Genomic DNA, 56,166 nt, shown 5'->3' with positions numbered 1-56,166 from the left:
CTTTGGCTTGCCGCGCAACCTGATGCTGGCGTGCAGTTGGGCCGGTGTCAGCAGATCCGCGGAGCAGGCGGTGATTGGCCTGGCCCGCTGGCTGCGTGCTGCCTGAGGCGGCTGTGTTCAGTCTGTCGGGGCCGGAGCCTGGGCCGCAGGCTGGTAACGGTCGACGATACGCTGCAGCTCGCCGTCGCTGCGCAGTCGCTCCAGCGCAGCGCTCCAGGCGTCGACCACCCGGTCTTCGCTGTCCAGGCTGAAGGCGATATAGAGCGGCGCGTGCAATAGCTGGATGGGGATGCGCCGCAGGGCGCCCGGCGCAATATCAAACTGTCTGCTGTAATGCGCGACGCCAATGTCCGTGTCGCCCACGATGATATCGGTGCGCCCGGCCAGCAGCATCTGATAGAGCTGTTGGGTGCCAACCGCGCTTTTGTCGAGGTTGCTAAAGCCCATGCCTTCGAGGCTGGTCGGCACCAGACCGGCGTGCCGGGTGGTGATGCGCGGCGCCGCATACAGCTGCTCGAGGGAGTTGACGGGCTTTGCATCAGCCCTCTGGTAAGGATAGATGGCCTCGTTCAGCAGCGGCCCTACCCACTTGTACAGCGGCTCGCGCTCGGCGGTGCGAAACATCGAGAACATGATGGTATGAGGACGCTGCTGCAGCTCTCGGCTGGCACGCATGCTGGGCAGCATCACCAGCGGAAAGCGGTCGCCGGTCCGCGTCATGATGGCCCTGATAATGTCGGTGGCAATGCCGACGATCTCGCCGTTTCGCTGGAAGTTGTAGGGTGCCCACTCTTCGGTCACCACGCGGTATGGCTGGGCGAAGGCGGCTGGGGCAAGTGTCAGCGCTAACAGGGCTGCACACAGGCGCGCGTATTTCACAAGGCTCTCCTGCTGCGACGGCTGGCGTTGGGAGTCGCTCTGTATAGCATAGACGCTGGCTGAGACGATGGGGCAGAACTGCCGAGGGAGGGAAGCATGGTGGGCCCACCAGGACTTGAACCTGGGACCAAGCGATTATGAGTCGCCTGCTCTAACCAACTGAGCTATAGGCCCTTGCTTTTATAACGCCGTGGATTATACGGGGTGCGAGCTCTGGTGACTAGGCATTGCCTTGAGGAAGGCGGCGGCGAATTGGGCGGGTGGCAGTGGCGAGCTGATGAGGTAGCCCTGCACGCTGTCGCAGCCTTGCTCCAGCAACAGCTGCCGCTGCTCCGGCGTTTCTACGCCTTCGGCGACGACGTTCATGCCCAGGTTGTGCGCCAGCACGATAATGGTCTGGCTGATGGCGGCGTCGTGGTGGCTGCCGGGCAGGCCGGAGACAAAGCTGCGGTCGATCTTCAGGGTGTCCAGCGGCAGTTCCTTGAGGTAGGCCAGCGAGGAGTAACCGGTGCCAAAGTCGTCGATGGCCAGCTGAATGTTCATATCGCGGAACAACTCAAGCAGATGAATGGCTTCGCGGTTCTGGTTCATCACAAAGTCTTCGGTAATCTCCAGCTCCAGCAGCTTGGCTGGAACCTGGTGTTCACTCAGGGCGTGCCGCAGGTCGGTGACCAGTTGGGTGCCGACCAGTTGTACCCCGGAGACGTTGATGGCGACGCGCGGCAGTGCCAGGCCCGCCTGGCGCCAGGCGGCGATCTGGGCGCAGGTGAGGTCGATGATGCGGCGGCCCAGGTCGACAATCAGCCCGGTTTCCTCCGCCAGCGGAATGAACTGGTCAGGGTCAACCAGCCCGCGCTGCGGGTGCTGCCAGCGCACCAGTGCCTCGACACCGTTGAGGTGGCCGGAGGCCAGATCCTGCTTGGGCTGGTAGTACAGGATAAATTCGTTGCGCTCCAATCCGCGGCGCATGTCGTTTTCCATCTCCATGCGATGCTGGGCGCTGACGGTCAGGTCGCTGGTGTAAAAGGCATAGCGGTTGCGGCCCTGATTCTTGGCCCGGTACATGGCGGCGTCGGCGTGCTTGATCAGGCTGTCTACATCCTCGGCGTTACGCGGGAACAGGCTGATGCCGATGCTGGCGCTGACAAAGAATTCGTGGCCGGCGCAAATAAACGAGCGGCGGAACAAGGCCAGCAGCTTGTCGGCCACCGCAGCGGCGTCGCCGTCGCTGTGCAGGCCGGGTAACAGCACGATGAATTCGTCGCCGCCATGTCTGGCTACGGTGTCGACCTCACGCAGGACCGAACACAGCCGCTTGCTGACCGACTGCAGCAGGCTGTCGCCAACCGAGTGGCCAAGACTGTCATTGATCTGCTTGAAGCGATCAAGGTCGATGAACAACAGCGCGCCGATCAGATCTGGCTGCGGGTTGAGCTGACTGGTGTGCAGCGCATCGCGCAACCGTGTTTCGAACAGGATACGGTTGGGCAGTCCGGTGAGCGGGTCGTGGTGGGCCTGGTGATCCAGTCTGGCCTGGGTCTGCTTGAGTGGCGTGATATCGCTGAATACCGCGACCAGGTGGTTGAGGCTGCCGTCGACATTGAGCACCTGGCTGATGTTGATCCAGGCGGCATACAGGTCGCCGTTGGCTCGGCGGTTCCATGTTTCGCCCTGCCATTGTCCGTGCTCGGCCAGGGCGGCGGAGGCCTGTTCCAGGATGTGTCGATCTTCCGTCTGGCTGCTCAGAAAGCCCAAGGGCTTGCCGACCAGCAGGCTCTCGGGGTAGCCGGTAATGCGGGTGAACGCCTGGTTGACAGCAACCACATGGCTGTTGGCATCGGTAATCAGCACACCTTCATTGGTGTTCTCGAAGACGGTAGCGGCCTGCCGCAGTGAGCGTTCCATGGCGATGCGCTCGGTGACATCGCGAGCGATGCTCAGCATGCAGTCCTGATTATCAACGTTGATCGCTTCGGTGCTGATTTCGACCTGGCGCACCTCGCCGTTGGCATTGGTTACCCGAGACAGCATGTTGCGTACGCGACCTTCGCGCTGCAGTGTCTCGATCATGCGGTCACGGTCCTCGGCGATGCTCCACAGGTGCAGTGCCAGGGTAGTGTTGCCGACCGCCTGCTGCCGGCTGTAGCCGGTGATTTGCGTGAAACCGTCGTTGACGTCGAGCAGCATGCCGTCGCTGGCGCGGGTAATCAGCAAGCCGTCGGGAGAGGCGTGAAAGGCTCGGGAGAACTTCTGTTCCGACAGGCGCAGTTGTTCCTGGGTGACCTTGAGCGCGGAGATGTCGCGAATCACGACCATCAGGATGGCGCGCTCCTCCAGCGTCACCGCACGGGAGGACAGCAAGCCGGTGAACTGGCTGTCGTCGGGGCGGCGGAACTGAACCTCCACGTTGCTTTCAGCCTGGGTATTCAGGCGCTTGAGCAGCGCGGGGCCGGAGCTGGGGTCGGCCCAGATGGTTAGCTCGGTGGCGGTTCGGCCGAGGGCGGCTGCGGCAGGAATGCCAAACTGATCCTCAAAGGTGTTGTTGACCGACAGCAGCCGTCCGTCGTCAGCGCTCGCCAGCACAATGACGTCGGGGCAATTGTGAAACACCGAGGCAAACTTCTGCTGCGAGGTGCGTAGCGCCTGCTCAATCAGCTTTTGCTCCTGAATATCGATCAGCAGCCCCTGCAGGGCGACCGCTTCGTATTGCTCAGCGCTGACACTGTTGATCACGGCGCGTACCCAGGTGGCCTTGCCGCAGGGGTGCTGTAGCCTAAAGTCGAAACTGCGCCCCTGGCCACCATCAGCCTGCTGCCTGAGCTGCTCCTGTACCCGCACGCTGTCGCGGGGGTGCAAGCGTGCAAGCAAAAAACCCGGTGCTAGCCAGTCACTGATGGGGAGGCCCAGCAGGTCGGCTGCATGGGGGGAAACGTAGGTGAAGCGCAGTGAGGGGTAGGTCATTTCCCAGCTCACGACATGCAGATTCTCGACCAGGCTGCGATAGCGGTGTTGCTGGTGGTCAAGCAGGGCCAGGGTGGCCTTGTGGCGTCGCTGGGCCCGGCGACGCAGCTGGTTCAGGCCGTGCGCGGCCAGCAGCAGTGCGCACGAGAGCAGCAGCATGCCGACCTGAGAGACAGGTACATCCTTGAGTGGCGCGGCGACAGCGGTTTGACACCCTGCGCCAATGATTGCCAGAGCAGCAATACTCCCTGTGGCGGCTTTCATCAAGACAACACCCTGCATCCATGGCGTGACGATAGTATTGTGCCAGTTTAGTCCGATGCAAGGGGCGATGCCCAGCAGCAATGCCGCAGGGCGCGCCGGATGCAGCGCATGGCACTGCATCCGGTCGCAGGGTGGGTTACTCGCTGATCTGGATGCTGCTCTCCAGATTGGCAGCGATATCCTCGGCGGTGTAGGGGAAGGCCAGCCACTGCTTGTCGGAATAGGCCTGGGTGTAGTCCGCGTAGTACGGACTGGTGGGATCGGTGGACTGGGAGTGGCTCAGCAGGGTGAAGGCCCTGACCGGCTCGCCGTCCGGAAACTCCACAATGTGCATGTAGGAGTTGCGCAGCACGGTGAAGTACCCCTCGTTGCCTTCGCCGCCATACTGCGGGATCTGCTCGCCGGGCTTGAGGTAGAACTGCACCTCGCGCAGCGACGCGTTGAGCGCAATGTTGCGGTTCTCAAGATCGGCCAGGGTCTCGGTGAAGGCGACCTTGAGCTGATCATGCAGGCTGCTGTCGGCACTCAGGCCGTCCGGCGTGTTGACCGGATCGTCGGCGTCAAACGCAGTGGCGTACAGGTCGAGGTCTTCAATGCGATTCCACAGCGCAGTCCAGATGTGGGCGCCCACGGTGTCGAGGTTACCGGTATCGTTCCAGCTGCCGAGGATCTGGCAAGCCTGTTGTTCACGCTCTGGACCATTGGCATCACACACCACGCCAAGCACGCTGTCCTTCAGGCGTTCGGCGCTGTAGACCCGGCTGTTGAGCACGATCTCGCGCAGGTTGTCGCTGGAGGCCAGGAACCCGTTCAGGCCGTCGCTGGCGTTCAGGCGGTCACGCACCAGGGTGTGGCCCATGCGGGTACGCAGGCTCTGCTCGTAATCCTCGCGGCCGATGATGCCGGCGTAGCCGGTCAGCGGATTCTCCGGGTTGCTGAGCCAGTAGCTGTCGTTCATGTTGGCGACGTAGTCGCGGCTGAACAGGCTGGGCAGGTTACCGGGGCCGAAGGCGCCGGGCTGTGCCGCGTCTGCATCGGTTTGCCAGTCGCATGCAGCGCGGCTGCCGTCCAGCAGGGGCAGTCCAGGTGCCACTGCCATGACCGCCTCACCCGCGCCGGGCACCAGGCAGGTAGCCAGCATGCTGTCCGGTACGTTGGGTACCACGGTGATATCCGAATACAGCGCACGCGGGTCGCCGCGACCAATGGCCGTGGTATTGACCCAGGGAATGCCAACGTACTCGCGGGTAATGTTGTAGAAGTCGTCCAGCGACTCGGCCTGGTCCCAGGCGAAGAAGTTCTGGAAGGCGCGAGTGTTTTCCAGATTGGCGTCACGCAGGGTATAGGCGACCTGATTGCCCCAGGCGGGCAGACCCAGTCCGCTCAGGTTGATCATGGGGCCGTACTCGGAGCGGTACATCGTGCGTGTGACCGGTTGCAGGTTGCCGTCACCCTGCCGCACCTGCACGGTGATTTCCACCGGTGTCATGGCAACGTTCTGGCCGTCCTGCACGTAGCTGGTCGGATCGCCGCTTACCAGTTGCAGCTGGTACAGCGTAAAGCGCCGAGCGGTCGATACGGTGTGTGCCCAGGCAACGTTGTCGTTGAAGCCCATCAGTACCATGGGCGCGCCCATGATGGCGGCGCCGGAAATGTCCATGACGCCGGGCACGGTCATGTGTACCTGATAGAAGCGGTCAACGCCCAGCAGATACCAGTGCGGGTTGGCAAACAGCAGGCCGCCGCCAGACTCGGTGGCGTCTGCGCCAAAGGCAAAGGTGTTGCTGCCGATACCGGCTTCGCGGCCAAGCAGGAAGCGGTCCGAATCGATTTCCGGCTCCTCGCTGGGCAGGCTGCGCAGCATGCGAGCGTTGGCGGACGGCGGCTGGGCGGCGGCGATTTCTTCCACCCAGTTGGCGCTGCTGGCGGCCAGGTTGAGCGCTACCAGGCGGCGCAGTACGTCGGCTTCGGTGATGGTGGTCAGCCACTCGGCGTTGCGGCAATCCAGATGACGGTCGGGGTGTTGTCCGTCCTGAATCTCCTCGACGTAACGGCTGTAGCCGGCGGCAAAGCCTGCGCTCAGCTCGAGTAGATCGTCGGGTTGCGCGGTGGTGAAGTTGTCCAGCTGCTCGTCGAGCAAGAAACGGAAGAAAAAGTCGGCTTCCAGGTTGGTCGGTGTGCCGAAGGTGCCCATGATGGCAGCCTGTTCGTCTGGTCCGAAATAGCGCGAGCGCTCGCCATTGAAGGTCACATAGGCGTCGGCCAGTACGCAGAGGTTGTCTTCGGCAATCGCGTAGCCATGGCCGTAGCCGGCGCCGCCAATGGTGTCGGCGCTGATGTGTGGGATGCCATAGGTGGTGCGTTCGATGGTGGCGCTGTACGACGGGCTGGTGTCGTTGTCACTGCCTCCGCCACTCCCTCCAATCTTGCAGCCAGACACAAGCAGGGCGGCCGCCAATAGGCAGGCCGGTCGGGTGTACTGCATAGTCACGTCCTCTTGTTTTTATTGGTTCAGGCAGATGCCTGCGCACCAGACTAGGGCAGTTACTGGCGCGGGACTTGAACGCAGCGGCTATTTGCCGGGGCAAAGGATGGCAGACGAGGGTAGTTGAGGCGCGCAGCCGTCACAGCATGTGCACCTGCACAGACTTGGCGACGTAGGAAGGCGTCAGGCCAAAGAACTGTTTGATGGTGCGGGTCAGGTGCGCGGAGTCGGCAAAGCCGACGTCGTAGGCCACGGCGGACAGGCTCTCGCCCTGGGCGATCAACTCGACTGCCCGGCGCATGCGCGCCCAGAGGATGTAGCTTTTGATCGACAGCCCCAGCTTTTCGTAGAACAGGTGAGAGAGGCGGTCGGCAGACAGGCCGACTTCGTCTGCCAGCTCGGCTACGGTGCTGGTCAGCGGCAATTCGCGCTTGATCTTCTGGGCAATATGCAGCGCACGGATGTCCATGTTCAGGTTGATGGGCTGGTAGCCGCTGATAGCCCTGGGCATGCGGGTGGTCAGACGGAACAGCAGGTCGCGGCTGCAGGTGCCTTGGCCGATTCGGCGCAACTCATCTTCTTGCAGGCTACCGGGCTGCAGGATCACCGGCTTGACCGGCTGCTTGCCAAGAAAGTGCGACAGGGCGTGAAATTCATAGCTTTGCGGGTCGTAGTTCAGCGACAGCAAGCCGGAGTCGGGGGTCTCCAGCGAGCGCGAGGTTTGCCGGGCGACCAGTGCGGCCTGATAGCGCTGACGTCGGCCGCTGGCGTCGCCGAGCGCAAAGCCGGCCGCGTCGAGGGCGATTAGCAGTGTCACGGTGTGACGCTGGGTCAGGTCTGACGCCATGCCCGCTGTGATGTAGAGAAAGCGGTCGTCCCAGACGTACAGATGGTTCTGATGCTGCATATCCTGATGCTCACAAGCCGGTTTTATCGTTATTGGCTGTGCGACTGTAGCAGAAAGCAGAAACAAAACGCCCGGCTCAAGGCCGGGCGTTGTAACCGCATACTGCGTGCTTACTCGTCGAGGAAGCTGCGCAGGTGATCGCTGCGGGTCGGATGGCGCAGCTTGCGCAGCGCCTTGGCTTCGATCTGACGAATCCGCTCACGGGTAACATCGAACTGTTTACCAACCTCTTCCAGCGTGTGGTCGGTGTTCATGTCGATGCCGAAGCGCATACGCAGGACCTTGGCTTCACGGGCAGTGAGGCCGGACAGGACGTCGCGGGTCGCTTCCTTGAGGTTCTCCACGGTAGCCGAATCGATCGGTGACTCCATGGTGCCGTCTTCGATGAAGTCGCCCAGATGCGAGTCTTCATCATCACCGATGGGGGTTTCCATCGAGATCGGTTCCTTGGCGATCTTCAATACCTTGCGGATCTTGTCCTCAGGCATTTCCATGCGCTCGCCCAGCTCTTCCGGTGTCGGCTCGCGACCCATCTCCTGCAGCATCTGGCGGGAGATACGGTTGAGCTTGTTGATCGTCTCGATCATGTGCACCGGAATGCGGATGGTGCGCGCTTGGTCCGCGATGGAGCGGGTGATCGCCTGACGAATCCACCAGGTGGCATAGGTCGAGAACTTGTAGCCGCGACGGTATTCGAACTTGTCCACCGCCTTCATCAGACCGATGTTGCCTTCCTGGATCAGGTCAAGGAACTGCAGGCCACGGTTGGTGTACTTCTTGGCGATGGAGATCACCAGACGCAGGTTGGCCTCGACCATTTCCTTCTTGGCGCGGCGGGCACGGGCCTCGCCGATGGACATGCGACGGTTGATGTCCTTGATCTCGGAGATAGTCAGGCGCGAGGCTTCTTCCAGCTCGGCCAGCTTCTTCTGGGCGCGCAGGATGTCGCCCTTGAGCGCTTCGAGGCCTTCGCTGTAACGCGGCTTGTCGGCCAGCAGCTCGTCAACCCAGCCTTCATTGATCTCGTTGCCAGGGAAGCTGCGCAGGAAGTCGGCGCGCGGCATGCGAGCGTCACGCACGCACAGCTGCATGATGGCGCGTTCTTGCTGACGAATCTGGTCCTGGGCACCACGCACGCGGGTAACCAGCGCTTCGTACTGTTTGGGGATCAGTTTGATCGGCATGAACAGGGTGGCCAGAGCCTCCTGCTCGGCGACAACCTTCGGGTTGTTGCGCGGATGCTTCTTCAGTGCCTTTTGCAGCTTCTGCAGCTGTTCTGCAATGGCGCCAAAGCGCAGACGGGCTACTTCCGGATCCGGACCGCCGTCGCCCTCGTTGTCATCATCGCTGTCGTCATCGCTGTCATCTTCTTCCTCGTCGTCGTCCTCAGACTTTTTCTGGTCCTTGGCCTTGGCGGCGGGAATGTCAGCGTTGTCGGTGCCGGACATGCCGTCGTCATCAGGGTCGATGTAACCGCTGAAGATGTCGGACAGGCGGCCACCTTCTTCGACTACGCGAGCGTAGTCGGCGAGGATGCCGTCAACGGTGCCGGGGAACATCGAAATGGCCGCCATGACCTCGCGAATGCCTTCCTCGATACGCTTGGCGATTTCGATCTCGCCTTCGCGGGTCAGCAGTTCGACGGTACCCATTTCGCGCATGTACATGCGCACCGGGTCGGTAGTACGACCAATGTCGGTTTCAACGGCAGCGAGGGCAGCGGCAGCCTCTTCGGCAGCGGCTTCGTCGGCGTCGTTGTCAGCCAGCAACAGCGCGTCGGCGTCAGGTGCTGCTTCGAACACCGTGATGCCCATGTCGTTGATCATGCGGATAATGTCTTCCACCTGCTCCGGATCGGAGATATCCTCGGGCAGGTGATCGTTGACCTCCGCATAGGTCAGATAGCCCTGTTCGCGACCACGTGCGATGAGCTCTTTGAGACGGGATTGCTGTTGCGCTTTTCCGGACATAACAACCCTTGTGGATGCCTTGGTGTGCAAAAAAGTGAGCTGCGGATTATACCCTGATTTCAGCTGCCGACGCCACTTGAAGAGGCTGTCAGCTGTCGCCTTTCGCCATGTTGCGGCTATTCAGAAGGTCCCGTAGCTGTTGCTTCTCCTCGCTGGAGAGTGGTTCTTTGACCGATTTGTCGAGGAGCTGTTCGATGCGACGCTCGGATTGACGAGCGGATAACTTGTTTATGGTGTCGAAAAACTGTTGTTCAAGGTTGGCGCTGGGAATATTCAGCAGCCACTCCTGTTCAGCCAGGCGGTTGAGCTGCTCGCCGAGGGCGGTGCCATGCCAGCGTGCCAGTAGCTCAATTGTAGTCAGCCCCGGCTGTTTCTGCGCCGCCTCGATCAGTGCGACCAATAGCCGCGCTTCATCTTCGTTCTCGTCTGCCAGCTGATTGGCCTGCTGCACATGCGCCGCCAGGTGCGGGTGGTGCAGCAGGGTGCGCACTGCCTGCAGTAGTGGACTGTCGACCGCGCGTCGTGGTCCCTTGTGGCCTGCCGGACGGGCGTCGCGCGGACGGTCTTTGCGCCATTTCTGACGGCCTTCACCCCAGTCCTTGTTCTTGCCTTTGCCCTGCTGTGGCGGTGGCGGGCTGTCCATGCCTTCGGGCAGGTAGTAGTCCTGGTCTGGTGCCTCGCGTTCGCTCCAGTCATCCCAGGCGCCGGCGGGCAGGTCGTCGTAGCTGGGGCCGTGCTCTGGTGCGGCCGGTGTTTCATCCGGCAGGCTGGCGGGTACGACCTCATCCAGATCGACGCCGGTCTGCTGCTGCAGCGACTGGCGCAGCAGGCGGCGCAACAGGCTGCCTGGCACCTGCTCGATCAGTGGCAGCGCCAGAGCGGCCATATGTGCCTTGCCTTCTAGGCTGTCGGCCCCGGCTTCCTCGGCCAGGTGTCGAAACAGGTAGTCGGTCAGCGGTTGGGCGTCGCGACTGAGGCGGCGCCGGAAAGCTTCCGTGCCTTCCTCGCGAATCATGCTGTCCGGGTCCTGTCCGTCGGGCAGGAACAGAAAGCGCACGTGGCGGCCGTCTTCCAGTACTGGCAGTGCTGCGTTCAGTGCGCGCCAGGCTGCTTGGCGGCCGGCGCGGTCGCCGTCGAAACAGAACACCACGCTGTGTACCAGGCGGAACAGTCGCTTCAGATGGTCTTCGCTGGTGGCGGTGCCCAGGGTGGCGACGGCATTGGTGACGCCGTGTTGTGCCAGGGCGATGACGTCCATGTAGCCTTCGACTACCAGGATTTCCTCAAGCTGGCGGTTCTGCTGCTTGGCCTCATACAGCCCGTACAGCTCCTGGCCCTTGTGAAAGACCGGGGTCTCGGGGGAGTTCAGGTACTTGGGTTTTTCGTCACCCAGTACCCGGCCACCAAAGCCGATGACGCGGCCGCGGCTGTCGCGGATCGGAAACATGATGCGATCGCGGAAGCGGTCGTAGCGCTTGCCGCTATCCGGATTCTCGACCACCAGGCCGGCTTCGATCAGCGCCTTTTGCTCGCTGGTGTCGCGGCTGAGGTGCGACATCAGGTTGTCCCAGCCCGGAGGTGCCAGGCCCAGGTCATACAGCTTGGCGATCTGACCGGACAGGCCTCGGCCCTTCAGGTAGCCCACAGCGCGCTGGCGCTGGGGGTGCTGGCGCAGTTGCTGTCGGTAATAGGCGGCGGCCTGTTCAAGCAGGGCGTAGAGCGGGTTGTCCTTGCGCGGCGCCCGTGGGCCCTGGCGCTTGTCGCTGCGCTCCTCGTACTGCACCTCTACGCCGGCCTGGCGTGCAAGCTCTTCCACCGCCTGGGGAAACTCCAGGCGATCAAAGTCCATCACGAAGCCGAGCGCGTTTCCGCCGGCGCCACAGCCAAAGCAGTAGTAAAACTGCTTGTCCGGGCTGACGCTGAACGAGGGCGACTTTTCGTTATGGAACGGGCACAGGGCGGAGTAGTTCTTGCCGGTCTTCTTCAGTTTCAGGCGCGAGCCGACCGTCTCGACAATGTCGGTACGGGCGAGCAGGTCGTCAATGAAGCTCTGAGGAATAAGTCCGGCCATCTACCTGTCTGTCCTGTGCGGCAGCGCGGCCTGGCAGGCGCGCGACGCTCAAGTGGGCCATAAACGCAAAAATCCAGCCAGTTCCTTGCGGAAGGCCGGACAGATGCGTGTTCCAGTCGAATATCAGTCTGCGCGATACGCCCTGTTGACTATCGGTGGGCCTGCGATCAGGCCCGGCAGAACTGAGGCGTGGAACTCAGTACAGACGCTCGCGGCGACGTTGCTCGCGCTGGATTTTCTTGGCGTGACGCTTAACAGCGGCAGCGGCCTTGCGCTTGCGCTCGGTAGTGGGTTTTTCATAAAACTCACGACGGCGTACTTCAGCCAGAACACCGGCTTTTTCGCAGGAGCGCTTGAAACGACGCAGGGCCACGTCGAAGGGTTCGTTCTCTTTAACTTTGACGGCAGGCATGTCGTACCTTTCTCAAACGTTGGTAATCTTGCCCCAGGCAGTTGGCCTGCGGCGATTGCATTTCAAGGGACGCGGATGTTACCGCCTTCATTGGATAAATGCAAAGGCTATGATGCCCATAAAGGCAAAAAACTGGCCTGTGGGCGCCGGGCTGATTATGATGCGCGGCTTATGACATCGATGTGAAACGAGGCACAGGTTAAGTCATGCGCGTCTTGGGTATTGAAACCTCCTGCGATGAAACCGGTATCGCACTGTATGACAGCGAGCGCGGCCTGCTGGCCGATGCGTTGTTCAGCCAGATCGATCTGCACCGTGTGTACGGCGGTGTGGTGCCCGAGCTGGCCTCGCGTGATCACGTCAAGCGCCTGGTGCCGCTGATGCGCGAGGTCTTTGCCAACGCCGGGCTGCAGCCGGGCGAGGTGGACGCTGTCGCCTACACCGCCGGCCCGGGGCTGGTCGGCGCGCTGCTGGTCGGCGGCGCCTGCGCCCGAGCCCTGGCCTTCGCCTGGGGTGTGCCGGCGCTGGGCGTACACCACATGGAAGGGCATCTGCTGGCACCGATGCTGGAAGAAACGCCGCCGGCCTTCCCCTTTGTTGCGCTGCTGGTCTCCGGTGGTCATACGCAACTGGTGCGGGTTGACGGCATTGGCGAGTATGAGCTGCTGGGCGAATCGCTGGACGACGCTGCTGGCGAGGCATTCGACAAAACCGCCAAGTTGATGGGGTTGCCGTACCCCGGCGGTCCGGAGATTGCCCGGCTGGCCGAGCAGGGCCGTCCCGGTGCCTTTGTTTTTCCGCGTCCGATGACCGACCGGCCAGGCTTGACCTTCAGTTTCAGTGGTTTGAAAACCGCTGTGCTGACAGCCTGGCAGGCGTGTTCCGAGCAAGGTGAACCGGATGCTCAGACCTTGGCTGACGTAGCCCTGGGCTTTGAGACGGCGGTGGTCGAGACGCTGACCATCAAGTGCCGTCGGGCACTCAAGCAGACGGGCCTCAAGCGGTTGGTGATTGCGGGGGGCGTGAGTGCAAACCGTCGCCTGCGTCAGCAGCTCGAAAGCATGACCGCCGAACTCAAGGGCAATGTGTACTACGCGCGGCCGGCCTACTGCACCGACAACGGCGCGATGATTGCCTATGCCGGTTGCCAGCGGCTACTGGCCGGTCAGCAGGACGAAGGCGGGATCGAAACCCGCGCGCGCTGGCCGATGGAGCAGTTGCCGCCGATTGCCGTCAAGGCCTGAAGCGGTTTTCTACACCCGCCAGCAGGCGGCCGATATTGAGGCGATGGCGCAGCAGGATCAACAGTACCATCAAGGTCACCGGCAGTAGCAGGCTGGGTGCCAGCCATGCCAGTGACGGCGGCAAGGACAGCGCCGCCAGCAGGGACGCCAGCGAGGCGATGCGTTGCCAGTAGAAGGTCAGTAACCAGAGCGTGGCGGCGATCAGCGCGGCAGGCCAGCAGAGCATCAGTGTGACACCGGCGGCGGTGGCGACACCTTTGCCGCCTTGCAGGCGATGGAAGATGGGCAGAATGTGGCCGCATACGGCGGCGAGTCCGACCCAGCCCTGCTGCAGGCTGGACAGCTCGGCGTAGCGGGCCAGCGCGACTGCGAGCGCGCCTTTGCCCAGGTCGCCAGCCAGGGTGGCCAGCGCCAGGGAGCGGTTGCCCAGGCGCAGCATGTTGCTGGCGCCGGGGTTGCCCGAGCCCAGCTTGCGCGGATCGGGCAGGTGGCGCACACGGCTGATCAGCACGGCGAAGGAGACCGAGCCGAGCAGGTAGGCGATGATCAGCCAGAATAGAAAGTGGGTATGCATGCAGCTGCCCCGGGCAAAATGACGTTTGATTGTAGTCGACACGGGAGCGTGCTGTGGATCAGGTTTTTATCAGAGGGCTGGCGGTGGACACGGTGATCGGTGTCTACGACTGGGAACGCACCATCACCCAGCAGTTGGTCTTCGACCTCGACATGGGCTGGAATATTCGCCCGGCGGCCGCCGAGGATGAGCTGGCGCATACGCTCAACTACGCTGCCATCAGCGAGCGGCTGCAGGCATTTGTCGAGCAGAGCCGCTATCTGCTGGTAGAAGCCTTGGCCGAAGAGCTGGCAGCAACGCTGATGCGCGAGTTCGGTATCCCCTGGTTGCGCTTGCAGGTAACCAAACCGGGCGCCGTGCCGGCAGCTGCCGGCGGGGTCGGCGTAATCATCGAACGGGGAGTCAAAACCGCGTGACCAGGGTTTATCTGGGCATCGGCAGCAATACCGGCCGTGAATATCACCTGCTGCGCGGGCTGGATGCACTGAGCGAGCTGTGCGGTGAGCTGCAGTTGTCGCCGCTGTTCGAGAGTGATGCGGTTGGTGTGCTGGGCAAGCGTTTTTACAACATGGTGGTGGGGGTAGAAACGCACCTGAACCTGGCTGACCTGAACGCGGCGCTCAAGGCGATTGAAGCCGCGTGTGGTCGCCGTGAGTCACCGTTGCCGGGCCGCATCACCCTGGATATCGACGTGCTGTGCTATGGCGATCTGAGCGGCGTGCATGACGGCATCGTGCTGCCACGCCCTGAGGTCACCCGCAATGCCTTTGTGCTCTGGCCGCTGGCCCTGCTGGCGCCCCAGCAGCGGTTGCCGGGCGCTGGGCAGACGTTTGAACAGCTGTGGGCTAACTGGCAGGGCAGCCAGTCACTGTGGCCGGTGGCGTTCAGTTGGCGTGATCGCGAGCTGACGCCTGCGCATCTGCTGGCTGACCATCAGCCGCGCGAGGCCTTGTAGTCACTCAACGCTTCTAGCCGTGCCTGCTCCAGCGCGCGGCCCATGTCTGCTCCCTGCAGTCCCTTTTCCAGCAACGGTTGAATGTCCACGCCGCGTGCGGCCCCTGCCGCGCCGCGCAGGTAGTCCGCCTGCGGGTAGGGGCGAGTCTCAAACCCGGTGCGACCTTGCGCGTCGGCGATGCATACCGCCAGAAACTGCTCGAAGCGCTCCGCTCGGCGGTAAATATCCAGCGCCTTGAACAGTTTGAGCAGCGTTTGCGGGCGCAGCTCCAGTGCGCGATGGCAGTGGGTGTGGTACTCGCAGGCCAGATACGCCAGCTCTTGGCAGTCGCGCGGCGCCTTGCAGCGTTTGTTGACCGCTTTCACAGCCTTCAGGCCGCCAGTCTCGTGTCCGTGGTGTTTCGGCCAATGTTGCGGTGGCGTCAGCCCCTTGCCCAGATCGTGCAGCAGGCAAGCCCAGCGGGCTGGCAGCGGCAGATGCTCTCTCGCCGCAATCTGCAGCACCTGGAGCACGTGCACGCCGGTATCAATCTCCGGGTGGTGCGCTTCGGGTTGTGGCACCCCAAACAGCGCGTCGACCTCTGGCAGCAGCTCTGCCAGCGCGCCGCAGTCACGCAGCACCTGGATGAAGACATCCGGGTTGGGTTCCATCAGGGCACGGCTGATTTCCTTCCAGCTGCGCTCGGCAGTCAGCTCCCTGAGCTCTCCTGACTCGCTCAGCTGGCGCATCAGCGCCATGGTGTCATCGGCCACGCGGAAGCCCAGATGGGCGTAGCGCGCTGCAAAGCGGGCTACCCGCAGTACGCGCAGCGGGTCTTCGGCAAAGGCGGGGGAGACATGGCGTAGTGTCTTTGCCTGCAGGTCCTGCTGTCCGCCATAGGGGTCGATGATCTGCCCGTCTTCGGTCTGCGCCATGGCGTTGACCGTCAGGTCGCGGCGGACCAGATCTTCTTCCAAGGTGACGTCCGGGCTGGTGTGAAAGACGAACCCGCCGTAACCCACCCCGCTCTTGCGCTCGGTGCGGGCCAGCGCGTACTCCTCGCCGGTTTGCGGATGCAGGAATACCGGGAAGTCCTGCCCGACCGGCTTATACCCCGCCTGTTGCAACTGCTCCGGCGTAGCGCCTACCACAACCCAGTCGCGTTCGCTGACAGGCAGGCCGAGCAGTTGGTCGCGGACGGCGCCGCCGACCAGGTAGGTGGAGTAACTCTCACGCATCGACACGATCTCTGGATAAAGGGGGGTAGATTCAAGCTTCAAGCTGCAAGCTGCAAGCAAAACCCGCGCGGTGTCGAGTCGCGCGGGTTTTCTTTTGGCTGCGTATCGCAGCAGAATCTTGAGAAACACTTGGCGGCCTAGCGGCCGAACTCATCCTGATCAGGCTTGCAGCTTGCAGCTTGCAGCTTGCAGCTTGCAGCCGGCGCTCTGCGCCGTCAGATCGGCGGTATATTCAGATCAAATTTGGGCAGTCGCTCTTCCTCCGGCTCGGGGCGTGGGGGAATGTGGGCTTCGCTGATCACGCGGTTGCCGTCGAGGCTCTGCAGGTGGATATCGAAGCCCCACAGCCGGTGCAAGTGGCGCAGCATCTCGTTGGTTGACTCGCCCAGCGGCTTGCCCTGATGTCGTTGGTGACGCAGCGATAGCGAGCGGTCGCCACGGCGGTCCACCGACCAGACCTGGATATTGGGCTCGCGGTTGCCGAGGTTGTATTGCGCTGCCAGCAACTCGCGCACGACTCGATAGCCGCTGTCGTCGTGAATGGCAGCGACTTCCAAATGGTCGTCGGCTTCGTCGTCGACGATGGCAAACAGTTTGAAGTCGCGAATCACCTTGGGCGACAGGTACTGCAGGATAAAGCTCTCGTCCTTGAAGGTGCGCATGGCGAACTTCAGCGTTTCCAGCCAGTCACTGCCGGCAATGTCGGGGAACCAGCGGCGATCTTCCTCGGTCGGGTGTTCGCAGATGCGGCGAATGTCCTGCATCATGGCAAAGCCCAGTGCGTAGGGGTTGATGCCGCTGTACCAGTTGCTGTCGAACGGCGGTTGATAGACCACGCTGGTGTGTGACTGCAGAAACTCCATCATGAAACCGTCGGTGACCTTGCCCTCGTCGTACAGGTGATTGAGCAGGGTGTAGTGCCAGAAGGTAGCCCAGCCCTCGTTCATCACCTGGGTCTGGCGCTGCGGGTAGAAGTACTGTGCGATCTTACGCACGATGCGTACGACCTCGCGCTGCCAGGGCTCCAGCAGCGGCGCGTTTTTCTCAATGAAATACAGCAGGTTTTCCTGCGGCTCGCAGGGGTAGCGCACTGCATCATCGGCCTCGGTGTGATAGTGCGGGTTGACCGGAATGGTGCGCCATAGCTCGTTGACCTGGCGCTGCAGGTGTTCTTCGCGCTCGCGCTGGCGCTGGCGTTCCTCGGCAGCAGAGATCGGGTAGGGGCGTTTGTAGCGGTCAACGCCGTAATTCATCAGCGCGTGGCAGGAGTCGAGCAGATCCTCGACGGCGTCGATGCCGTGGCGCTCCTCGCACTCGCTGATGTACTGCTTGGCGAACACCAGGTAATCGATGATGGCGCTGGCGTCGGTCCAGCTGCGGAACAGGTAGTTGCCCTTGAAAAAGGAGTTGTGCCCGTAACTGGCGTGGGCGATCACAAGTGCCTGCATGCACATGGTGTTCTCTTCCATCAGGTAGGCGATGCAGGGGTCGGAGTTGATGACAATCTCGTAGGCCAGGCCCATGTGACCGCGACGGTAGCCCTTTTCGGTGGCGAGAAAATGCTTGCCGTAGGACCAGTGGTGATAGCCCAGCGGCATGCCGACCGAAGCGTAGGCATCCATCATCTGCTCGGCGGTGATGACCTCGATCTGATTGGGGTAGGTGTCCAGGCCGTAGACCTCATGGGCAATCCGGCCAATCTCCTGGTCGTACTCGCGGATCAGCTCGAAGGTCCACTCTGAACCGGTGGAAATAGGCGTGCGGCTCATGTCGCCATCCTCTTCTGGAACAGCTTGCGAAACACCGGGTAGATGTCCCCGGCGTCGACGATCTGCTGTTGGGCGAAGCTGTCGGCAAAGTGCTCTGCAACCGCTTCATACTCGTGCCACAGGGTCTGGTGCTCGCGCGGGGTGATCTCTACATAGCAGTAGTACTGCATTGCCGGCATGATCTGGCGCACCAGCAGATCGCGGCAGATCGGCGAGTCGTCGTTCCAGTTGTCGCCGTCGGAGGCCTGGGCGCAGTACAGGTTCCACTCGCCCGGCGGGTAGCGGTCCTCGATGATCTGTTGCATCAGCCGCAAGGCGCTGGAGACGATGGTGCCGCCGGTTTCGCGCGAGTAGAAGAACTCCTCCTCATCCACCTCCTTGGCGCTGGTGTGGTGACGGATGAACACCACGTCGATGCGCTCGTAGTTACGGCGCAGGAACAGGTAGAGCAGGATGTAAAAGCGTTTGGCCAGATCCTTGGTGGCCTGGGTCATGGAGCCGGAGACATCCATCAGGCAGAACATCACTGCCTTGGACGATGGCGTGGGCTGCTTGACGATCAGGTTGTAGCGCAGATCAAAGGTGTCGAGGAAGGGGATGCGCTCGATGCGATTGCGCAGCGCGGAAATCTCTTCCTGCAGGCGCTGGATACCGCTGAGATCATCCGGGTGATCAAGCCTGAGCTGTTCGAGTTCGGCGCGCGCCTCGCGCAGCCGCTTGCGGCTGCCGCCGCCCAACGCGATGCGGCGGGCCTGGGCGGCGCGCATGGAGCGGACGATGTTGATGCGAGAGGGGTTGCCCTGCTGGCTGATGCCCGCGCGCACCGGCTTGAAGGTATCGGTACCGGTCAACTGGCGCTTGACCAGGTTGGGCAGGGCGAGGTCTTCGAACATAAAGTCGAGGAATTCGTCCTGGGTGATCTGAAAGACAAATTCGTCCATCCCCTCGCCGCTGTTGCCGGCTTGGCTGCCACCCTGGCCGCCGCCACCGCCCTCTGGGCGAGCGATGCGGTCGCCGCTGGCGAACTCGCGGTTGCCCGGGTGTACCTGGGTCTGGCGGCCGCCCTTGCCGTGATGAAAGATGGGCTCGTCGATATCGCGATTGGGGATGCTGATGCTTTCGCCGTGCTCGATATCGGTGATCGAGCGCCGCCCGACGGCGTCTTCGACCGCCTTCTTGATATGTGATTTGTAGCGCCGCAGAAACCGCTGACGGTTCACGGTGCTCTTGTTCTTGCCGTTCAGACGACGATCAATCACGTAGCTCATTCAAGGCCCTCCGGGCCAGCACCTTTCAGGCAGCTGCAAGCGACAAGCTTCAAGCTGCAAGTAAAAGCGCTGGCGCTGCCGATCTCTTCGTGAGCCTCAAGCCATAATGCGGCGCAGGCCAGCTTGCCGCTTGAAGCTTGCCGCTTGAAGCTGCCCAGCGACGGCGCAGCCGTCACTGGGCTTTACGCACCCGCAGATACCATTCCGACAACAGGCGCACCTGCTTCTCGGTGTAGCCGCGCTCGACCATGCGATGCACGAAGTCGTTGTGCTTCTTCTGGTCTTCGGTCGAGGCCTTGGCGTTGAAGCTGATGACCGGCAGCAGGTCTTCGGTGTTGGAGAACATTTTCTTCTCGATCACCACGCGCAGCTTTTCGTAGGACAACCAGCTCGGGTTCTTGCCGTTGTTGTTGGCCCGCGCGCGCAGTACGAAATTGACGATCTCGTTGCGGAAGTCCTTCGGGTTGCTGATGCCGGCGGGCTTCTCGATCTTCTCCAGCTCCTCGTTGAGCGAGGCGCGGTTGAGGATCTCGCCGGTTTCCGGGTCGCGGTATTCCTGATCCTGAATCCAGAAGTCGGCGTACAGCACGTAACGGTCGAAGATGTTCTGGCCATACTCGCTGTAGGACTCTAGGTACGCGGTCTGGATTTCCTTGCCGATAAACTCGACGTAGCGTGTGGCCAGGTATTCCTTGAGAAAGCGCAGATAGCGTTCGCTGACGTCGCTTGGAAACTGCTCCTGCTCGATCTGCTGCTCCAGCACATACAGCAGATGCACCGGGTTGGCAGCCACCTCGGTGGTATCGAAGTTGAATACCTTGGAGAGGATCTTGAAGGCAAACCGGGTCGACAGACCGTTCATGCCCTCGTCGACTCCTGCGGTGTCGCGATACTCCTGGATCGACTTGGCCTTGGGGTCGGTATCCTTCAGGTTCTCGCCGTCATAAATGCGCATCTTCGAGTAGATGTTGGAGTTCTCCGGCTCTTTCAGGCGTGACAGGACGGTGAACTGGGCCAGCATCTTCAGCGTGTCGGGCGCGCAGTGGGCGGCCGCCAGCGAGCTGTTGGTCAGCAGCTTCTCGTAGATCTGGATCTCGTCGGTGACCCGCAGGCAATAGGGCACCTTGACGATGTAAATGCGGTCAATGAACGCCTCGTTGTTCTTGTTGTTGCGAAAGCTGTGCCATTCGGACTCGTTGGAGTGGGCCAGGATCACGCCGTTGAACGGGATCGCGCCCATGCCCTCGGTGCTGTTGTAGTTGCCTTCCTGGGTGGCCGTGAGTAATGGATGCAGCACCTTGATCGGTGCCTTGAACATTTCGACAAACTCCAGCAGACCCTGGTTGGCACGGCACAGACCGCCGGAGTAGCTGTAGGCGTCCGGGTCGTTCTGCGGAAACTCTTCCAGCTTGCGAATATCCACCTTGCCGACCAGCGAGGAGATGTCCTGGTTGTTCTCATCGCCGGGTTCGGTCTTGGCGACGGCGATCTGCTGCAGCACCGAGGGGTAGAGCTTGACCACCCGGAACTGGGAAATATCGCCGTTGAACTCGTGCAGGCGCTTGACCGCCCACGGCGACATGATGCTGTTGAGGTAGCGCTGCGGGATACCGAAGTCTTCTTCCAGAATGGCGCCGTCTTCGCTGGCGTTGAACAAGCCCAGCGGCGACTCGAATACCGGTGAGCCCTTGATGGCGTAAAAGGGGACCTGTTGCATCAGCTCCTTGAGCTTTTCGGCCAGCGAGGACTTGCCGCCACCGACCGGGCCCAGCAGGTAGAGAATCTGTTTGCGCTCCTCCAGGCCCTGCGCGGCGTGTTTGAAGAAGGAGACAATGTGCTCAATGGCGTCCTCCATGCCGTGAAAGTCGGCGAACGCCGGATAGCGCTTGATGATCTTGTTGGAAAAAATCCGCGACAGGCGCGAGTCCAGTGAGGTGTCGATCAGTTCGGGTTCGCCGATGGCCATCAGCAGGCGTTCGGCGGCGGTGGCGTAAGTGGTCGGGTCGGCTTTGCACAGCTCCAGGTACTCCTGAAGGCTGTACTCTTCCTGCCGGGTGGCTTCAAAGCGGTTCTGAAAATGACTGAAAATGCTCATGACTCGACCTCGCAGCAGCTGAGGTCGCACCCACCTGTGGCGCAAGTCAGGTAGGTACAGACCCCCGGGATGAGGTCTGGCGCTTCCGGGCAGCAGCCCGCACGACGCGCTTTACCGGGCGACGGCATGTCCTGATGCGATCCCCCAAAACGCAACTGCGAGCATGGTCAGGAGTCTGTCGGAGGCGCCGGGCGGCCAATCGGTGACTGGTCGGACGGTGGATCCGGCAGGCTCCCGTGTTTATCGGAAGCCGGCAGACCGACGTTCTCTTTCTTGATTCGCCTGACCTCAGGATAGTTGCAAATACGCAGTGCAACAGAAGATTTCTCAGGAATTTTGTTGCAGGAGTGTGAATGCGAGGCTGGCGTGGCTTGGGGGCGAGTTGTTTATGTGGGTTGTGGAATGGGTTTTGGTTGCTGCGCACAAGTGCTGTTGTCATCGCGCGGTCCTGCAGTACGCAGGATCAGTGCTTCGTTGAGGATCGGGTGGGCGAGTGTGCACTGGGGTTCGTCCCGTTTACGCGGGCGAGTAGCGCAGGGCTGACGGGAAATAGGACGGCAGCATGTTTGAGGAGCGCAGCGACGAGTTCTGCCGGCCCCCGTTAGCCCGAGCAACGCAGCGAACCCGAAGGGCCGCGTAGCCGGGTGCCCCGGGGGATTGTTAAGGGGGGCTGGGCAAGCAGCCCCCCCTTAACTCGCCGTAAAAGGCGAAAGGCGGAGTCGACAGCGGCGCGATGTTGAGGCTAAAAGCAACGCGCTGAAACCTTACTCGCAGCTAACTCGCTCCGGATAGGTCTGCCGCCACAGGTCAAAACCGCCATCCAGGCTGTAGGCCTCGGCAAAGCCGATGCTGGCCAGGTAGGCGGCGGCGCCCTGGCTGGAGTTGCCGTGGTAGCAGCAGACGATCAAGGGCGCCTGTTGGTCGGCATTGGCGACGAAGTCAGCGAGGTTGTCGTTATCCAGGCGGATGGCGCCTGGAATGTGGCCAACGTCGAAGCTCTGCGGGTCGCGGATATCAACCAGCTGGGCGTTGCTGTCCAGCAACTGGCTGGCGGTGCGCGGATCGATGCGTTTGAAATCGCTCATGGTGTTCTCGCCGGGTCAGTGATCGCAGTCGCAGTGGTGCAGTTCGCGGGTGTCCAGGTTCATCAGCGTCATGCGGCTGCCCCAGACGCAGCCGGTATCCAGCGCGTGTATGCCCTGGGTGCCTGTGCGGCCTTCGATAGCGGCCCAATGGCCAAAGAGGATCTGAATGTCCGGGTCCTTGCGCGGATAGCGGAACCAGGGAGCAAAGCCCTTGGGCGTGGTGTCCAGCCCCTCCTTGGATTTGAATTCCAGGGTGCCGTCGGGTTTGCAGAAGCGCATGCGGGTCAGATAATTGGTGATCGCGCGGAGACGGTCGATGCCCTTGAGGCTGGACTTCCAGCGTGAGGGTTCGTTGCCATACATCTCGTCCAGATAGTCGGGCAGGCGCTTGTCGCTACGCAGCACTCGTTCCACTTCCTCGGCCAGCTCAAGGGTTTGCTTGACGGTCCAGATAGGCGGGATGCCGGCATGGGTCATGACAAAGCCGAGTTCAGCATCGAAGTGGGCCAGCGGCCTGCGGCGCAGCCAGTCCAGCAGGCTGTCGCGGTCGTCGGCCTTGAGTAGCGGCTTGAGGGTATCGGATTTGCGCACGCGACTGCCGTTGCGGCTGGCGGCCAGCAGATGCAGGTCATGGTTGCCGAGTACGGCGATGCAGGCGCTGTCCAGCTGCTTGAGATAGCGCAGGGTCGCCAGCGAGTCGGGGCCGCGATTGACCATGTCGCCAACCGACCAGAGCACGTCCTTTGACGGGTTGAAGTCAACCTCGGCAAGCAGGCATTGAAGGGGCTTCAGGCAGCCTTGAATGTCGCCAACGGCGTAGGTAGTCATAAGGCAGCGTCAATTCAGTGCGTGTGGCTGGGCCAGGCGAAAGCGGGCGATGGTGGCGCTGAAGCTGTGCCCGTCGCTGGCGCGCATGTCGTAACTGCCTTCCATGGTGCCCACCGGCGTCTCCAGCAGGCAGCCGCTGGTGTACGTGTGGCTGGCGCCTGGGGCGATGACGGGTTGTTCGCCGACCACACCGGGGCCGTCCACCCGTTGCTGCTTGTTGTTGCCATCGGTAATCAGCCAGTGTCGGTACAGCAGTTGGGCGTCTACACAGCCCTGGTTGGCGATGGTGATAGTGTAGGCAAAGGCAAAGCGCTTTTTCTGCGGGTCAGACTGTTCCGGCAGGTAGCGGGTCTGCACATTCACCGCGATGGCATAGTCGCTCATGCGCTGGCCGCCTGTTTGCGGGTGAGGCGGTTGGCCAGGCGGACAAAGCCGGCCAGGTCAACCTGCTCGGGACGGGTGCCCGGGTCGATGCCTTCGGCCTCGATCTCTTCAGCCGTGAGCAGCGCCTTCAGGGTATTGCGCAGGGTCTTGCGGCGCTGGTTGAAGGCGTCGCGTACCAGCACTTCCAGCACGCCTGCGTCGTCAGCCGGATGCGGCAGGGTGGCGTGCGGCACCAGGCGAACGATGGCCGAGTCGACCTTGGGCGCCGGGTTGAAGGCGCCGGGGCCAACGTCGAACAGGTGTTCTACGCGGCAGTGGTACTGCACCATGATGCCCAGACGACCGTAATGGTTCATGCCCGCGGTGGCAGCCAGACGCTGCACCACTTCCTTCTGCAGCATGAAGTGCATGTCTTCGATGCAGTCCGATTGCGCCAGCAGGTGGAACATCAGCGGGGTGGAAATGTTGTAGGGCAGGTTGCCGACCACGCGCAGCTTCTCGCCCCGGGTGGCGAGGTCGCGGAAGTTGAACTTGAGGGCGTCGCCCTTATGCAGACGGAAGCGCTCAAGGAAACCGAACTGGCCCATCAGTATCGGGTGCAGGTCCTTATCCAGCTCAACCACGTCGAGCTGTGCACCACTGGCCAGCAGACCCGAGGTAATGGCGCCCTGACCGGGGCCGATCTCGACCAGATGGTCGCTTTCGCGCGGGCGAATCGAGCGGACGATGCGGTCGATGACGCCGGCGTCATGCAGGAAGTTCTGGCCAAAGCGCTTGCGCGCCTTGTGTTGCGGAAACTGACTCATACAGCCCTCCGGGCGGCGATCATCTGGATGGCGGTATCGAGGGCAACCTGCAGGCTGCCGGGGTTGGCCTGACCCGTTCCGGCCAGGTCAAGCGCCGTGCCGTGGTCCACGGATGTGCGGATGATCGGCAGGCCCAGGGTAATGTTGACGGCGTTGCCAAAGCCCTTGTGTTTGAGCACCGGCAGCCCTTGATCGTGGTACATCGCCAGCACGGCGTCGGCCTGCTCCAGGTGCTTGGGGGTGAACAGGGTGTCGGCGGGCAGCGGGCCGATCAGGTGCATGCCTTCGGCGCGCAGGCGCTCCAGTGCTGGGATGATGATGTCCAGCTCTTCGCGCCCCAGGTGCCCGTCTTCACCGGCGTGCGGATTCAGGCCGCAGACCAGGATGCGCGGCGTGGCGATGCCGAACTTGCTCAGCAGGTCGGTGTGCAGAATGCGCATAACGCGCTCGATCAGCGGCCCGGTAATGGCGTCGGCCACCTGTCGCAGGGGCAGGTGTGTGGTCGCCAGAGCAACGCGCAGGCCGGGACAGGCGAGCATCATCACCACCTGCTCGGTGGCCGTCTGTTCGGCAAAGAACTCGGTATGCCCGGAAAAGGGCACGCCGGCATCGTTGATGATGCCCTTGTGCACCGGTGCGGTGACAATGGCGTCAAAGGTGCCGTTGAGCGCGCCGGCACCGGCCAGGCGCAAGGTGTCCAGTACGTAGGCTGCATTGGCGCGGTTCAGCTCGCCCGGGCGGCATTCGGCTGCCAGGGACACGGGCAACACGCTGAGCTGGCCGGCGGCCTGGGCCGCCGGCAGCGCGTCCGGGTCAAAGGGCTGCAGCTCAACGCGTAGCCCCAGCTGGGCGCCGCGCTGTTCCAGCAGCTGCGGATCGGCGATGACCACCCGCTCGCAGCTGGCTGGCTGCTGGGCCAGCATCAGGCACAGGTCGGGGCCGATACCCGCCGGTTCACCGGCGGTGATGGCCAGGCGTGCCGGACTCACCCGTTCTTGATCTCCACGTAGGCTTCGTCGCGGATCTGCAGCAACCAGGTCTGCAGCTCTTCTTCGTACTTGCGGCTGCGGATCAGGTTGGCAGCTTGCTGCTCACGCATCTCGTCGGTCATGTCGACGTCGCGAGTCCCCAGCACTTCCAGAATGTGCCAGCCAAACTGGCTCTGGAACGGCTGGGTGAGGGTGTTGAGCGGCGTGCTGGTGATCATCTCGCCGAACTCCGGGGTCATGGCGTCCGGTGTCACCCAGTCCAGGTCGCCGCCGTTCAGCGCGCTGCCTGGATCCTCGGAGTAGGACTTGGCCAGGGTGGCGAAGGATTCGCCATTCTGGATGCGCTCGTAGATACGCTGGGCCAGTTGGGCGGCTTCGCCGTCGGTGCGAATTTCGCTCGGCTTGATCAGGATGTGACGAACGTGGAATTCCTCGATCATCTGACCTTCACCGCCACGGCGGTCCAGCAGCTTGAGAATGTGGATGCCGGCCGGCGAGCGCATCGGCTGAGTGATGCCGCCGATCTCCAGCGCGTTGACCGCTGAGGCAAACGGGCCCGGCAGCTGGGCAGCCTTGCGCCAGCCCAGCTCGCCACCTTCCAGCGCGGTGTCACCGGCCGAACGGCTGGCGGCCAGGGTGTTGAAGTCCGCACCCTGCTGCAGCTGGTTGTAGATATCGGTGGCGGCGCGACCGACTTTCTCGACCTCGGCCTGGCTGGCGTTCTCTGCCAGCGGCAGTACGATCATCGCCAGGCGGAAATCAGCAGAAGTCTGGTACTTGCCGACCTCGGAGTTGAGGAAGTTGCGCACTTCCTGATCGCTGACCTGGATGTTGTCGCGGACCCGGCGCTGACGTACGCGGTTGATGATCATCTCGCGGCGGATCTGCTCGCGGGCCTGTTGAAAGCTGATGCCGTCGCGCTCCAGCGCGGCGCGGAACTGCTCCAGGGTGGCACCGTTGCGGGCGGCGATCTGCTGCATGGTTTGGTTCAGCGATTCGTCGTCAATCTGCATGCCGGCGCGTTCGCCCATCTGCAGCTGGATGCTTTCCAGGATCAGACGGTCGAGTACCTGGCTGCGCAGCTCGCTCTCGGCCGGCGCTTCAGCGCCGTTCTGCGCCAGTTGCTGGCGCACCGAGGCCATCCGCTCATTGACCTGGCTGGCCATGACCACGTCGTTGTCGACGATGGCGGCGACCCGGTCCAGGGGCTCGACGGCCGCCTGGCTGGTGGCGCTGAACAGGAGGCCCGCACACAGGCTGAGGGCTGTAACAAACTTAGAATGCATTATCTTCACGCTCTCTGTAACCGGGAATGCCTTCGTCGAGGAGGCTGTGTACTTCGTTGCCGCTGACACTGCCGAGGCCCTTGAGGACCACCTGCAGGAAAATGCCGCGGTTGGATTCGTCGCGGGCGACCGATTCAAACTCGTTGTAGTCAACCCAGTAGCGGTTGATCACGCGCAGTTTCCAGCAGCAGCTGTCGTACTCCAGACCACCGAAGGCTTCGAGGGTTCGATCGTCGGCAAAGTCGTGCTGCCAGCGGCCGATCAGGCTCCACTGCGGATTGAGTGGCCACATGAACGACAGGTCGGACTGGTCGATACGGCTGTCGGGGTCGTGCTGGAAGGTACCGGTCAGCGCGTTGTAGGTGTTGATGTTGTTGCGGTAGCGATAGCCCATGTTCAGCACCTTGCGTGGCTCGGGCTGGTAATGAGCGAAGACGCTGCCGGCGTCGCTGCCGCTGTCGTCCGGATCCCAGATGATGTCGCCGTTGACACGCCAGGCGTCGCTGACCCGGTACATGACCTCGGCGGCGTAGGCGGAGGATGAAGAGGTGTCGGCGCTGCGCGCGACGCCGTTGGCGTCCAGCATCTGGACTTCGCGGTCACGGAAATACAGAACCTGGCCGAAGCTGGCGCGGGCACGCTCGGTGCCATTGGACTCCAGCGCGCGGCTGGTCAGGCCCAGCGACAGCTGGTTGGCATCGGCCACGCGGTCCCGGCCGCTGAAGCGGTTGTCGCGGAACAGCGAGTTGTAGCTGAAGGTGTTCTGGTTGGTGTCGAACAGCGGCTGCTCGTCCTGGTCTTCGTGCGGCGCGTACAGGTAGAAGGCACGCGGCTCCAGGGTTTGACGCAGGCCCTTGCCAAACCAGCTGGTCTGGCGGTCGAAGTACAGGCCGGCATCCAGCGCGGCCACCGGCACGGTGCTGGACGGCGTGGTATTGGCATCGGCGTAGTTGAAGCCGTCTGCGCGGGCGTCGAAGTCCAGGTCGTAGTAGGTGGTCTGGGTGCGCACGCTGGGCGTGACAAAGGCCCAGCTGTTGCGCCAGGGGTAGCTGAGTTTGGGGCTGATGCTGACCCGGTGACCGGTGGCGCGTTGCAGGCCGGTCAGGTTTTCGTCGGGGGTCAGAATCGGGTTGCCCAGGCTGTCGAGCTGAATGCCGTCCTGGCCGGTGATGAAGCCGTCGCCCAGGTCGCGATCAAAGAAGGCGTATTCCAGGTCATAACCGAAGCGCAGGCCGGTATCGCCCAGCCAGTTGGCGCCGTCGAGGCGCAGCTGCGGCAGGCGCTCGTAAGGCGTCAGCGAGGTGATGGTGGCCAGCTCGTAGGCATGCACGCCAGCGCGGAAGCGCCAGCCGTCACCCCGGTAGGTGACGCCGGCACGCTGGTTGACATAGGTGTCTGAGCGGGCCTCCAGGGCGGTGTTCAGGTCCTGGAAGTAAAAGGGGTCGCTGATGTCGACGTACTCGACGTCGGTGCTCCAGCGGCTTTGCAGGCCGCCCTGGTGCTGCCAGCCGTAGAGCCAGCGGTTTTTGCCATATTCGCTGTCGTCCAGGAAGGCGGCGGTGAGCGTGCCCTCGTTGTCCGGCTTCATGTAGCGGAAGTCGCCCTCCATCTGCAGGCCGCGCTCGGAGAGGTAGCGCGGGTACAGGGTGGCGTCGTAGTTTGGCGCAATGTTGATGTAGTACGGCGTTTCGATCTCGGTGCCGTTGTCGGTCGAGTGACTGAAACTCGGCGGCAGCAGACCGGTCTGACGACGGTCATCAATCGGGAAGTATATATACGGCGTGTAGAACACCGGCACGTCCTTGACGCGCAGGGTGACGTGACGGGCTTCGCCCCAGCCTTTCTCGCGGTCCAGCTCAATGTCGTCGCCGTGCAGCGCCCAGCTGTTCTGGCCCGGCTCGCAGGTGGTGTAGCTGCCTTCGCTGATCACGATGATGGCGTCATCACGGCGCATCAGTTTGCTGGCGGTGCCGCGGGCACGGGCGTCATGGACGACGTACTCGACGCCGTCGATACGCGTCTCGCCGTTGTCGATGCGCATGGATGCGCTGTCGCCCAGCACCAGTACGCCCTGGTCGCGCAGGCGGACGTTGCCTTCCAGCACGGCCTGGGCATTGGCCTGGTCAAAACTGGCCTGGTCAGCGCGGGCCTGCAGGCGCCCCTGGCGCAGCAGAACGTCACCTTGTAGCACGCCGGTCTGCTTGTCCTGCTCAAAGCGACTGCTGTCGGCCGAGGCGTAGACGGGCAGTTGATCGAACGGTGTCGGGTCGTCACGGCCGGTGCGTTCCGGTTCGACATAGGCGCCGCCGCAGTAGGGCGCAATGGCGGCCTGCTGCTCAGCACTCAGCTGTTCCCGCGGGACCCAGTCCAGGCGGCTGAAGTCGGTGCTGGCGGTGGGGCGGCCGGCGCCGGTAGCGGCTGCGGCTACGACGGTCTCGCTGATCGGCGCAGGAGCTGGAGCCGGGCGCGGCGGCCGGGGCGGCAGTTCGCCGCGGGTCTGCAGGGGTTCACAAGCCCAGCTGTTGCCGGACGGGCGGCACTGTACCTGTTGATTGGCAACAGCGCTCAGTGGCTGGGCCAGCAGCAAGGAGCTGGCCAGCAACATGGGAAAAGAAGTGCGAAAGGGTGGAGTACGGTAGGCCATTATGTCGTTATCCGGGCTTCCAGTCGGTGCGTGCTCGCGACGCCTTGTGCGAGGAGAATGCAATCTGCATGCTGTGTCAGTGCAGCAAGATAACGGATAATAAAGCATTGAGCGATGCCTGAGTACGAATTGGCACGGCAACCGATAGGCGAGATTGGGATATTGATGGACTCACGACAGCAGCAGATGCAGCAATGGCTGACCCGGGCGCTGCCCCAGGCAGCGGCGACCCTGCAATGGGCCGACTTGCCCGCGGGCGAGCTGGCACCGGCCAGCGCCGATGCGAGTTTTCGCCGTTATTTTCGCTGGCAGGCGGGCGAGCGCAGCCTGATTATTATGGATGCGCCGCCGGCGCACGAGAACAGCGAGCCCTTTGTGCGGATTACCGGCTTGCTGCAGGCGGCGGGTGTGCGCGTGCCGCGTATCTTTGCCGACGATCTGGAGCAGGGGTTTCTGCTGCTCGAAGACATGGGCGCCCAGACCTATCTGCAGTACTTGCAACAGGGCGTCGGCGACGCCGAGCGCGAGCGCCTGTTCGCCGGCGCCATCGGCAGTCTGATCCGCTGGCAGCAGGCCAGTCGACCCGGTGTGCTGCCTGATTATGATGAGGCGGTGCTGCGCCGTGAGCTGGCGTTGTTTCCCGAGTGGTATGTTGCGCGGGTGCTGGCGCGCGCGTTTAGCCCCGACGAGCAGCGCCTGTGGGATGCCCTCCAGCAGTTGCTGCTGGACAGCAATCTGGGCGAGGCGCAGGTCTATGTGCACCGTGACTACATGCCGCGCAACCTGATGGTGGCGGACGGCGAGCCCGGTGTGCTGGACTTTCAGGACGCGCTTTACGGCCCGATCAGCTACGACGTGACCTCGCTGTTTGCCGATGCCTTTTACAGCTGGTCGGCTGCCGAGCGGCGCCAATGGTTGACGCGCTATTGGCAGCAGGCAGCAGCTGCCGCTCTGCCGGTGCCGGCGCAGCTGGAAAGCTTTCTGGATCAGGCCCGGCTGATGGGCGTGCAGCGCCATCTCAAGGTGCTGGGGATCTTTGCGCGCATCTGCCACCGTGACGGCAAGCCGCACTATCTGGCTGACGCGCCGCGCTTTGTCCGCTATCTGCGTGAGGCCTGTACCGAGGATGTGCGGCTGCAGCCGCTGAGTGAGCTGCTGGACAGCCTGGAGATGCCGGCGGCATGAAGGCGATGATCCTGGCGGCGGGCAAGGGCGAGCGCATGCGTCCGCTGACACTGCACACCCCGAAACCGCTGCTCAAGGTGGCGGACAAGCCGCTGCTGCAATGGCATATCGAGGCGCTGGCGGCCGCGGGCCTGCGGTCACTGGTGATCAATCACGCCTGGCTGGGTGAGCAGATCGAAGCGTTCTTTGGCGACGGTGCGGCGCTGGGTGTGGCGATCAGCTGGTCCGCCGAGGGCGAACCGCTGGAAACCGGTGGGGGCATCCGTCGCGCGCTGCCGTTACTGGGCGATGGCCCTTTTGTACTGGTCAACGGTGATGTCTGGACCCGGTTTGATTTTGCCCACCTGAGCCTGCCGCCCGGCAAGCTGGCCCACCTGGTGCTGATCGACAACCCCGCGCACAACCCGAACGGTGACTTTCTGCTGCACGACGGTGAGGTCGGTAACCCTGCGAGCGACCAGCGCGGCCTCACCTACAGCGGCATCGCGGTGTTGCACCCGGCGCTGCTGGTCGACCAGCCCGACGGGGCCTTTGCGCTAGCACCGTTGTTGCGCCAGGCGGCGGACCAGGGGCGGGTCAGCGGCGAGTACTATCGTGGCCCGTGGATCGACGTCGGCACACCCGAGCGGCTGGCGGACGCTGATCGGCAGGCGAGGGTCTGAGCATGCTCTGGCCGGTGACGGTATTGGGGGCGCTGGTGGGGGGGCTGGGCGGCGCGTTGCCCGGTGCACTGCTGGGCGCTGTGGTCGGACACGCGCTGGACCGTCACTGGCGCTTGCGGCGCTGGCGAGACCTGCCGGCCCGTCTGGCCGAGCTGCGCCTGGGTGACAGTGGTTTTGAACGCGTGCTGTTTCTCTGTCTTGGTCGCCTGGCCAAGGCCAGTGGGCGCGTCAGTCAGGCGCATCTGCAGCTGGCGCGTGATCTGATGCAGCAATATCGCCTGGATGAAGCGGCGCGACTGCGTGCCATGCGAGACTTTAACGAGGGTAAGACGGCCGGTGATCTGGCCCCTCTGGTGCGCGCTCTGCGCAAGCGCGAGCCGGCGCGCGCCGCCGAGCTGCTCGACAGCAGCTGGCGCATGGCGGTGGTCTCGGGGCAGCTGAATGAGGAGGTGCGCACTCTGCTGTTCGTCTGGGCTGGCGAAGCGGGCCTGGGGCAGGCTGAGCAGCAGCGCATGCACCAGCGCCACCAGCGAACGCAGGCGCCGCCGCGCAGTCGCTCGGCCGTCCCGCGGCAGGACGCGCTGAAGCGCGCTGCGGCGCTGCTCAAGGTTAACCTGGACGACTCGCCGGAGGTGATCAAGCGGGCCTACCGTCGACAACTCAGTCTGCATCACCCTGATAAGCTGGCCGCCCGCGGCGCGGGTCGTACCGAGCAGGGCAATGCGGGTGAGCGTATCCGCCAGATTCAGGAGGCGTACGAGCTCCTGCGTCGGCACAAGGGCTTCCGCTAACCCCCTTTTTGATGGCTGTTCTTCAGGGCGCCTCGCTCGCTTCGGGCGTGGCTTGGGCCGGCCGATAGTTGGCTTCCAGCCAGCCCTGCAGCCGCTTGGCAATCATCTCCTGCGCCACTGCCGAGCGTTGAATCGGTGCCAGATCCAGTTGTCGGTAGCGGCTGTGGCCGGCGCGTCGGGCGATGCGCAGGTGGGCTGCGGCGTGCGCCTGGCCCAGGGCGCTGCTGCTGTCGAGCATTTCGAGCATGGGCTTATCCCACCCCTCCATCAGGCTGCCAAGGCTTGGGCGCTCGGCCGCAGCGGGCTGACGCACCTCGTACAGCACCATTGCCTGCGGTGGTTGATCGTCAGGGGTGCTGTCGGTGGCCAGCAGCGCCCAGTAGCCGGCGTCGCGGCGGGCGACCAGGGTAATCTGCTCGGCGCCCTCAGCCTTCAGTACCTGCAGCGCGGCGTTGATCAGGCCGCCGGCCGCGGTGCCATAGTCCAGGCTGACGGGCGGCTCGGGTGGTGCATCAGCGGGTTCGCTACCGGCCAGCAGCGCCGGGTCGGCGGCGGGGGGCGCTTCCCCTGGCGGCTGATTGTCCGGGTCGGCAATCGGCGGGCTGATGATGGTCGGGCCGTCCGGTGCATCGGGCAGAGTAAGAGCCAGCGTGTGCCACCCGGCATCACTCAGCTGGCGGCGCGCCGGACCAATCAACTCGGGCCAGTCGGCGTGCTCACCGGAGCCGGCAATCAGCAGTACCCCGCCCAGTGGTTCAGGTCGGGCCGCTGGCAGAAACAGGCCAAACAGAGACTCGCCGTTAAACTCCAGCTGGCGTTGTTCGTCGGTCGGGATCTCGCGCTGCAGTGCGTTGCGATACTGGACGTTGCGAGACAGCGCGTCGACGCGTTCGCTCGGCGCGCTGGCCGCCGCTGCGTCCGGTGTTGGCGCAGATGGTTCCTGTGCGGCGGCGTGGCTGGCGAGGCAGAGCAGCGCGATCAGGGCTGGCAGGCGCATGGGCAGGTTCCGTCGGGCGGTTGGCAGGTTATCCGGCTGGACCGTAGACGATACGGCGCTCGGGTCTGTGCCGAGTATAACAGCGGCGGATGCGGTACACTGGCGACCTTTTCCGTGTCCGTTTTTACCGAGGTTTGTCATGCCTGATTACGCCATCGCGCCGTCCATCCTGTCTGCCGATTTTGCTCGTCTCGGAGAAGACGTCGACCGCGTGCTGGCGGCCGGCGCCGATATCGTGCACTTCGATGTCATGGATAACCATTATGTACCCAACCTGACTATCGGCCCGATGGTCTGCTCGGCGCTGCGCAAATACGGCATTACCGCACCGATCGATGTGCATCTGATGGTCAAGCCGGTGGATCGTCTGATCGGCGACTTTCTCGAGGCCGGTGCCAGCTACATCACCTTCCACCCGGAAGCCTCCGAGCACATTGATCGTTCGCTGCAGCTGATCAAGGACGGCGGCGCCAAGGCCGGTCTGGTGTTCAACCCGGCAACCTCGCTGGATGCGCTCAAGTACGTGATGGACAAAGTCGACATGGTGCTGCTGATGAGCGTCAACCCGGGCTTTGGCGGCCAGAAGTTCATCCCGGGCACGCTCGACAAGCTGCGCGAGGCGCGGGCGCTGATCGACGCCAGCGGTCGTGATATTCGCCTGGAGATCGACGGTGGCGTCAACGAACAGAACATTCGTGCTATCGCTGAAGCGGGTGCCGATACCTTTGTTGCCGGTTCGGCGATTTTCAACAAACCGGACTACAAGGCAGTGATCGACAGCATGCGTGCGGAGCTGGCGCAGGTAAAACGCTGAGATGCTATTGCGCGATCTGTTTGCTGGAGAACTGCCAAAGCTGGTGATGTTCGATCTGGATGGCACCCTGATCGACTCTGTGCCGGACCTGGCTGCTGCCGTCGATGTCATGCTGCGTCAGCTCGGTCGAGATCCGGCTGGCGATGATCAGGTGCGTCACTGGGTCGGCAATGGTGCGCGGGTGCTGGTGCGTCGCGCGCTGGCGGGCGGTATGGCGCACGAGCATATAGATGAAGGGGCAACCGAGCAGGCGCTGGCGCTGTTTCTTGAGGCTTACGCCGGCGATCACTCGCGCAGCACGGTCTACCCCGGTGTGCGCGCCTTGCTTGATCAGTTGCAGGCGGACCAGGTGCCGCTGGCGCTGGTCACCAACAAACCGAGTCGCTTTGTGCCTGAGCTGCTGGCAGACAAGCAGCTGGACGGTTACTTTCGCTGGCTGGTGGGCGGCGATACGCTGCCCGTGCAGAAGCCTGACCCCGCCGCGCTCAACTGGGTCATGCAGCAAGCCGCGGTGAGTGCCGCCCAGGCGCTGTTTGTCGGCGACTCGCGCAGCGATGTGCTGGCCGCCAGAGCTGCGGGCGTGCCGGTGGTCGCGGTCAGCTATGGCTACAATCATGGCCAATCGATCGCCACGGAAAACCCGGACCTGCTGGTTGATTCGCTTGACGCGCTCATATAGGCTTGCTCGGGTATCCCCTCCAGTGATGGATCAGCCGTGTTTGTCAGCAACCGCAAACTGATGAGAGTTATCAAGGCGCTCGCCCGCTGGCGTTGGCGTACCTGAACTGTCCCTGCTCGCCCTCGTGTGCGAGCACCCCTGTTTGCGTATGACTTACCCTGCCTTTGAGGCTGATCATGACCCGAGACGAATTCCTTCGCCTGGCTGCCCAGGATTGCAACCGTGTACCCGTTGTACGCGAGGTGCTGGCAGATCTTGAAACTCCGCTGTCCACCTATCTGAAACTGGCCGACGGTGCCTACTCCTACCTGCTGGAGTCGGTACAGGGCGGCGAGAAGTGGGGCCGTTATTCCATCATCGGCCTGCCGGCCCGCACCGTGCTGCGCGTCGATGGCCATACTGCCACCGTGCTGGTCGACGGTGTCGAGCAGGAGCGTCACGAATGTGCCGACCCGCTGGATTTCGTCGAGACCTTCAAGGCCCGTTATCGGGTGCCGAGCATTCCGGGTCTGCCGCGCTTCAATGGTGGGCTGGTTGGCTACTTTGGTTACGACTGCGTGCGCTATGTTGAGCCGCGTCTGGCGGCCACCGTCAATCCGGACGTGCTGGGCACGCCCGACATCCTGCTGATGGTGTCCGATGAGGTTGTCGTATTCGATAACCTGGCTGGCAAGCTGCACGCCATCGTGCTGGCCGACCCCAGCGCCGACGATGCCTTTGAACAGGCCAATGCCCGACTGGACCAACTGCTTGAGCAACTGCGCCTGCCGACCCCGGCGCGCAAGCTGATCGATCTGGCAGCGCCGGTCGACACCGACCTGGAGTACCGCGCCAGTTTCACCCGTGAGGATTACGAGCGGGCGGTCGACACCATCAAGGAATACATCCTTGCCGGTGACTGCATGCAGGTGGTGCCGTCCCAGCGCATGAGCATCGACTTCAAGGCCGAGCCGATTGATCTGTACCGGGCGCTGCGCAGCCAGAACCCGACGCCTTACATGTACTTCTTCAACTTCGGCGACTTCCACGTGGTGGGCAGCTCTCCGGAGGTGCTGGTCCGTGTCGAAGAGGGTGAAGTAACGGTACGTCCGATCGCCGGCACCCGCCCGCGCGGCGCGACCGAAGAAGCCGATCTGGCGCTGGAGCAGGACCTGCTGTCCGACGCCAAGGAAATCGCCGAGCACCTGATGCTGATCGACCTAGGCCGTAACGATGTTGGTCGTGTGGCCGAGATCGGCAAGGTCAAGGTGACCGAGAAGATGGTCATCGAGCGTTATTCCAACGTCATGCACATCGTCTCCAACGTACAGGGCCAGCTCAAGCCGGAACTGACCGCAATGGACGCGCTGCGCGCCATCCTGCCCGCGGGCACCCTGTCCGGCGCGCCGAAAATTCGCGCGATGGAGATCATCGACGAGCTGGAGCCGGTCAAGCGCGGCGTCTACGGCGGCGCGGTCGGTTACTGGGCGTGGAACGGCAATATGGACACGGCCATCGCGATTCGTACCGCGGTGATCAAGGATGGCGAACTGCACGTACAGGCTGGTGGCGGCATTGTGGCTGACTCGGTACCCGCGCTGGAGTGGGAAGAGACCATCAACAAGCGTCGCGCCATGTTCCGTGCGATTGCCCTCGCTGAACAATCGGCCCGGTAAAGGAGAAAAGCCATGCTGCTGATGATCGATAACTACGACTCCTTTACCTACAACGTGGTGCAGTACCTTGGTGAACTGGGTGCCGACGTCAAGGTGGTACGCAACGACGAACTGACCGTCGCCGAGATCGAAGCCCTCAATCCCGAGCGCATCGTTGTTTCACCTGGTCCGTGCACGCCCAACGAGGCGGGTGTGTCGGTGCCGGTGCTCAAGCACTTTGCCGGCAAGCTGCCGATTCTCGGCATTTGCCTGGGCCACCAGAGTATCGGTCAGGCCTTTGGCGGTGATGTGGTGCGCGCCCGTCAGGTCATGCACGGCAAGACCAGTCCGGTCTACCATGAAGGCTTGGGGGTGTTTGCCGGCCTGAACAACCCGCTGACCGTGACCCGCTACCACTCGCTGGTAGTCAGCCGCGATACGCTGCCCGACTGCCTGGAGCTGACCGCCTGGACCCAGCATGAAGACGGCAGCGTTGACGAAATCATGGGCGTGCGCCACCGCGAATACATGATCGAGGGCGTGCAGTTCCATCCCGAGTCGATCCTGTCCGAACAGGGGCACGAGATGCTCGCAAACTTCCTCAAGCAGCAGGGCGGCCTGCGCCGCTGATCAGCAAGGAGAGACGGCATGGATATCAAGACAGCCCTCGGCAAGGTGGTCGATCAACTGGATCTGTCCACCGAGGAAATGCAGGACGTCATGCGCCAGATCATGACCGGCCAGTGCACCGACGCACAGATTGGCGGCTTTCTGGTTGCCCTGCGCATGAAGAGTGAAACCCTCGACGAAATTACCGGCGCGGCCATGGTCATGCGCGAGCTGGCTTCCGGGGTGCAGATCAGCGGCGAGCGGCTGGTCGATACCTGCGGCACCGGCGGTGACGGCGCCAATATCTTTAACGTGTCGACCGCCGCAGCGCTGGTGGTAGCCGCTGCTGGCGGCAAGGTCGCCAAGCACGGCAACCGGGCGGTATCCGGCAAGAGCGGCAGTGCCGACCTGCTGGAGGCAGCAGGCGTGAACCTCAATCTGACGCCCGAGCAGGTTGCCCGCTGTGTGGAAAGCGTCGGCGTCGGCTTTATGTTCGCCCCGGCTCATCACGGCGCGATGCAGCACGCCATCGGCCCGCGCCGCGAGCTGGGTATGCGCACCCTCTTCAACATGCTCGGCCCGATGACCAACCCGGCCGGGGTCAAGCATCAGGTCATCGGTGTGTTCACCCAGGCGCTGTGCCGGCCGATTGCCGAGGTGCTCAAGCGTCTCGGTAGCGAGCACGTGCTGGTGGTGCACTCCAAGGATGGCCTGGACGAACTGAGCCTGGCGGCGACCAGCCACATCGCCGAGCTGAAAGACGGTGAAGTACGCGAATACGATGTCAGCCCGGAAGAGCTGGGCATCAAGAGTCGCTCGCTGATCGGCCTGACAGTCGAGGACTCGACTGCCTCGCTCAAGCTGATTCGCGACGCGCTCGGCAAACGTGAAACCGAGGCGGGCGAGAAGGCTGCCGATATCATCATTCTCAATGCTGGCGCGGCACTGTACGCGGCGGATCACGCCACCAGCCTGCTCGAAGGCGTGAAGCTTGCCTCCGATGCGCTTTACTCCGGGCTGGCGCGGGAAAAACTCAACGAACTCATCGCCTTTACCGAGGTATTCCGGGAGGAAGCAGCACAATGAGCGTGCCGACCATCTTGCAGACCATTGTTGCGCGCAAGCACGAGGAAGTGGCTGAGCGACTGAAGCAGCGCAGTCTGGCCGAGCTGGAGCAGCTGGCAGCGGCTGCGCCGCCCACCCGCGGCTTTGCCAAGGCCCTTCGGAACGCTGCAGCAGCGCGTCGCCCAGGCGTGATTGCCGAGATCAAGAAGGCATCGCCGAGCAAGGGCGTGCTGCGTGAGCATTTTGATCCGGCCGAGATTGCCGTCAGCTATGAAGCCGGTGGTGCAGCCTGCCTGTCGGTACTGACCGATGTGGACTTCTTTCAGGGGCACGACGATTACCTGCAGCAGGCGCGCGCCGCCTGCGCATTGCCGGTGATCCGCAAGGACTTTATGGTGGACCCGTATCAGATCGTCGAGGCCCGTGCGCTGGGCGCCGATTGCGTGCTGCTGATCGCGGCCTGCCTGGATGATGGGCAGATGAACGAGCTGGCCGCCACTGCCCGTCAGCAGGGATTGGACGTGCTGGTGGAGGTACATGACGGCGCCGAGCTGGAGCGCGGTCTCAAGCTGGATACGCCGCTGATCGGCATCAACAACCGCAACCTGCATACCTTCGAGCTGACACTGGATACCACGCTGGAGCTGCTGCCGCAGATCCCGCGTGAGAAGACCCTGGTGACCGAGAGCGGCATTTTGCACCGGGCGGACGTCGAGCTGATGCTGGCGCATGAGGTCTATGGCTTTCTGGTTGGCGAGGCCTTTATGCGGGCCGGTAATCCAGGGCAGGAGCTCAAGCGTCTGTTCTTCTGATGCGCGGTGGCTTGCGCTGACAGAAAACCTCCTTCGGGAGGTTTTTTTGTGCCGGAAAGTAGCGCGTTTGCGCTGGGTGAAATATCGAGAAACCTGTTTGGTGTGAACCAATTTTTGCGCTTTTTATCGAACTGAGCCGATGGGATTATCGCTCCATCGACAGTGAGGTAATGATGCAGTGGCGCAACACTAACGACAGATTTGGTCTGGTTACCGGCAGCCTGCACTGGCTAATGGCGCTGGCGGTGATCGGCCTGACTGCGCTCGGTCTGTGGATGACCAGCCTGACTTATTACAGCCCCTACTACACCAGTGCGCCGTTTTGGCACAAAAGCATCGGCCTGGTGTTTGCGGCGCTGCTGGTGCTGCGGCTGATCTGGCGCGCGGCGACGCCGTCGCCTGCGCATGTGGCGAGTCACCAGCGCTGGGAGCGGCGTCTGGCGGCCGGGGCGCAGTGGCTGATGTATGCCGCCATGCTGCTGATTGTGATCAGCGGCTATCTGATCTCGACGGCCAAGGGGCGTGGTGTCAGTCTGTTTGGCTGGGTTGAGGTACCGGCGCTGATCAGCAATCTGCCGGATCAGGCTCAGCGGGCAGGTGCCGTGCACTACTGGTTGGCTCTGGGGCTGCTGGGCGTGGCGGGTGTGCACGCGCTGGGTGCGCTAAAGCACCACTTCATCGATAAGGACAATACCCTGCGGCGCATGCTTGGCATGCGGCTGCCCAACGCAACGGAGAACCGCAAATGAAAAAGCTGATTGCAGCGACCACCCTGGGCAGCCTGATGTTGGCCGCCGGCCTGGCCCAGGCGGCCGATTATCAGATCGACAAGCAGGGGCAGCACGCCTCGATCAACTTCAAGATCAGCCACTTGGGCTATAGCTGGGTGTATGGCCGTTTCAACGACTTTGACGGCACCTTCAGCTGGGATGCCGACAAGCCCGAGGCCAGCGCGATCAACGTGACCGTCAACACCGAGAGTGTTGATACCAACCACGCCGAGCGCGACAAACATATCCGTGGCGAAGACTTCCTCAATGTCTCCGAGAATGCGACGGCCACCTTTACCTCGACCGGTGTCGAAGTGACTGGCGACAATAGCGCCAAGGTCACTGGCGATCTGACCCTGAACGGGGTAACCAAGCCGGTGGTTCTGGACGCCAATTTTATCGGTGAAGGTGAGGACCCCTGGGGCGGCTACCGCGCCGGCTTTGATGCCACCACCACGCTCAAACTGGCTGACTTCGGCATCGACTACAACCTGGGGCCTGCCTCGGAAACCGTCGAGCTGATCCTGACGGTGGAAGGTGTGCGCCAGTAATCGCAACAAGCTTCATGTGTGCTCAGGGGCCTTCGGGCCCCTTTTTTTTAGCTGCAAGCGGCAAGCTTCAAGCTGCAAGCAAAACCCGTGCGGGGCTCCATCGCGCGGGTTTATTCAGACGGAGATAGCTGCTCGACGCTACGGACACTCTCAGGACGCCGCCGCCCATCCGGTTCTGCTTGCAGCTTGAAGCTTGCCGCTTGCAGCTAGTAACTTACATCTTGAGGCTTGCCGCTTGATAAGCCTGCGCCTGCTGCAGAATCCAGTCACGGAACGCCAGCAGCGCAGCCGATTCCGCCTTGCGCTCGGGGATAACCAGGTAGTAACCGTTGTCGGTTGCAAAGCTGCGCGGGCAGGGGCTGATCAGGCGGCCGTCGGCCAGCTCCTGGCGAATCAGAAAGGGCGGAATCAGCGCGATGCCCATACCGTGCATGGCCGCTTGCGCGAGCATCGAGAACAGCTCCAGCCGGGTGCCGTTGAGGTCGTGCTCGACGCGCATGTCGGCGGCGGCAAACCACTGGCGCCAGGCATAGGGGCGGGTGGTCTGCTGCAGTAGAGGCAGCTGGGCGATGTCCTCGGGCGTCAGCTCTTGGGCGGGAGCGATCAGCGCCGGGCTGCAGACGGGGATGGGCGCCTCGGGCATCAGGTAGTGCGTCTGGGTACCCGACCAGTCGCCGTCGCCGAAGTAGATAGCGGCGTCGAACTCGGTGTCGGCAAACAGGAAGGGGCGGGTGCGGTTGGTCAGGTTGACCGTGATCTGCGGATGCTGGCGGAGGAAGTGACTGAGCCGTGGCAGCAGCCATTGGGTGCCGAAGGTGGGGACCAGGGCCAACTCCAGCGTGGCGGTGCCCTGATTGCCCATCACCGACAGGGTGTCGCGCTCGACCGCATCCAGCCGGCTGGCGATGCGACGGCTGTAAATCTGTCCAGCGTCGGTCAATTTCACGCCCCGACGGGTGCGGCGAAACAGTTGAATATCAAGGAACGCTTCCAGGTTGGCGATCTGGCGACAGACTGCACTTTGGGTCAGCGCGAGTTCCTCTGCAGCCTTGGTGAAGCTCTCATGGCGAGCGGACGACTCGAAGCAGATCAGGGCCTGGGTCGGAGGGATCTTGCGGCGCATGGGGCGGGCTCCTTCGGAGCAGCTATAAGCTATAAGTATCAAGCGGCAAGCTGTCCGTGCGCTGAGCCGGGGTTGCTTGCAGCTTGAAGCTCGCGGCTTGTCGCTATGCAATTGGTCGGAGTTCCAATTTAGCACAGGTGTCTGCGCAAAAGACGCTTGTTTGCTGGTTTCTCTGTGCGTAGAGTCGCTGACAACCTGTGGTTCCGTGTCGGAACCTGCCCCCAACAAATCGAATATCGGAGTGCTCATGGCCGCATCCAAGGCAAGTTTCAACTGGGAAGATCCGCTGCTGCTGGATCAGCAACTGACTGAAGAAGAGCGCATGGTGCGTGACAGCGCGCGCCAGTACTGCCAGGACAAACTCATGCCGCGGGTGCTGAACTCGTTCCGTAACGAGCAGACCGACGCGGAAATCTTCCGTGAAATGGGCGAGCTGGGCCTGCTGGGTGCGACCATTCCGACCGAGTACGGCGGAAGCGGGCTGAACTATGTCTGCTACGGCCTGATCGCGCGTGAAGTTGAGCGCGTTGACTCCGGCTACCGCTCGATGATGAGTGTGCAGTCCTCGCTGGTGATGGTGCCGATCAACGAATTTGGCAGTGAAGAGCAGAAGCAGAAATATCTGCCGAAGCTGGCCAGCGGCGAGTTTATCGGCTGCTTCGGTCTGACCGAGCCGAACCACGGCTCCGACCCGGGCTCCATGGTTACCCGCGCGCGTAGCACCGAAGGTGGCTACCTGCTCAAGGGCGCCAAGATGTGGATCACCAACAGCCCCATTGCTGACGTGTTTGTGGTCTGGGCAAAAACCGACGACGACGTCATCCGTGGCTTCATTCTGGAGAAAGGCTGGAAAGGTCTGAGCGCGCCGGCGATCAAGGGCAAGGTTGGCCTGCGTACCTCCATCACCGGTGAAATCGTGATGGAAGATGTGTTCGTTCCGGAAGAAAACATGCTGCCGCACGTGACCGGTCTGAAAGGTCCGTTCACCTGTCTGAACTCTGCCCGTTACGGTATCTCCTGGGGCGCGCTGGGTGCGGCCGAGTTCTGCTGGCACACCGCCCGTCAGTACACTCTGGATCGTCTGCAGTTTGGTCGTCCGCTGGCGCAGACTCAGCTGGTACAGAAGAAGCTGGCTGACATGCAGACCGAAATCACCCTGGCGCTGCAAGGCTGCCTGCGCCTAGGCCGCATGAAGGATGAGGGCACTGCTGCGGTCGAAATCACCTCGATCATGAAGCGCAACTCCTGCGGCAAGTCGCTGGACATCGCCCGAGTTGCCCGCGACATGCTGGGTGGCAACGGTATCTCCGACGAGTACGGTGTGATCCGTCACGTGGTCAACCTGGAAGTGGTTAACACCTACGAAGGTACCCACGACGTTCACGCGCTGATCCTCGGCCGTGCGCAGACTGGCCTTCAGGCGTTTTTCTAACGACTGAAGGCAGCTGCAAGCGACAAGCCGTTCTGAGTTGGTTCGGCTTGTCGCGTTCTCCTCACGCTGCATTGGCGTACCGCTAGTACCCTTATCTTCGTATCCCGCACGGCCAGCTTGTGGCTTGAAGCTTGCCGCTTGAAGCTTGGAGCTAAAGACATGAGTGCATTATCCGGTTTACGCGTTCTTGATCTTTCCCGTGTGCTGGCTGGCCCCTGGGCCGGGCAGATGCTGGCGGATCTGGGGGCGGATGTGGTCAAGGTCGAACGGCCGGGGGCGGGTGACGATACCCGTGCCTGGGGGCCGCCGTATCTGCGCGACGCGGATGGGCGTGACACTTCCGAGGCGGCGTACTTTCTGTCAGCCAACCGCAATAAGCGCTCGATCACCATCGACTTCACTCAGCCCGAAGGGCAGCAGGAGGTGCGTGATCTGGTGCAGCGCGCAGATGTGCTGATCGAGAACTTCAAGGTTGGCGGGCTGGCGGCCTATGGGCTGGATTACCAGAGCCTGCAGGCGCTCAATCCGCGTTTGATCTACTGCTCGGTAACCGGCTTCGGTCAGCACGGGCCCTATGCCAAGCGGGCGGGCTATGACTTCATGATTCAGGCCATGGGCGGCCTGATGAGCATTACCGGCAAGTCCGATGGGGAAGAGGGGGCAGGGCCGGTCAAGGTCGGCGTGGCGCTGACCGATATCCTCACCGGGCTGTATGCCAGCAATGCCATTCTCGCCGCACTGGCTGAACGTGAGCGAAGCGGTCAGGGCCAGTACATCGATCTGGCGCTGCTGGATGTGCAGATTGCCTGTCTCGGTAACCAGGCGCTGAACTATCTCACCACTGGCGTGCCGCCAAAGCGGCTGGGCAACGCTCATCCGAACATCGTCCCGTATCAGGATTTCCCGACCGCCGATGGTGACTTCATCCTGACGGTGGGTAACGATGGCCAGTTCCGCAAGTTCTGCGAGGTGGCGGGGCATCCGGAGTGGGCGACTGATCCGCGTTTTGCCAGTAACTCGGCGCGGGTGGCCAATCGTGCCGAGCTGATTCCGCTGATTCGCCAGGTGACGGTGTTTCGCACGACGGCCGAGTGGATTGCCGCACTGGAACAGGCCGGTGTGCCCTGCGGGCCGATCAACGACCTTGACCAGGTGTTTGCTGATCCCCAGGTGCAGGCGCGGGGCACGCGCATCCGCATGGCTCACCCGTTGGCCGGCGAGGTAAATCTGGTGGCCAACCCGATTCGCTTGTCACGTACGCCGGTCGATTATCGCCGCCCGCCGCCGCTGCTGGGTGAGCACAACCGCGAGGTGCTGGCCGACTGGCTCAGCGACTGACCGGCCGCTCGCGCCGCTGGGCACGAGCGAGTCGTCGGCTTTCCTCTTCGCGCTCTTCCAATACGTCCTGTACGTAACTGATGTGTTCACTGGCGATGTGTCGGGCATCGTCGGCGCGGCCCTGCATAATGGCGTCGAACAGCGCCTGATGCTGCTCAACCAGCATGCGTCGGGTCTCGCTGCGCAGCGCGTACATGCCACCGATATTGGTGACCACGTTACGTTTGAGCAGGTCGAACAGGCCGCGAATGGTGTGCAGCAGCACCAGATTGTGGCTGGCCTCGGCGATCGCCAGATGAAAGCGCGCGTCAGCCGCGCCTTCTTCTGCCCGTGAGGCCTTGCCCTCGCGGGCGTAGCACGCTTGCAGCGCATCAAAGGCCACCTGCAGGTGCTGGCGATCCAGTTCGGTGGCGCGTAGCGCGGCGTAGTAGGCGCAGTCGGCTTCCAGCGTGTGGCGAAACTCCAGCAGGTCTCTGTGGGCCTCCGGGCGGCCTTCGATCAGGCTCAGCAAGGGGTCGCTGAAGCTGGAGCCCAGCGAATCGCTGACATAGTTGCCGCCACCCTGGCGGCTGATCAACAGGCCCTTGGCGACCAGCTTTTGTACCGCCTCGCGCAGTGACGGGCGCGACACGCCGAACTGCTCGGCCAGCGCGCGCTCGGCGGGCAGGCGTTGGCCCGGCTGCAGCGTGCCCTCAAGAATCATGGTTTCCAGCTGCTCGACGATATTGTCGGACAGTCTGCGCTGTTTGATCTGGCCTATGTCCACGCTATGTTCCTTTGGTCTTACCAATCCTGCAAAGAGGGTAGCGGGCCGACGCTGTGCGTTCAACCCGGAATCAGCATCTATACCAAAGTCTACAGTCGCAGGTTTGACATGCTGCTGGTGCTTTTTTAATCTGGGCATCCATTTTTGTAAATTGGTATTACCAATTGGTGCTCGATCGCCAATAACAACTACAGGAGCGCTTCATGTCTTCCGGTTTTCTTGCCTTGATGGCCTTTGCCCCGATTCTGCTGGCGGGCATCTTGTTGATCGGTTTGCGTTGGCCGGCACGCCGTGCCATGCCGCTGGTATACCTGCTCAGCGCCGGTATCGCGTTGTTCGTCTGGGATATGAGCTTCAACCGGGTGCTGGCCTCGACCCTGCAGGGGCTGGTGGTCACTGTCGGCGTTCTGTGGATCATCTTCGGCGCCATTCTGCTGCTCAACACGCTCAAGCACTCCGGTGGTATCACCGCCATCCGCGCCGGTTTCACCACCATCAGCCCTGACCGCCGCATCCAGGCGATTATCATTGCCTGGCTGTTCGGCTGCTTTATTGAAGGTGCCTCCGGCTTCGGCACCCCGGCTGCGATTGCCGCGCCGCTGCTGGTGGCGATCGGCTTCCCGGCCATGGCGGCGGTGCTGATGGGCATGCTGGTGCAGAGCACGCCGGTGTCGTTCGGGGCAGTGGGTACGCCGATTATCGTGGGTGTGAACACCGGCCTGGATCATGCCGTGATCGGTGAGCAACTGGCGGCCGCCGGTTCCAGCTGGGAAGCCTACCTGCAGCTGATCACCAGTCAGGTGGCGATTGTGCATGCGCTGGTGGGTACGGCCATGCCGCTGGTAATGGTGATCATGCTGGTGCGCTTTTTCGGTCAGGACAAGAGCTGGCGCGCGGTATTCGAAGTGCTGCCGTTTGCCCTGTTTGCCGGCGTCTCCATGACCATTCCCTATGTGCTGGGCGGTGTCTTTCTGGGGCCGGAATTTCCGTCGCTGATTGGTGGTCTGGTCGGCCTGGCGGTGGTCACCACGGCCGCCCGCGCAGGCTTTCTGGTGCCCAAGCGGCAGTGGGACTTTGCACCGCGTGAAAGCTGGCCGGCTGCCTGGATGGGGACGGTCGAGATGAAGCTGGAGGAGCTGACCGCACGCCCCATGAGCAGCTTCCGCGCCTGGCTGCCGTATCTGCTGGTGGGTGTGCTGCTGGTGATCAGCCGAGTCTTTCCTGAAGTCAGTGCTGCGTTCAAGGCGGTTGCGATTAACTTCACCGACATCCTGGGTGAGGCTGGCATCAGCGCTGGCGTGCAGCCGCTCTATCTGCCGGGCGGCATTCTGGTGATGGTGGTGATTGCGACCTTCTTCCTGCACCGCATGAAGCTGAGCGAGTTGAGCAAGGCCACCGGTGAATCCTTTGGTGTGCTGCTCAGTGCCGGTTTTGTGCTGCTGTTTACCGTGCCGATGGTACGTATCCTGATCAACTCCGGTGTCAATGCCGCCGAGCTGCCAAGCATGCCGATCGTGATGGCCCGCTATGTGGCCGACAGCGTGGGTGGTATCTATCCGTTGCTGGCGCCGACCATCGGTGCGCTGGGTGCCTTCCTGGCTGGCTCCAACACAGTATCCAACATGATGTTCAGCCAGTTCCAGTTTGGCGTGGCCAGCAACCTTGGCCTGTCTACTGCACTTATCGTATCGGTGCAGGCGATTGGCGCCGCTGCCGGCAACATGATTGCCATTCACAACGTGGTGGCGGCGTCGGCCACGGTCGGTTTGCTCGGTCGTGAGGGCACGACCTTGCGTCGTACCGTCTGGCCAACGCTGTACTACGTGCTGATGACCGGTCTGATTGCGCTCTTTGCTGCCTATGTAATGGGTGTTCGCGACCCGCTGATGGCGGGCTGATACCCTACTGTTGTCGCCCCGGCCTGGTTGCCGGGGCGTCGTCCGTTGAAGATTCGATGGGAACTCCGTGATGATCATTTCTGCCTCGACCGATTACCGTGCCGCCGCCCAGCGCCGGTTGCCACCCTTCCTGTTTCACTATATCGATGGTGGCGCCTACGCCGAGCACACGCTGAAGAAGAATGTCGACGACCTGGCCGGTATCGCCTTGCGCCAGCGGGTGTTGAAAGACATGGCGGAACTGAGCCTGGAAACCCGCCTGTTTGACGAGACGCTGAGTATGCCGGTGGCGCTGTCGCCGGTCGGCCTGACCGGCATGTACGCGCGTCGCGGCGAGGTCCAGGCGGCGCGCGCAGCGGCAGACAAGGGGATTCCCTTTACCCTGTCGACCGTTTCGGTCTGTCCGATTGAAGAAGTCGCACCGGCGATTAGCCGCCCGATGTGGTTTCAGCTTTATGTGCTGAAAGACCGTGGCTTTATGAAAAATGCGCTGGAGCGCGCCAAGGCCGCCGGTGTGACCACCCTGGTGTTCACCGTCGACATGCCGGTGCCCGGCGCGCGTTATCGGGATGCGCACTCGGGCATGAGCGGCCCGAATGCAGCGATGCGTCGTTACCTGCAGGCGGTGATGCACCCGCGCTGGGCCTTTGATGTCGGGCTGCTGGGCAAGCCGCACGACCTGGGCAATATCTCTGCCTACCGTGGTAACCCGACCGGGCTGGAAGACTATATGGGCTGGCTGGGGGCCAACTTCGACGCGTCTATTTCCTGGAAAGATCTGGAGTGGATTCGCGAGTTCTGGGACGGCCCCATGGTGATCAAGGGGATTCTCGATCCTGAGGACGCCCGCGATGCCGTGCGCTTCGGCGCCGACGGCATCATCGTTTCCAACCACGGTGGTCGCCAGCTGGACGGCGTGCTGTCCAGCGCCCGCGCGCTGCCGCCGATTGCCGATGCGGTCAAAGGTGATCTGAAGATTCTGGTCGACTCCGGTATCCGTACCGGTCTGGACGTGGTGCGCATGCTGGCGCTCGGTGCCGACTGCACCATGCTTGGCCGCGCCTTTATCTACGCGCTGGCGGCCGATGGGCAGGCGGGTGTGACCAATCTGCTGGAGCTGATTGAAAAAGAAATGCGGGTGGCAATGGTGCTGACCGGTGCCAAGTCGATCAGTGAGATCAACGCCGACCTGCTGGTAGCCGCGTCATGAGTGCCGCGCATAGCCACCAGCGTGACGCCTTGCTGGAGCAGCTACGCAGTCTGGTTGGCCGCCGTTATGTGCTGACCGGCGAGCAGCAGACGCGGCGCTTTCGCAAGGGCCACCGTACCGGCGAGGGGCAGGTGCTGGCGGTGATCCAGCCCGGCACCCTGCTGGAGCAGTGGCAGGTCCTGCGGGCCGCGGTTGCGGCCGACTGCATCGTCATTATGCAGGCAGCCAACACCGGCCTGACCGGTGGCTCCACCCCGGATGGCGACAACTACGACCGCGATATCGTGCTGATCAGCACGCGCCGACTCGATGGCGTGCAACTGATCAATCAGGGTGAGCAGGTGGTCTGCCTGCCCGGCGCCACGCTGGATCGGCTGGAGCGCGAGCTGGCACCGCTGGGGCGTGAGCCGCACTCGGTGATCGGCTCCTCGTGCATCGGCGCGTCGGTGCTGGGTGGGGTCTGCAACAACTCCGGTGGCGCTCTGGTGCGGCGCGGCCCGGCCTATACCGAGCTGGCGCTCTATGCGCAGGTGCAGGCCGACGGCACGCTCACCCTGGTCAACCACCTGGGCATCGAGCTGGGCGACAGCCCGGAAGAAATTCTGACACGTTTGCAGCGTGGCGATTATCAGCCTGACGCGGTCCTCAACGAGTCCGCCAGGGCCTCCGACGCCGGTTACGCCGAGCACGTACGTGATGTCGACGCCGATACCCCCGCACGCTTCAATGCCGACCCGTCCCGCCTGTTCGAGGCCTCGGGCTCAGCCGGCAAGTTGTGTCTGTTTGCCGTGCGACTGGATACCTTTGTGAAGGAAGCCAGCACCGTGTTCTACATCGGCAGCAACGACCCGCAGGATCTGACCGACCTGCGCCGGCACCTGCTGACCAACCTGCCGAGCCTGCCGATTGCCGGTGAGTACATTCACCGTACCGCCTTTGATATTGGTGAGCGCTACGGCAAGGACACCTACCTGATCATCGACCGGTTTGGCACCGCCCGGGTGCCGGCTGCCTTTGCCATCAAGAGCCGAGTCGACGGTTTCTTCGAACGTTTGGGGCTGCGCGGTGTGAGTGACCGTGTGATTCAGGCGGTCATGAATCTGTTGCCCAGTCATTTGCCAGAGCGCATGCGCGAGTACCGTAACCGCTTTGAACATCACCTGCTGCTGCGCGTGTCCAACGATACCGCTGCGCAGACGCGCGAGCACCTGAGTGGCTTTTTTGCCGGGAGTGATACCGGTGACTATTTCGAGTGCGACGACGACGAGGGGCGGCGCGCCTTTCTGCACCGTTTTGCCGTCGCGGGCGCCGCCATTCGTTACCGTGAGGTGCACCGCCGCGAGGTGGAAGACATTGTGGCGCTGGATATTGCCCTGCGTCGTAATGACCGGGACTGGGTGGAGACGCTGCCGGCGGAGCTGGAAAAGGATATGGTGCACAAGTTGTATTACGGGCACTTCTTCTGCCACGTCTTCCATCAGGATTACATCGTGCGCAAGGGGGTTGATCCGCTGGCAATGGAGCATCGCATGTGGGCGCTGCTGGATGAGCGCCGCGCCGAGTATCCGGCCGAGCATAATGTCGGCCATCTGTATGTGGCCAAGCCGGCACTGGCCGGCTTCTACCGCGAGCTGGACCCGACCAACAGCTTCAATCCCGGTATCGGCCACACTTCACGTCAGCGCGGCTGGGGTGAGTGCTGCGGTGGGCATGAGGGGGAGGCGGGCTGATGGTCGACGTGCGTTAATGCACGAGAAATTCCTAGCCCTTAAGAATGTGGCCTGAGAGCCACAATATTTGTTTTTATACGTTTTATTGTGGCTTATGGGCCACAAATGACGAGCTCGACTGGTTGCAGGTTAGTGGCCCACCGGCTACAGTTTTTGGCATCTTCTTTCTTTTGATGCCCGAGGGCTACAAATGAGCTCCTTGTACGATGTCGCTGCAATGCTCAAGCAGGCGCGAAGTGACGCTAACCTGAGCCAGGAAGCAATAGCCAGTCGTGCCGGCGTGTCACGTTCAACAGTGGCGCGCATGGAGACGCTGGCCAAAGGCGACATGAGTGTGTCGGCACTGGTTCGGCTGTTGGAGGCCGCAGGCTACGACTTAAAGTTGGTAAAGGCTGGCCACGAAAGGACAGTTGAAGACATCCTCGCAGAGCAGCGCTCAGGGACCGGCGAGCCATGATTCTCGATGTGCATGTGAGCTCCAGGCTAGTCGCCAAGCTTTATCGAGAGCGGGATGAATACGTACTGAAATACCTTCCGGACGCACTGCCGGAAGATTTTGTCAGCCTGACGATGCCCGTGCGTGAAGAGGCCTGGCGCTGGCCTCGCGACCTATTTCCTTTCTTCCGGCAGAACCTTCCTGAGGGCTATTTGCTGGGCGTTATCCGCGAGGAATTTGGCGCGTTGCTTGATGGCACTGACCTATCTCTGCTGGCCTTGGTAGGTGGTCAAGGTATCGGTAGAGTGTCGGTTACCCCTGAGGGTGTGCGGCCTGATGGTGAAACGGAGCCATTGGAAATAAGCCATCTGCTCACCGCGGAAAACACCACAGAACACTTTGCCCAATTGGTGCGTCAATACGCTCGGGTCGCCGTGTCTGGCGTGGTGCCAAAGTTCATTGCCACAGACGCAGAGCAGAGGCCTGAGACCATGGGGAAGCCGACCCTGCGCACCAGATTTCACATCATCAAAGGCTCTGATGAGAGCACACCATTTCTCGGCTTCAACGAGTTCTACACGATGCGCGTGCTTGCTCGCTTAAACGTCGTACCGGTCGCCTCCTGCCAAATGTCCGACGATGGGAAGGTGCTGGTAGTGGATCGTTTCGATGTTGATGAGCACGGCGCGCCTTGCTGCGGAGTAGAGGATGCGTGCGGGTTGCTGGGTTTGCCGCCACATGAAAAGTACTCGCCTTCTATCGAGCGGGTGTGGAAAGCTACTCGGGCCTATATTCCAAATAACCGAACCCGAGCTCAGAGCGAACACCTTGGCTGGCAGCTGCTGGCAAACTATGTTGTACGTAATGCGGACTGCCACTCGAAGAACATCGCACTGTGCTACAGCTCGCGTGTGGATGTAGCCTTCACTCCAGTCTATGATCTGGTGACAACACAGGCCTACCCGCGCTTTGCAGCGGGCCCGCCCGCGCTGTCCGTTGGTGGCAGGCAAACCTGGGCTCCCGGTCGCTCGCTGGAAACCTTCTTTAAAGCCGTGCTAGGTATTGCGCCGCGCCAGTACGCTGCCATGGTTGAGCAACTTTGTGAGTCAGCGGTAGAAGTGGGTAACGAGGTTATTGAAGCATCCAGAAACGAGTCGGCTTGGCGCGATGTAGCCAAACATATGGTGCATGCCTGGAACGACGGGATGGAAACCTTGCGCAGCAGCGAAAGCTGCCCCGCAATTGCGCGGTCTGGATGCCGCCATTGAGGAGGCCGGCTTCTCAGGGCCGCGCAAGGCGGAACGCGGCGGTGAGGTGATGGGGCGTTCTGAATTGCTGGCAAAGAAGCGCTAAGGGCCATCGCGGTGAGTAGCCGGTTGAACGCTACCCCAAGATTTGGCAGCCCCCCACTGCCACGGCAAGCGAAGCTCATTGCCCTAACCAGAGTTGCTCGACAGCCCGGGCATATACTGAACGACCGCAATATTACCGTGCTACCAAACTAAGTCTAGGTACTATCCAGCCAATCAGTGCTTCCTCAATCAGGCCAGTTGACTCAGAGTAACGGAAGGATAGGAAATGGATTTCTCTCCCATCATTGGGCAGGTATGGGGCATGCTTGGCTGGCTTATGCCGCTGATGCTGCTCGCCGGGCTACTCAGGTCGCCCTGGTTCAAGAGGAGCTCCGCCTTTACCAAATGCAAAACCATGCAAACCCTTTGGTGCCCTTCAATGCAACAACTCTGCGTTTGGAGTCGCAATGTCAGTCCCAACCTACGACCAGTTTATTGAGCCGATTCTTCGCTACTTGGCAGTCACTCCTGAGGGGGCGACAGCGCGTGTGGCCCATGAAGCCGCTGCAGATGCGCTGAATTTATCCGAAGCACAGCGCCAAGAATTGATAGCCAGCGGCCAAGCCACTTACAAAAATCGTGCAGGCTGGGCGCATGACCGTCTAAAGCGGGCGGGCTTGTCTAGCAGCGCCAAGCGTGGGTATTGGAAGCTGACGGATGCCGGGATGGCTTACGCTGCAAAGAACCCATCACCTCTTAGCGCAGAACAAGTCGAACAGCTCGCCATCGGGTTCATGAATGTAAAACTCAAATCACCATCTGATGCAGTTCCTCTCGATGGGCAAGAACAATCTCTACTTCTGTCTAACTCGGCAACGGTCAGCCCTGATGATCGTTTGGATCAAGCTCTGCGCGAACTCAGGGAAGCAACTGCCGCTGATCTGTTGGATAGTCTTTTGCAAGTCAGTCCTAACCGCTTTGAAGTCATTGTGTTGGATGTTCTGCATAGCCTTGGCTATGGCACCAGTCGCACGGACTTGCAGCGTGTTGGCGGCAGCGGTGATGGTGGCATTGATGGCGTTATCTCGCTCGACAAGCTCGGATTGGAAAAAGTCTACGTTCAAGCGAAGCGTTGGCAGGGCACTGTCGGCCGCCCAGAACTACAGGCCTTTTATGGTGCTCTAGCAGGTCAGAAAGCTAAGCGAGGTGTGTTTATAACCACGTCTGGTTTCACGGCCCAGGCAGTTGAGTTCTCTCGCTCTGTAGAAGGCATGGTTCTGGTAGATGGCAATCGGCTGGTCAACCTGATGATGGACCACGAGGTCGGCGTGACCTCTCGTTTGCTCAAGTTGCCAAAGCTGGATAGCGATTATTTTGATGAAGAATAGCTGTAAGGAAAGAAGTCTCTTCCCCTTACCATACTCAAGCGGCTTGGTCGTTAGCGATCCTGGCGTTTTGGTTTGGCTTTTGTCATAGCCTGCTTTGTGATCCAGTGCTGGATGTTCTGCAGTACAAGACCTGCCCACCGACAGCTCCGGCTAGCTCCAGGGAAATGTGGAGCCAGGTGATGGTTTCTGCTCAGAGCAATAAAATTATCTTTGCCGGCAAAAAAATCAGGGCATAAGAATATTTTTATCTAATTGCAATTATTTACGCCCAAGCTTTCAATCCTCCCAGCGCGCGTCGCGCCGGGTAATGCAGGCAGCCAGCAGGCTTTCCAGTGAGGCCTGCAGCTGATCCATGAAGGGCGCGCATTCCTGCTCGGCGCTGAGCGCCTCGCCGATAGCTACGTCGGCGTTGAACGGCACGATCATCGAGCCGCCCTTGGGCAGCGCTCGGCCCAGCCCGTGCATGGCAATCGGCACTACCTGGGTGCCGGCGTGGCTGCGGGCCAGATGATAAATACCCTTGCGCAGCGGCTGCAGCTCTTCTGCTTCGCCGCGGCTACCTTCGGGGAACAGCAGCAGAATCTGGCCGTCGGCCAGGGCCTGCTGGCACTGTTCAAACACCTGCTCCTTGTCGACCTGACCCTGCCGGTCCAGCGGGATGATGCCGATCAGGTTGAGCGACAGCCAGGTGGTGAAACGATTGCGCAGAAAGTAGTCCGCCGCCGCCACCGGGCGTACCCGGTGCAGCTCGCCCAGCGGGTACAGCGCCATCAGCACCAGCGTATCCAGGTGGCTGTTGTGATTGGCGGCCAGGATCGCCGGACCGTGGCTGGGCAGGCGTTGCTTGTTGTAGATGTTCAGGCCAAGCAGCAGGTACACCACCGGCTTGACGATCAGGAGGAAGAACAGCCGTTTGGGCAGGCGCTTGATCACGGACATGGCGACCTCAGTAGGTGGTGTAAACGAGGAAGTGGAAGAACAGCGGCGCGGTGTACATCAGGCTGTCGATGCGGTCGAGAATGCCGCCGTGGCCCGGAATCAGCTGGCTGGTGTCCTTGATGCGCAGGTCGCGCTTGACCGCCGAGACGGTCAGGTCGCCAATAAAACCGGCCAGCCCGATCAGCAGGCCAGCGCCGAGACCCAGCCACCAGGGCAGCGGCGTCAGCCCGGGCGCAAGCAGCGCGCCAAACAGGGTGGTGGTGGCCACCCCGCCAAGAAAGCCGGCCCAGGTCTTGTTTGGGCTGATCGCCGGCACAATTTTGCGGTTGCCGAACTTCTTGCCCCAGATGTATTGGGCAACGTCATTGAACTGGGTCAGGAACACCAGATAGATCACCAGGCCTACGCCGCCGCCGGCCGGGTTTTCTTCGGCGGGCAGCATCAGCAGATAGGCAACGTGGCTGATGGCGAACACGGTCGTCATGGTCGCCCACTGGTAGGAGCCGACCGCCCGGATAAAGCCCTTGGTCTCTCCCAGCATCAACAGGCCGAAGGGAATCAGCAGGAACAGGTAGACCGGAATAAACACGATGAACATGCCGTACCAGCCCATGCCGACCCAGTAGTACTGCAGCGGTACGGCCAGATACAGGGCGAGAATCAGCCGGCGGTCGGTGACCCGCACCGGCAGGATCGAAAAGAACTCACGCAGCGCGATAAAGCTCAGAATGGTGAAGAAGATCAGCGACGCGGTGGGGCCGATCATCAGCGCGGTGAACACCACGCCGACCATCACCCACCAGGAGTTGATGCGCTGTTTCAACTCCAGGTAGCCGTCCTCGCTCAGGCGCGAGCGCAGCAGCAGTTGAGTGATGCTGGCGAGGATCAGCATGGCCACCACCACCAGCATCGCGCACAGGGTGTTGGGCGTCAGGTCGAGCATGAAGGGCAGGCCGATATCCATTATTCAATCCCCCGGCGTTGCAGTCGCAGATAGGCGCCGACCAGTCGGCGCACAACCGTCAGGCCACTGCCGACGGCGATGATGATCAGGCTGATCCACAGGATCAGGCCCGGCTGCTGCCACAGCGGATCGAATGCCGACAGCAGGCAGGCACCGGTCAGGACCGCCATGCGTTGCTGCTTGGCCAGCGGCCCGCGAAAGTCCGCCGGCAGGCCCAGCGAGACACCCAGCACGCGTACATAGGCGGTCATGACCGCCAGCAGCGCGCCCAGCCAGGCCAGCCACTGGGCCGATTCGAAACCGGGCACGGCAAAGCCGCAGGCAACGATCAGCAGCGGGTCGGCGATGCGGTCAGGCACATCGTTGAACAGCTCGCCCGCCGGCGTCTGCTTGCCGCCCTCCATCGCCACCATGCCGTCGAACAGGTTGCACAGCAGACGCAGCTGGATGCACAGCGCGGCAATGACCAGCCAGATCGAGCGCGCGCCGCCCAGCTGCTGGCCCGAGTAGACCAGTGCGACGGCGCCGGCCAGGGCAAACAGTACGCTGAGCACGGAGATCTGATTGGGCGTCACGCTGCGCTGACTGAGCCAGGCGGCAAAGCGGGTCATGATGCGCTGGTCGCGAATCTTCAGGGGGCGGCGGTTGTCGGTCATGGGGCCTCGTTGCAGGCCTGCTCGCGCTGCAGGCGCAGACACAGGAACAGGCAGTAGGTGAATGCCAGGGCAGTGGGCGGAAGGATGGTTTGCCAGAGTGCATGGGTCTGGTGCCAGCTGTGGACCAGATAAAGCAGGGTGAAGCTAGCGCTGACAATCAGCAGGGGAGGCAGCAGCAGACGCGCTGCACCGCTGGGCAGTTGGCGGAACAGGGCCTTGGCGGCAACCGCCATGACCAGTGTCATCAGAGCGCTGGCGCTACCCTGCAGCAGCCCGGCGATCAGGGCATGGTGCGGATCGCTTGACCAGTTCGCCAATAGCGCCCAGCCGCCCCACAGCACGAAGGCCAGCGCTGCGGCGAGCAAACGCCCGGCCAGGCTATTGGCAAAGGAAGTGGCGGTCGGCTGCATGAACGTCCCTGTGGCGGCAGTGCGGCCCGTCAGCTTACGCCGGAAGTCGATGTCTGGCGAGTCTGACGGCAGCGTGCTGTGATGCGCATCAAACCCGCCAGGGCCGCTCAGAGCGCCGGGGTGTTACCGCAATCCTCAGCCGTCCAGCGACTGACCTGCGAATGCTGCAGCTTGACCTCGCCATTGCCGGCGCCAGCGTTCTCGCCCAGCAGGCCGGCCGGCAGCGCGTAGCTGCCGTTGCCGTTGAAGGTGGAGCGCATTTCACGGCTGGAGACAACCTGGATGCTGCCGCTGAGGTCGCCAGTGAACCCGTCCGGGTCATTGCAGTGCCCGGAAAACTGCAGCGCGTCGCCACTGGACTGCTCAATCTTGAGGTCGCAATTGGGCATGTTTTCCCGGGCGTCCGCCAATAGTGCATCGGGGTCGGCCATGGTGTGAGCGGTCTCGGCGGTAATGCATTGGCGCTCACCTACCTGACCTTCACTGCCCAGCATGTCTTCTGCCAGGGCGCGCTGCTCCGGCGGCAGCGTCTTGAGCATGTTTTCGCGCATCTCGCGCATGCGCGCCTGCATATCGATGCCATTGATCAGGGTGGTGCTTTCGCTGACCCACAGGCCGGGTTCGGGCAGGGTGTCCAGGCTGGCAGCGCTGGTGGAAAGGGCGCTCAGGCTGAGCGAGCAAAACAGAGCAAGACGGGAGAGGTGCATACGACAGTCCTTGGTAGCGAGTGCAGGACTGACTATAGCCTTGTTGGCGTTGTCGTGTTGTGAGGGGATGTGAGGTTTTGCCGAAAAAAGGAAGAAGCTGGCAGCTCACTTCGTCATTGCAGCCTGCGTCAGACGCTTGTGATGGGTTGTCTCGCTGTTGCGCAGAGCCATAAAAAAACGGGGCCGAGGCCCCGTCAGACTGCTGACAAAGCCCC

The 56,166-nt window shown here is 62.3% G+C and carries 50 protein-coding genes, 1 tRNA gene and 1 pseudogene (1 of these 52 only partly in view); 24 read left to right on the top strand and 28 right to left on the bottom strand.

What is annotated here, in order from left to right:
- On the top strand, positions 1-106 hold the 3' end of the coding sequence (locus tag CNQ84_RS08080; protein ID WP_096004381.1) for a nucleoside 2-deoxyribosyltransferase. It extends 380 nt beyond the left edge of the window; only the last 106 of its 486 coding nucleotides appear in the window; its start codon lies beyond the left edge, outside the window; its stop codon occupies positions 104-106.
- A gap of 11 nt (positions 107-117) precedes the next feature.
- On the opposite strand, the gene CNQ84_RS08075 is transcribed toward CNQ84_RS08080, so the two are convergent.
- The 8 genes from CNQ84_RS08075 to rpsU form a co-directional block, all read right to left on the bottom strand.
- Positions 118-879 (bottom strand): substrate-binding periplasmic protein, encoded by a 762-nt coding sequence (locus CNQ84_RS08075; protein WP_096004380.1) that lies wholly within the window; start codon positions 877-879, stop codon positions 118-120.
- A 97-nt stretch (positions 880-976) separates the two neighbouring features.
- Positions 977-1,053 (bottom strand) — tRNA-Ile (locus CNQ84_RS08070).
- A 21-nt stretch (positions 1,054-1,074) separates the two neighbouring features.
- Positions 1,075-4,104, bottom strand: coding sequence for a bifunctional diguanylate cyclase/phosphodiesterase (locus CNQ84_RS08065; protein ID WP_165771251.1), 3,030 nt, complete (start codon positions 4,102-4,104; stop codon positions 1,075-1,077).
- A 136-nt stretch (positions 4,105-4,240) separates the two neighbouring features.
- The gene (locus tag CNQ84_RS08060) at positions 4,241-6,589 is read right to left on the bottom strand and encodes a penicillin acylase family protein (protein ID WP_096004378.1); all 2,349 of its coding nucleotides are present in this window, start codon (positions 6,587-6,589) and stop codon (positions 4,241-4,243) included.
- Positions 6,590-6,728: 139 nt separating this feature from the next.
- On the bottom strand, positions 6,729-7,496 hold the full coding sequence (locus CNQ84_RS08055) for a helix-turn-helix transcriptional regulator (protein WP_096004377.1): 768 nt from the start codon (positions 7,494-7,496) through the stop codon (positions 6,729-6,731).
- 110 nt (positions 7,497-7,606) lie between these two features.
- Positions 7,607-9,466, bottom strand: coding sequence for an RNA polymerase sigma factor RpoD (gene rpoD / locus CNQ84_RS08050; RefSeq protein ID WP_096004376.1), 1,860 nt, complete (start codon positions 9,464-9,466; stop codon positions 7,607-7,609).
- Between the two features lie 88 nt (positions 9,467-9,554).
- A complete protein-coding gene (gene dnaG, locus CNQ84_RS08045) occupies positions 9,555-11,537 on the bottom strand; it encodes a DNA primase (RefSeq protein ID WP_096004375.1) in 1,983 nt (660 codons plus the stop codon).
- A 196-nt stretch (positions 11,538-11,733) separates the two neighbouring features.
- Positions 11,734-11,949, bottom strand: coding sequence for a 30S ribosomal protein S21 (gene rpsU / locus CNQ84_RS08040; RefSeq protein WP_083725792.1), 216 nt, complete (start codon positions 11,947-11,949; stop codon positions 11,734-11,736).
- Between the two features lie 206 nt (positions 11,950-12,155).
- Here rpsU and tsaD point away from each other — a divergent pair, with 206 nt between their 5' ends.
- On the top strand, positions 12,156-13,193 hold the full coding sequence (gene tsaD, locus CNQ84_RS08035; protein ID WP_096004374.1) for a tRNA (adenosine(37)-N6)-threonylcarbamoyltransferase complex transferase subunit TsaD: 1,038 nt from the start codon (positions 12,156-12,158) through the stop codon (positions 13,191-13,193).
- Here tsaD and plsY read toward each other — a convergent pair.
- Complete coding sequence (plsY, locus tag CNQ84_RS08030; RefSeq protein ID WP_096004373.1) at positions 13,183-13,767, bottom strand: glycerol-3-phosphate 1-O-acyltransferase PlsY; 585 nt, start codon at positions 13,765-13,767, stop codon at positions 13,183-13,185. The two genes, tsaD and plsY, sit on opposite strands and share 11 nt — an antisense overlap.
- A gap of 53 nt (positions 13,768-13,820) precedes the next feature.
- Here plsY and folB point away from each other — a divergent pair, with 53 nt between their 5' ends.
- The gene (gene folB / locus CNQ84_RS08025; protein ID WP_096004372.1) at positions 13,821-14,183 is read left to right on the top strand and encodes a dihydroneopterin aldolase; all 363 of its coding nucleotides are present in this window, start codon (positions 13,821-13,823) and stop codon (positions 14,181-14,183) included.
- Positions 14,180-14,722, top strand: coding sequence for a 2-amino-4-hydroxy-6-hydroxymethyldihydropteridine diphosphokinase (gene folK / locus CNQ84_RS08020; RefSeq protein WP_096004371.1), 543 nt, complete (start codon positions 14,180-14,182; stop codon positions 14,720-14,722). Before folB ends, folK begins: the two co-directional genes overlap by 4 nt.
- Here folK and CNQ84_RS08015 read toward each other — a convergent pair.
- The 11 genes from CNQ84_RS08015 to CNQ84_RS07960 form a co-directional block, all read right to left on the bottom strand.
- The gene (locus CNQ84_RS08015) at positions 14,701-15,939 is read right to left on the bottom strand and encodes a multifunctional CCA addition/repair protein (RefSeq protein ID WP_096004370.1); all 1,239 of its coding nucleotides are present in this window, start codon (positions 15,937-15,939) and stop codon (positions 14,701-14,703) included. The genes folK and CNQ84_RS08015 overlap by 22 nt on opposite strands.
- 215 nt (positions 15,940-16,154) lie before the next feature.
- Positions 16,155-17,708, bottom strand: a complete 1,554-nt coding sequence (locus CNQ84_RS08010) for a SpoVR family protein (protein ID WP_096004369.1) — start codon at positions 17,706-17,708, stop codon at positions 16,155-16,157.
- Positions 17,705-18,976 carry a YeaH/YhbH family protein gene (locus CNQ84_RS08005; protein ID WP_096004368.1) on the bottom strand — a complete coding sequence of 424 codons (1,272 nt, stop codon included), beginning with the start codon at positions 18,974-18,976 and terminating at the stop codon, positions 17,705-17,707. The genes CNQ84_RS08010 and CNQ84_RS08005 overlap by 4 nt, the downstream gene beginning before the upstream one ends.
- A gap of 172 nt (positions 18,977-19,148) precedes the next feature.
- Positions 19,149-21,071, bottom strand: a complete 1,923-nt coding sequence (locus CNQ84_RS07995; protein WP_096004366.1) for a PrkA family serine protein kinase — start codon at positions 21,069-21,071, stop codon at positions 19,149-19,151.
- Positions 21,072-21,835: 764 nt separating this feature from the next.
- Positions 21,836-22,156, bottom strand: coding sequence for a thiosulfate sulfurtransferase GlpE (glpE, locus tag CNQ84_RS07990; RefSeq protein ID WP_096004365.1), 321 nt, complete (start codon positions 22,154-22,156; stop codon positions 21,836-21,838).
- 15 nt (positions 22,157-22,171) lie between these two features.
- Positions 22,172-22,984: a symmetrical bis(5'-nucleosyl)-tetraphosphatase gene (locus CNQ84_RS07985; protein WP_096004364.1), complete on the bottom strand. Its 813-nt coding sequence runs from the start codon at positions 22,982-22,984 to the stop codon at positions 22,172-22,174.
- Between the two features lie 9 nt (positions 22,985-22,993).
- The gene (gene apaG, locus CNQ84_RS07980) at positions 22,994-23,368 is read right to left on the bottom strand and encodes a Co2+/Mg2+ efflux protein ApaG (RefSeq protein WP_096004363.1); all 375 of its coding nucleotides are present in this window, start codon (positions 23,366-23,368) and stop codon (positions 22,994-22,996) included.
- Entirely contained in the window at positions 23,365-24,174 is an 810-nt protein-coding gene (gene rsmA, locus CNQ84_RS07975) for a 16S rRNA (adenine(1518)-N(6)/adenine(1519)-N(6))-dimethyltransferase RsmA (RefSeq protein ID WP_096004362.1), read from the bottom strand. The genes apaG and rsmA overlap by 4 nt, the downstream gene beginning before the upstream one ends.
- On the bottom strand, positions 24,171-25,163 hold the full coding sequence (pdxA, locus tag CNQ84_RS07970) for a 4-hydroxythreonine-4-phosphate dehydrogenase PdxA (protein ID WP_096004361.1): 993 nt from the start codon (positions 25,161-25,163) through the stop codon (positions 24,171-24,173). The genes rsmA and pdxA overlap by 4 nt, the downstream gene beginning before the upstream one ends.
- Positions 25,160-26,449 carry a peptidylprolyl isomerase gene (locus CNQ84_RS07965; RefSeq protein ID WP_096004360.1) on the bottom strand — a complete coding sequence of 430 codons (1,290 nt, stop codon included), beginning with the start codon at positions 26,447-26,449 and terminating at the stop codon, positions 25,160-25,162. The genes pdxA and CNQ84_RS07965 overlap by 4 nt, the downstream gene beginning before the upstream one ends.
- On the bottom strand, positions 26,439-29,093 hold the full coding sequence (locus CNQ84_RS07960) for an LPS-assembly protein LptD (protein ID WP_096004359.1): 2,655 nt from the start codon (positions 29,091-29,093) through the stop codon (positions 26,439-26,441). Before CNQ84_RS07960 ends, CNQ84_RS07965 begins: the two co-directional genes overlap by 11 nt.
- Positions 29,094-29,207: 114 nt before the next feature.
- Here CNQ84_RS07960 and CNQ84_RS07955 point away from each other — a divergent pair, with 114 nt between their 5' ends.
- Genes CNQ84_RS07955 through CNQ84_RS07945 form a run of 3 tightly spaced genes read left to right on the top strand, consistent with a single transcriptional unit; the run spans position 29,208 to position 31,731 of the window.
- The gene (locus CNQ84_RS07955; protein ID WP_217350073.1) at positions 29,208-30,278 is read left to right on the top strand and encodes an aminoglycoside phosphotransferase family protein; all 1,071 of its coding nucleotides are present in this window, start codon (positions 29,208-29,210) and stop codon (positions 30,276-30,278) included.
- A complete protein-coding gene (gene murU, locus CNQ84_RS07950; protein WP_096004358.1) occupies positions 30,275-30,940 on the top strand; it encodes an N-acetylmuramate alpha-1-phosphate uridylyltransferase MurU in 666 nt (221 codons plus the stop codon). Before CNQ84_RS07955 ends, murU begins: the two co-directional genes overlap by 4 nt.
- A 2-nt stretch (positions 30,941-30,942) precedes the next feature.
- Positions 30,943-31,731 (top strand): DnaJ domain-containing protein, encoded by a 789-nt coding sequence (locus tag CNQ84_RS07945; RefSeq protein WP_096004357.1) that lies wholly within the window; start codon positions 30,943-30,945, stop codon positions 31,729-31,731.
- Positions 31,732-31,753: 22 nt separating this feature from the next.
- Here the strand turns inward: CNQ84_RS07945 and CNQ84_RS07940 are convergent, their stop codons facing one another.
- Positions 31,754-32,728 carry a DUF3530 family protein gene (locus CNQ84_RS07940; RefSeq protein ID WP_165771250.1) on the bottom strand — a complete coding sequence of 325 codons (975 nt, stop codon included), beginning with the start codon at positions 32,726-32,728 and terminating at the stop codon, positions 31,754-31,756.
- Between the two features lie 139 nt (positions 32,729-32,867).
- Between CNQ84_RS07940 and rpe the strand changes: the two genes are divergently transcribed.
- The 8 genes from rpe (at position 32,868) to CNQ84_RS07900 (ending at position 39,662) form a co-directional block, all read left to right on the top strand.
- Positions 32,868-33,542, top strand: a complete 675-nt coding sequence (gene rpe, locus CNQ84_RS07935) for a ribulose-phosphate 3-epimerase (protein WP_096004355.1) — start codon at positions 32,868-32,870, stop codon at positions 33,540-33,542.
- Between the two features lies 1 nt (position 33,543).
- A complete protein-coding gene (locus tag CNQ84_RS07930; protein ID WP_096004354.1) occupies positions 33,544-34,221 on the top strand; it encodes a phosphoglycolate phosphatase in 678 nt (225 codons plus the stop codon).
- A gap of 176 nt (positions 34,222-34,397) precedes the next feature.
- The gene (gene trpE / locus CNQ84_RS07925) at positions 34,398-35,876 is read left to right on the top strand and encodes an anthranilate synthase component I (protein WP_096004353.1); all 1,479 of its coding nucleotides are present in this window, start codon (positions 34,398-34,400) and stop codon (positions 35,874-35,876) included.
- 12 nt (positions 35,877-35,888) lie between these two features.
- Positions 35,889-36,485 carry an aminodeoxychorismate/anthranilate synthase component II gene (locus CNQ84_RS07920; RefSeq protein WP_096004352.1) on the top strand — a complete coding sequence of 199 codons (597 nt, stop codon included), beginning with the start codon at positions 35,889-35,891 and terminating at the stop codon, positions 36,483-36,485.
- A gap of 18 nt (positions 36,486-36,503) precedes the next feature.
- A complete protein-coding gene (gene trpD / locus CNQ84_RS07915) occupies positions 36,504-37,550 on the top strand; it encodes an anthranilate phosphoribosyltransferase (RefSeq protein ID WP_096004351.1) in 1,047 nt (348 codons plus the stop codon).
- Positions 37,547-38,341, top strand: a complete 795-nt coding sequence (gene trpC, locus CNQ84_RS07910; RefSeq protein ID WP_096004350.1) for an indole-3-glycerol phosphate synthase TrpC — start codon at positions 37,547-37,549, stop codon at positions 38,339-38,341. The genes trpD and trpC overlap by 4 nt, the downstream gene beginning before the upstream one ends.
- Positions 38,342-38,514: 173 nt before the next feature.
- Positions 38,515-39,090 (top strand): cytochrome b, encoded by a 576-nt coding sequence (locus tag CNQ84_RS07905; RefSeq protein ID WP_096004349.1) that lies wholly within the window; start codon positions 38,515-38,517, stop codon positions 39,088-39,090.
- The gene (locus tag CNQ84_RS07900; RefSeq protein ID WP_096004348.1) at positions 39,087-39,662 is read left to right on the top strand and encodes a YceI family protein; all 576 of its coding nucleotides are present in this window, start codon (positions 39,087-39,089) and stop codon (positions 39,660-39,662) included. The genes CNQ84_RS07905 and CNQ84_RS07900 overlap by 4 nt, the downstream gene beginning before the upstream one ends.
- A 214-nt stretch (positions 39,663-39,876) precedes the next feature.
- Here CNQ84_RS07900 and CNQ84_RS07895 read toward each other — a convergent pair whose 3' ends face one another.
- Positions 39,877-40,785: a LysR family transcriptional regulator gene (locus CNQ84_RS07895; protein ID WP_096004347.1), complete on the bottom strand. Its 909-nt coding sequence runs from the start codon at positions 40,783-40,785 to the stop codon at positions 39,877-39,879.
- A 247-nt stretch (positions 40,786-41,032) separates the two neighbouring features.
- Between CNQ84_RS07895 and CNQ84_RS07890 the strand changes: the two genes are divergently transcribed.
- Together CNQ84_RS07890 and CNQ84_RS07885 are read left to right on the top strand one after the other, a co-directional pair.
- The gene (locus CNQ84_RS07890) at positions 41,033-42,217 is read left to right on the top strand and encodes an acyl-CoA dehydrogenase (RefSeq protein ID WP_096004346.1); all 1,185 of its coding nucleotides are present in this window, start codon (positions 41,033-41,035) and stop codon (positions 42,215-42,217) included.
- A gap of 159 nt (positions 42,218-42,376) precedes the next feature.
- Positions 42,377-43,555, top strand: a complete 1,179-nt coding sequence (locus CNQ84_RS07885; protein ID WP_096004345.1) for a CaiB/BaiF CoA transferase family protein — start codon at positions 42,377-42,379, stop codon at positions 43,553-43,555.
- On the opposite strand, the gene CNQ84_RS07880 is transcribed toward CNQ84_RS07885, so the two are convergent.
- Positions 43,545-44,321, bottom strand: coding sequence for a GntR family transcriptional regulator (locus CNQ84_RS07880; RefSeq protein ID WP_096004344.1), 777 nt, complete (start codon positions 44,319-44,321; stop codon positions 43,545-43,547). The genes CNQ84_RS07885 and CNQ84_RS07880 overlap by 11 nt on opposite strands.
- Positions 44,322-44,524: 203 nt before the next feature.
- On the opposite strand from CNQ84_RS07880, the gene CNQ84_RS07875 reads away from it, so the two are divergent.
- The 7 genes and pseudogenes from CNQ84_RS07875 (at position 44,525) to CNQ84_RS07845 (ending at position 52,275) form a co-directional block, all read left to right on the top strand.
- Positions 44,525-46,219, top strand: a complete 1,695-nt coding sequence (locus CNQ84_RS07875; RefSeq protein ID WP_096004343.1) for an L-lactate permease — start codon at positions 44,525-44,527, stop codon at positions 46,217-46,219.
- Positions 46,220-46,289: 70 nt separating this feature from the next.
- Positions 46,290-47,429 carry an FMN-dependent L-lactate dehydrogenase LldD gene (gene lldD / locus CNQ84_RS07870; protein ID WP_096004342.1) on the top strand — a complete coding sequence of 380 codons (1,140 nt, stop codon included), beginning with the start codon at positions 46,290-46,292 and terminating at the stop codon, positions 47,427-47,429.
- Positions 47,426-49,159, top strand: coding sequence for a D-lactate dehydrogenase (gene dld / locus CNQ84_RS07865; RefSeq protein ID WP_096004341.1), 1,734 nt, complete (start codon positions 47,426-47,428; stop codon positions 49,157-49,159). Before lldD ends, dld begins: the two co-directional genes overlap by 4 nt.
- Positions 49,160-49,349: 190 nt before the next feature.
- Positions 49,350-49,616 carry a helix-turn-helix domain-containing protein gene (locus CNQ84_RS07860; protein ID WP_096004340.1) on the top strand — a complete coding sequence of 89 codons (267 nt, stop codon included), beginning with the start codon at positions 49,350-49,352 and terminating at the stop codon, positions 49,614-49,616.
- On the top strand, positions 49,613-50,863 hold the full coding sequence (locus CNQ84_RS07855) for a type II toxin-antitoxin system HipA family toxin (RefSeq protein WP_245841292.1): 1,251 nt from the start codon (positions 49,613-49,615) through the stop codon (positions 50,861-50,863). Before CNQ84_RS07860 ends, CNQ84_RS07855 begins: the two co-directional genes overlap by 4 nt.
- A 310-nt stretch (positions 50,864-51,173) precedes the next feature.
- Positions 51,174-51,272, top strand: a pseudogene (locus CNQ84_RS20750) (nuclease); the annotation flags it as partial.
- A gap of 82 nt (positions 51,273-51,354) precedes the next feature.
- The gene (locus CNQ84_RS07845) at positions 51,355-52,275 is read left to right on the top strand and encodes a restriction endonuclease (protein ID WP_096004339.1); all 921 of its coding nucleotides are present in this window, start codon (positions 51,355-51,357) and stop codon (positions 52,273-52,275) included.
- Positions 52,276-52,551: 276 nt separating this feature from the next.
- Here the strand turns inward: CNQ84_RS07845 and CNQ84_RS07840 are convergent, their stop codons facing one another.
- From CNQ84_RS07840 to CNQ84_RS07820, 5 genes are all read right to left on the bottom strand, one after another.
- The gene (locus CNQ84_RS07840; RefSeq protein WP_217350072.1) at positions 52,552-53,214 is read right to left on the bottom strand and encodes a lysophospholipid acyltransferase family protein; all 663 of its coding nucleotides are present in this window, start codon (positions 53,212-53,214) and stop codon (positions 52,552-52,554) included.
- 7 nt (positions 53,215-53,221) lie between these two features.
- Positions 53,222-54,178 (bottom strand): phosphatidate cytidylyltransferase, encoded by a 957-nt coding sequence (locus CNQ84_RS07835; protein ID WP_217350071.1) that lies wholly within the window; start codon positions 54,176-54,178, stop codon positions 53,222-53,224.
- A complete protein-coding gene (locus tag CNQ84_RS07830; protein WP_096004338.1) occupies positions 54,178-54,834 on the bottom strand; it encodes a CDP-alcohol phosphatidyltransferase family protein in 657 nt (218 codons plus the stop codon). The genes CNQ84_RS07835 and CNQ84_RS07830 overlap by 1 nt, the downstream gene beginning before the upstream one ends.
- On the bottom strand, positions 54,831-55,244 hold the full coding sequence (locus CNQ84_RS07825; RefSeq protein ID WP_096004337.1) for a hypothetical protein: 414 nt from the start codon (positions 55,242-55,244) through the stop codon (positions 54,831-54,833). The genes CNQ84_RS07830 and CNQ84_RS07825 overlap by 4 nt, the downstream gene beginning before the upstream one ends.
- 107 nt (positions 55,245-55,351) lie before the next feature.
- A complete protein-coding gene (locus tag CNQ84_RS07820; protein ID WP_096004336.1) occupies positions 55,352-55,951 on the bottom strand; it encodes a DUF3617 domain-containing protein in 600 nt (199 codons plus the stop codon).
- Between the last annotated feature and the right edge of the window lie 215 nt (positions 55,952-56,166).

This window comes from Pseudomonas abyssi (genome assembly GCF_002307495.1).
GTDB lineage: Bacteria > Pseudomonadota > Gammaproteobacteria > Pseudomonadales > Pseudomonadaceae > Halopseudomonas > Halopseudomonas abyssi.
The sequence above is the reverse complement of the archived record's forward strand: the minus strand, read 5'-3'. Positions and strand labels throughout refer to the sequence as shown.

Excerpts from the sequence above, each read along its gene's own strand:
- CNQ84_RS08065 (WP_165771251.1), bottom strand. The coding sequence starts at position 4,104 with ATGAAAGCCGCCACAGGGAGTATTGCTGCTCTGGCAATCATTGGCGCA.
- CNQ84_RS08060 (WP_096004378.1), bottom strand. The coding sequence starts at position 6,589 with ATGCAGTACACCCGACCGGCCTGCCTATTGGCGGCCGCCCTGCTTGTG.
- CNQ84_RS08055 (WP_096004377.1), bottom strand. The coding sequence starts at position 7,496 with ATGCAGCATCAGAACCATCTGTACGTCTGGGACGACCGCTTTCTCTAC.
- rpoD (WP_096004376.1), bottom strand. The coding sequence starts at position 9,466 with ATGTCCGGAAAAGCGCAACAGCAATCCCGTCTCAAAGAGCTCATCGCA.
- dnaG (WP_096004375.1), bottom strand. The coding sequence starts at position 11,537 with ATGGCCGGACTTATTCCTCAGAGCTTCATTGACGACCTGCTCGCCCGT.
- rpsU (WP_083725792.1), bottom strand. The coding sequence starts at position 11,949 with ATGCCTGCCGTCAAAGTTAAAGAGAACGAACCCTTCGACGTGGCCCTG.
- tsaD (WP_096004374.1), top strand. The coding sequence starts at position 12,156 with ATGCGCGTCTTGGGTATTGAAACCTCCTGCGATGAAACCGGTATCGCA.
- plsY (WP_096004373.1), bottom strand. The coding sequence starts at position 13,767 with ATGCATACCCACTTTCTATTCTGGCTGATCATCGCCTACCTGCTCGGC.
- CNQ84_RS08015 (WP_096004370.1), bottom strand. The coding sequence starts at position 15,939 with ATGCGTGAGAGTTACTCCACCTACCTGGTCGGCGGCGCCGTCCGCGAC.
- CNQ84_RS08010 (WP_096004369.1), bottom strand. The coding sequence starts at position 17,708 with ATGAGCCGCACGCCTATTTCCACCGGTTCAGAGTGGACCTTCGAGCTG.
- CNQ84_RS08005 (WP_096004368.1), bottom strand. The coding sequence starts at position 18,976 with ATGAGCTACGTGATTGATCGTCGTCTGAACGGCAAGAACAAGAGCACC.
- CNQ84_RS07995 (WP_096004366.1), bottom strand. The coding sequence starts at position 21,071 with ATGAGCATTTTCAGTCATTTTCAGAACCGCTTTGAAGCCACCCGGCAG.
- glpE (WP_096004365.1), bottom strand. The coding sequence starts at position 22,156 with ATGAGCGATTTCAAACGCATCGATCCGCGCACCGCCAGCCAGTTGCTG.
- CNQ84_RS07985 (WP_096004364.1), bottom strand. The coding sequence starts at position 22,984 with ATGACTACCTACGCCGTTGGCGACATTCAAGGCTGCCTGAAGCCCCTT.
- apaG (WP_096004363.1), bottom strand. The coding sequence starts at position 23,368 with ATGAGCGACTATGCCATCGCGGTGAATGTGCAGACCCGCTACCTGCCG.
- rsmA (WP_096004362.1), bottom strand. The coding sequence starts at position 24,174 with ATGAGTCAGTTTCCGCAACACAAGGCGCGCAAGCGCTTTGGCCAGAAC.
- CNQ84_RS07965 (WP_096004360.1), bottom strand. The coding sequence starts at position 26,449 with ATGCATTCTAAGTTTGTTACAGCCCTCAGCCTGTGTGCGGGCCTCCTG.
- CNQ84_RS07960 (WP_096004359.1), bottom strand. The coding sequence starts at position 29,093 with ATGGCCTACCGTACTCCACCCTTTCGCACTTCTTTTCCCATGTTGCTG.
- CNQ84_RS07955 (WP_217350073.1), top strand. The coding sequence starts at position 29,208 with ATGCCTGAGTACGAATTGGCACGGCAACCGATAGGCGAGATTGGGATA.
- murU (WP_096004358.1), top strand. The coding sequence starts at position 30,275 with ATGAAGGCGATGATCCTGGCGGCGGGCAAGGGCGAGCGCATGCGTCCG.
- CNQ84_RS07945 (WP_096004357.1), top strand. The coding sequence starts at position 30,943 with ATGCTCTGGCCGGTGACGGTATTGGGGGCGCTGGTGGGGGGGCTGGGC.
- CNQ84_RS07940 (WP_165771250.1), bottom strand. The coding sequence starts at position 32,728 with ATGCGCCTGCCAGCCCTGATCGCGCTGCTCTGCCTCGCCAGCCACGCC.
- rpe (WP_096004355.1), top strand. The coding sequence starts at position 32,868 with ATGCCTGATTACGCCATCGCGCCGTCCATCCTGTCTGCCGATTTTGCT.
- CNQ84_RS07930 (WP_096004354.1), top strand. The coding sequence starts at position 33,544 with ATGCTATTGCGCGATCTGTTTGCTGGAGAACTGCCAAAGCTGGTGATG.
- trpE (WP_096004353.1), top strand. The coding sequence starts at position 34,398 with ATGACCCGAGACGAATTCCTTCGCCTGGCTGCCCAGGATTGCAACCGT.
- CNQ84_RS07920 (WP_096004352.1), top strand. The coding sequence starts at position 35,889 with ATGCTGCTGATGATCGATAACTACGACTCCTTTACCTACAACGTGGTG.
- trpD (WP_096004351.1), top strand. The coding sequence starts at position 36,504 with ATGGATATCAAGACAGCCCTCGGCAAGGTGGTCGATCAACTGGATCTG.
- trpC (WP_096004350.1), top strand. The coding sequence starts at position 37,547 with ATGAGCGTGCCGACCATCTTGCAGACCATTGTTGCGCGCAAGCACGAG.
- CNQ84_RS07905 (WP_096004349.1), top strand. The coding sequence starts at position 38,515 with ATGCAGTGGCGCAACACTAACGACAGATTTGGTCTGGTTACCGGCAGC.
- CNQ84_RS07900 (WP_096004348.1), top strand. The coding sequence starts at position 39,087 with ATGAAAAAGCTGATTGCAGCGACCACCCTGGGCAGCCTGATGTTGGCC.
- CNQ84_RS07895 (WP_096004347.1), bottom strand. The coding sequence starts at position 40,785 with ATGCGCCGCAAGATCCCTCCGACCCAGGCCCTGATCTGCTTCGAGTCG.
- CNQ84_RS07890 (WP_096004346.1), top strand. The coding sequence starts at position 41,033 with ATGGCCGCATCCAAGGCAAGTTTCAACTGGGAAGATCCGCTGCTGCTG.
- CNQ84_RS07885 (WP_096004345.1), top strand. The coding sequence starts at position 42,377 with ATGAGTGCATTATCCGGTTTACGCGTTCTTGATCTTTCCCGTGTGCTG.
- CNQ84_RS07875 (WP_096004343.1), top strand. The coding sequence starts at position 44,525 with ATGTCTTCCGGTTTTCTTGCCTTGATGGCCTTTGCCCCGATTCTGCTG.
- lldD (WP_096004342.1), top strand. The coding sequence starts at position 46,290 with ATGATCATTTCTGCCTCGACCGATTACCGTGCCGCCGCCCAGCGCCGG.
- dld (WP_096004341.1), top strand. The coding sequence starts at position 47,426 with ATGAGTGCCGCGCATAGCCACCAGCGTGACGCCTTGCTGGAGCAGCTA.
- CNQ84_RS07860 (WP_096004340.1), top strand. The coding sequence starts at position 49,350 with ATGAGCTCCTTGTACGATGTCGCTGCAATGCTCAAGCAGGCGCGAAGT.
- CNQ84_RS07855 (WP_245841292.1), top strand. The coding sequence starts at position 49,613 with ATGATTCTCGATGTGCATGTGAGCTCCAGGCTAGTCGCCAAGCTTTAT.
- CNQ84_RS07845 (WP_096004339.1), top strand. The coding sequence starts at position 51,355 with ATGTCAGTCCCAACCTACGACCAGTTTATTGAGCCGATTCTTCGCTAC.
- CNQ84_RS07840 (WP_217350072.1), bottom strand. The coding sequence starts at position 53,214 with ATGTCCGTGATCAAGCGCCTGCCCAAACGGCTGTTCTTCCTCCTGATC.
- CNQ84_RS07835 (WP_217350071.1), bottom strand. The coding sequence starts at position 54,178 with ATGGATATCGGCCTGCCCTTCATGCTCGACCTGACGCCCAACACCCTG.
- CNQ84_RS07830 (WP_096004338.1), bottom strand. The coding sequence starts at position 54,834 with ATGACCGACAACCGCCGCCCCCTGAAGATTCGCGACCAGCGCATCATG.
- CNQ84_RS07825 (WP_096004337.1), bottom strand. The coding sequence starts at position 55,244 with ATGCAGCCGACCGCCACTTCCTTTGCCAATAGCCTGGCCGGGCGTTTG.
- CNQ84_RS07820 (WP_096004336.1), bottom strand. The coding sequence starts at position 55,951 with ATGCACCTCTCCCGTCTTGCTCTGTTTTGCTCGCTCAGCCTGAGCGCC.